This window comes from Pseudoalteromonas sp. SR45-6 (assembly GCF_014163545.1).
Taxonomy (GTDB): Bacteria; Pseudomonadota; Gammaproteobacteria; order Enterobacterales; family Alteromonadaceae; genus Pseudoalteromonas; species Pseudoalteromonas rhizosphaerae.
Window position 1 is genome coordinate 1 of the sequence record NZ_JACJDM010000028.1, and the last position, 57,671, is coordinate 57,671.

Here is a 57,671-nt window from a genome sequence, read left to right on the forward strand (position 1 = left end):
TCCGGTTTATGCTCCGGTTTAGGCTCTGGTTTAGGCTCCGGTTTAGGCTCGGTCTTTTCTTTATTTTCAGTGCTTACCGAGGAGCTAATCAGGTCATTTTTTTCAATATACTGTGGCCCTAACGAAATCTCTATTCCTAATTTAGCACTAGCTTGCGTACTATTTTGCAAGGCAATGGATGGCGAATAAAAAATTAAAAAAAATATAATTAAATGTACTAAAGCTGCAAGTAAAATTGCACCAGACCAAGCCCATACACCTAACTTTAAAGCTGTATCTTTCATTGCTGCGCCTGCTCAGTCAATAATTGTAATTTTTTGACACCTATACTATATAAGCCATGTGTAAAGCTTACTAGATGATTTCCAACAAGATCTGCATCAGCTTTTATAGTGATCACAGTGTTAGGACTACGCTTAATAATATCTGTAATCTTGGCAAGTAAATCCGGCTCTGATAACGGCTGATTATCTAGAGCAAAATGACCTTTCTTATTCATTAACACAACAATTGTCTCTGCATCTTTTGCTGTTTCACTACTCGAAGTGGGAGGAGTAATATCAAATGGCTCTGTTGCGCTTAAACTGCCTGCGATCATAAAAAAAATAAGTAATAAAAAGACTAAATTAATTAGCGGTAAAATACGTTCTTCTGTTTGATCAGGTCGTCGCTCAGGGAAATGCATTAATGTAACTCCAAAGGCATATTGGCGCTTATCTCAGTTTGATTATTTACCTGCCATGTTGGGTCTTGAACTAGCTGTAGAGGCGCTATTCTTTGCTCACTTAATACATCTAAAATGTCGATCAATGCCTGCACCGGAGTGTCACCTAAAGGTTGTAGAATTATTGCTTGTTCACTCGGCTTTACTTTGGCTTTCTTTAACAAACTACTTAGCGCAATTTCGTTGTTGTTAAGTAACAATTTATCGGTGGCAACTTGCACTAAAAACGGGGGTAAATCTGTTTTTAAAGACCCCCCTGTATTACTGCTACTATTTACTTCAACGCTATGCCATTTTGTAAAGCTCGAAGCTAACATAAAAAATATGAGCAAAATAAATACCACGTCAATTAGCGGCGTCAGGCTCACCAACGTTTTTCGTTTTGCTTGTTTAGCTGATAGTGTTGGAAATTGATTATACGCTTTTTGCATGCTCAGCCTGCATCGTGTTGACCTGCGAAAACACTACACTCTTTTGCTGTGCGTTGCCCTGATATAAAGCTTCACATCCCTGCTGCGACAAGTCAGTAATAAATACTTGTGTTAATAAGTTGTCCATTTCGTGGGCTAAGTGGTCTACTTGGCGCTCTAAATAATTTAATAATGCCACCACAGGTATAGCCACACATAACCCCACAGCCGTAGTTAGTAGCGCCTCCCAAATACCACCGGATAAAATAGCTGGGTTCACTTTATTACCTGCATCTTCTAGTTGCTGAAACGCAGAAATCATACCCAACACAGTACCTAATAGACCAAGCAATGGCGACAAAGAAGCAATCACTTCTAATGGACGAAAGCCACGTCTTAAGCGAAACAGCGTATCACTACCAAACCTAAGAACGTCTTCACGTACCGCAGGCTCGGCAACATTGTGTGTAATCCCCCTAAACGCACGCGCCATTGCAAGAGTTATTGGGTTTGGATGTCTATTAGCTAAATTAAGTGCATCTTCACATTTTCCTTGCTGCCATAAAACAAGTACACGCTTTGCGAATTGCCGTTGCCAAATATGTGCTTTTTGAAACTGTATAAGCTTTATTAAAACAATGGTTAATGCGATTACCGACATCAACAACAGTATGTATACGACTGCTCCCCCTGTGTTTAAAAGCTCTATAGTCGTTTTGTACCAAGAGGGTGCGCTCATAACTTCAGCATCAGCTATTTTATTTTCTCCCACATCTTTTGTTATATCAGCTAAAGCTGAATCAAACTCTAAAGGTGCAGCCTCACTGACACTAGTTTCATTATTAATTGCGGAAATAACTTGGCTATTATCTACACTGGCTGACTCCTGAGATGAACAGGTAAATGGAAATATAAATAGTACAAATATGATCAAAAAGAATTTTAATTTCATCAACTGCCTCAACTTTTAATTTTATCAATTTTTTATTTACCTACCGCTAGGCAAGCAAGAATGATTACAACTACTTAACTACCGATATTTAATTCGAGATTGGCTGATAACTTTCGCGCTGCAAAAATTGCGAGTGCAGCACTACTAATTAGCAACAAGTCAATTGTTGCAACTGGCCAGTAAGCATCTGTAAATAAAGTTTTAATTATGTGGTCTCCGGTGGTGAGCCAGTTCAATAAAACCGCTGCAATGGCAATAAAAGCTACTGCCCAACATTGCTCAGTCCATGCCTTGATATAACCACTGCGCTTATTTATGAGCACTCTGATCACGCCATGAAATAAACAACACATCCACACACTAAAAAACACATATACTTCAAGGTCACGGACTAAAACACCTGCAAATTGCACTGAGTTATTAAATAGTCGATTAGCTACTAAAAAAGCCCCCGTTGCGATAATAATGCCCATAACTGCGCTCAGGTTATGTACATTCATAAAAAAGATGCTAAAACGTGTGCCGTCATGTTTTTGATTGCGTGCCTGTGTCCAATGTAATAGTCCAGTGGCTATCAAAACACATCCCCCAAGCCCTGCAACAAAGTAAAACCAGCGTAATGGCCAATGATCAAACTGCACATAATGCATACCCGCTACAAAATTAAACACATTAGTAACGGAAGACGACTCGAAGTGCTCTAGCTCTGCACCTGTTGCAACAGAGAACCGTCGGTTATCCATATTTTGTGCCACACTTTTGTCACCACTTAAGCGAAGCGCAATCACACCTTCTGCATCCGCAGGATTACTTACCCGCACCATATAAACAGCACCATGCCCCAGCTCTTCCTCAGTGGCAGTAATTAAAGGGTCTATAGATGTTATCGTTGCAAATTCGCCGGACGCTTTAGGGGTAACTCGCCCTTGTGACTCACCAATAAAACGCCGCCTTGCAGGCGAATTACCTGCGCCTTCTTTGGCTTTAGGAGCTTTACTTTTACTATCGATTTTTTGGCGTGAGCGCGTAATTTCCTTAGCTGGAGTTTTCTGAGTATGTACTGCTTGAGGGTGCATTTGCTCATATACGGCATCGGGCGCTTTAGGAAAATAAATTAAGTGCGCAATCATTAATCCTGACAAAGTAATAACTAAGGTGAAAGGTAATAGTACAACGCCGGTTAGGTTATGCGCATCAAGGTTACCTCGGCTAAAACTACGCCACACTCTAAAGGAAAAGAAATCAGTAAATAATCTACGATGTATCACTATTCCTGAGACTAAAAGGCACAACATGCCAATGCTTGCAATACCCACCAGCCAAGCACCAATATTGCCTTTGCGTAACGTAAGATTATGGTGAAATGGATAAATAAAGCGACTTGCACCTCGCGTATTCGATGCAGGAAGCTGCTCTAACGTCACAGGGTGAAAACTATTTCGCTTAGCTATATGTGACTCTTTGGTATCATAACCCAACGCTAAAAAGGGCTTGCGCTCAGAAGGTAGTACGATACTCCATGCCGTAGCTCCCTCAGAGAGAGTATTGAGTAGAGGAACAATATCGCGATCAACGGATAATTTAGGTGCTGTATCCATATTAATTCGCGTTTGCGGCATCATCCAGCGATCTATTTCTTTATCGAATACTGATAGCGTGCCGGTCCAAAAAATAGCAAACAGTAAACCACTTAACAGCAACCCAGCCCAAGTATGCAAGACACTCATGTTAAATCTAAACCCGGTTTTCATACCAACGCCCCAGCTAACCAAGCTGCAACAAAGGTTATACCCGTAAAGCCGATCACATTTACCCAGGTTAATAACGTATTTCCGCGAGAAAAAGCCCACATTAAAATAACCGGTAAGTAGATAAAGCCTGTCATACTTGCAACAACAACAGCATCAGTCCACACCATACCTAAATGAAAAAGTACTGCCCCCGTAATATTGACAAGCTGCGAGCTGCTAATATAACAAAGCAAGCAAATAACAATTGAATGCACCACCATACTGATACTATAAAGCCATTTATAAACAGCCATAGTGTGATTAACGCGATTATTTAGATCAGTTAACACTGAGCCTTTTACGACCATTTTTTTCACCTAAAAATAAAAATAACATTACGGTTTATTGGTTTTTTCCACTGTGTTATCAAAATAAAAGTACGATATAACTTTGTTGATATAGCCCAATAAACGTGGGCACCACACCAAAGAAAATGCGACTAAAGTCGCCGCCAAACTTAATATTAAAACCCATACCAACGCGCCAAAACTAAAGCCATCATTAAACACCGCTAAAATTAATGACAATGCCACCATAAAAATTCCAATAAAACGCTGTGCTCTGACCGTACCTTGATTTGGAAAGGGTCCACCAATAACAGTACGCCAATGCTGAGTTTGACTAATAGCCCAACAACTAAAACCAACATAGGCACAGACAAACGACGCGATTAATCCGATGTGCATCATAAAATTCTTCAAAACCTCTCTTGATAATGAGCTCGTAACTTTACGCTAGTCCAAAAAGCACTGGCAGCCGAGATTAGTAGCACCAAGTCTGTAGCCGCTACAGGCCAGTAAGTATCTGTAAACACTGTTTTAATAAGGCCATCCCCTGTTCCCACCCAGTTTAAAATAACGGCAAAAACAGCAACAACAGCAATAAATCCACATTGCTGTGTCCAAGCCCTTAAGTATCCATATGATCTATCTTGTAAAACACTTAGCAAAGCATGCAACAAGCTAAGTAACCAAACGCTGAAAAATGCATATATTTCAGCTTTATCTCCCATAACAGCATCCAAATATGGGGATATATCCCTTACTCTGTTAGTAAGTAAAAACACACCTGTTGCAGCAATAATGCCGGTTATAACCGCAATATTATGTGCATTCATTAGAGCGACATTGAGAGGAGGGTTTAGGTTATTTTTATTACTCGCGGTGGTCCAATGCACTAAGCCCGTAGCAATTAATAAACAGCTACCTAAACCAGCAAAAAAATACAACCAACGAAGTGGCCAATGATCAAATTGGATATAGTGCATGCCACTTATAAAGTTCCAAATGCCAACAGCTTGCGAGCCAGTAAATGACCCTTTTGGCTCTCCTGTCATAGTATTAAAACGCTTATGATCATTACTTTTTGTAACCGAATCATCGCTATGTCTTCTAAACACAACAGAGCTATTAGTATCACCAGGATGATTTACTCGTACTAAATAAACACCTCCTTTACCCCAATCTGATTCAGCCTCTGAAATCATCTGTTCAATGGAGGCAAAATGGCCTTTTTCTCCGCTGGCAGACTCACGAATATGACCTAGCACCTTTGCTGAAAATAAACGCTGAGCATCTTTTTCATTCGCGACCTTATTACTATTCTCAACACTAATAGCTTGCTGATAAACGCGACTAATTAATTGAGGAAAATAGACTTGTTGTACAATAATCAACCCTGACAAAGTTATAACAAGAGTAAATGGTAGTAACACAACACCAGTTAAATTGTGCAGATCTAAATTAGCTCTGCTGAACTTACGAAATAAACGTAAAGAAAAAAAATCGGTAAATATTCGCCGATGAATAACAATGCCTGAAACTAACAGACAGAGCATTGCAATACTTGCAACCCCTACCAGCCATGCACCTAAATCATCTTTACGCAGCGTCAAGTTATGATGAAAAGGGTAAATAAAACTACTAGCATTAGGTCTATTCGCTTTTGTTAATGGTGCAAGCGTAACTGGATGAAAATACTCCCGAACATGGCGACGAGGCTTTTTATATGAAGCCGCTTTGATTACATATGGTATACGCTCACGCGGTAACACAATTGTCCAGTAAGCAGCTCCATTTTGCTGCTCACTCAATGGCTGAATAATATCTTTATCTACCGATAACGAAGATGTCACTTTCATTAAGTTAATGCGAGTATCTGGCATCATCCAGCGGTCTATTTCTTTGTCAAATACAGACAAAGTGCCAGTCCAAAATATTGCAAAAATAAGCCCACTTAAAATCAGCCCCACCCATGTATGAACAGGACCCATTCTTACTCGTATGTTAAGCTTTGCGTTTACTGCTTTTCTACTCATGCGCAAGACCAATTAATCAACCAGTCTCTAAACCATGTCGTTGTTAATGTGCAAGTAACGTCACATGGCATATTCAATAAAAAAGATGGAGTGTTTAAAAAGCTTACAGCCATAATCATTTTTCCAATTCGCTATAAGCCGTAATCAAAACAACACTTTCATGTTCATGAAGTAACTACGTCCACGCTCTGAAAACCTAAAAGCGCCAGTGTCTTCACGTACTTTAAAACGCTTTGCATCTGTAAAATTATCAATTGTGAAATTTAGACTAAGCCACTTATTAACGTCATAACTCAATCCAATATCTAAAGTCGCTAAATCTTTTTCACTTTTATCAACCGAGTTACGATCAAAATCAACTCGGGTAATTTGCCCTTCATAATTCGCTCTTATGTAACTAGATAACTTATCGGTTGGATAATAATTAAGGACAACGGAACCGGTGTGATCAGGAACACCAACTAACGAATTACCATCTAATTGCGCCAGAGTATCGCCAAAAGGGCGCGCGCCTGCAGGTGTATTAATAACAACATTACTGGCATCTATGGAAGAATCGGTATAGGTATAGTTAATTTTCAGCGCCAACTTTTCAGCTATATCCCAATTTCCCTCTAACTCAATACCTTGAATTGTTGCTCCATCAGCATTAAGCCACGTAGCCCAAGCTGGACATTCCTGCGAACCGACACTCCCAGAGTCGCAATACGCTGCAATAACGCCGTCATTGCCATCACTAAAGTAGTAAGATTGCGTGCTGAGTATTTTATTGGTGAAATCGTTGTAGAAAAAAGTTGTGCCAAAACTCAGGTTTTTATTGTTGTTATACATAGCACTAACCTCATAGTTGGTGCTTTTTTCTGGTTTTAAGTTTGGATTACCCATGATCACAAATTGATCATTACCGCCGCCGCGTGATGAGCCCGTAGTTTCATCAATTTGAGTGATTTTTGGACTTTTATAGCCCGTTGCAATACCGCCTTTAAAAGTTAAGTTTTCACTATAATTAAAAACAAAATAAGCACGTGGGGAAGTATGTTTGCCAAAAAATTCATTGTCAGTTAATCGAGCGCCTAACGTTAAATATAACTTTTGGCTAATAAGCTCCCACTCATCTTCAGTAAAAATAGCCCAATCAGTGACCTTTCTTGTGCCAAAACTACCTGAATGACCTCCGCCCAAATCACTATTGGCTTGTTCATCGTTAGTCCACTGCAAACCCGTAGTTATAAGGTGACGACCAAAACCGGTTAAAAAGCGCGCATCGGCAACTTTATTTTCCGAACTTGTGGTAAATTCGTAAGTTTTTGGATAACGATATCTTTCATAACTTTCTTGGTAATATTTGACTTCTAAATCACCCAGCTCAAAACGCTTATTGTAGGTTATACCCCAAGAGTCTCGTGTCCACTCTCGATCAACAGCGGACCGACTTGTTTGTTTTAACACGCCACCAGGATTGCTGGTATAACGCTGCTTTGAGGTTGAAAAATCAAATGTTAAATCGGTATCTTGATTGGCTATAAGGTTTAACTTACCGCCTAAAGTACGCTTTTGAGATTCTTGGTAACCGCCTAAATATTTATCCTCATCTTGCAGTATTTCACTACCCCATAAAGAAACACCCATAGTGTTTTTAATAATCGGCCCAGATAAGTAAAAATCCGCTTGGCGTTTATTCGACATCACACCACTATCAGGCGCTTGAAAGCCATACCCTACGCTGCCGCCCCATTTTTCAGGCGTTTTTTTGGTAATAATATTAATTACCCCACCCATAGCATCACTACCATATAGCGAGCTCATTGGCCCGCGAACAACCTCAACACGGTCAATAACTGATACCGGTGGTATGAAACTGCTATCTAGATCTTCATTATTTAATTCTCTTGGGTTAGCTGTTTCTGAGCGAACGCGTTTTCCGTCAACCAATACCAATGTGTACCCTTTAGGCATGCCCCTAATTGATATACCACTATTAGCACCTGAGCCAACAACGTTAACACCTGGCACTTCATTAGTAATATCTTGTAAAGAACTAAACGGGCGCTTTTCCAGAGTATCATTTGAAAGCACGCTAATACTTGCCGGTGAATTTTTGATTTCTTGAGAATATCCTGCAGCAGTCGTTACCGTTATTGGCCCTAAAGACAACGGCTGACTGTTAGTTTTGGCCTTTACTTTCTCTAACGTTACCGCATTTGTAGTGACAAACCGGTAACGTATATTAGTGCCAGACAATAAAACATTAAGCGCTTGAGCTGGGGTCAAATCACCTTTAACTTCAGCAGACATATACTGTGCTGTCGGTATCCCCGTGTATAAAACCTGAACGTTAGTAATAGCAGAAAAATCAGTAATAGCCTTTGACAATACTTTAGCTTCAAGATCAAATTGATAGCGTGCTGCGTGCTGGTGAGCAGTATTTTCAACTTGCGGTTTAACTGCAGTATTAGCCTGCAGTGAATGACTGGCTATGAACGCCAAGGTTAGTATTGAAAACAACCCAATACGTTTATTAACACGAAAATCCATTAAGCGCCCTTTAGTAAAAGTAATACGAATAATTTACACCTACAATTAAGACGTATCTCACTCACACTTTCCCCCAGTGCGGTTAAAAAAAATTATGCAGCTATTACAGCCAGAAAGAATTTAACTAGGGTGTGCGCTATTTGAAAGGTAAGAAAGAGGAGAAAAACTAACGCTTATTTAACCTGATCTTTAGTCAAGTTATTCACTCACACATTAATTTATTGTATTAATATTCGTTTTACTCTCAAGCCGGAGATAAATTTATTATTCGAAGTTCAGGTTCTTTAGTGCAACATGACTAAATAATCAGTTAGGCGAGTTTGTTTTAACGCTAAGGTTTCAGTGATCATTTCCAACGCAGCATCGGGGTCATTAATAGAAAACACACCACTAATCTGCAAATTATTAACTGAATCATCAGTAATAATTATTTTCCCTTTACGATAACGATTCAGTTTAGCAACAACCTCACTAAGCGCAGCGCTGTAAAAAACAAGCTGCCCACGCTGCCAAGCATTAACCACTGCTGCATCAAATTCACTAACGGCGCCAATGCCCGTTGAAAAAAGCTTAGCTTGTTGATTTGCAGATAAGTTTTTCCTAAGTTTTCTAGCTTGATTCGACGTCAGTGCAACGCTTCCTTCAAACAGACTGACAGTGGCTGAGTCGCTATACAAACTAACATTAAATTGAGTGCCAGTAACAGTGACCGTCCCTTGTGTTGTATTTACCACAAAAGGGCGTTCACTATTTTTAGCAACATTAAATCTAGCCTCGCCTTGAAGCAATACCACTTCCCGTAACTGTTTGGTATAATTAACTTTAATTGCGCTATTAGTATTAAGGATAATTTCGCTATTATCATCCAGTTGCACAACTTTTTGCTCACCAACGTTACTGTAATAGTCACTTTGTAAGCGCAGCGGCCAGTTTTGTTGCCAACCAACACCTGCTATAGCAACAAAAAGCGCAACACTTGCAACGGCTGCATAAAATGGCCGTGATACACGCTTAATGAAGGTTTTTTGAACGGTTGGCTCTAATATTAAATCGTTTTCAGATAGTTCCGAGTGCGTCAGTACATCCCATAACGAACTCATATCATCGTATGCTACCCGATGTAAAGGGTCTGCAAGTAGCCAAGTATTGAACTGTGCTTTTAACTGACAGCCTTGTGATTCTTGAAGATCACTGTCGTGCATGCGGGCATGCCATACTGAAGCTTGCTCTAAGATAGCCTCCGGTATCTCAGCTGTATACTTACTTGCCATCTCAACCATACTGATTAAGCCTTACAAAAATACAACTTAACAAAAAGCAAATACCAATCAGAAAGTTTATTATAAAAATAACTTTTACTTGGTTGACCAACTTGATAAATGCGTAGTTAAAAATCGTTAAAATGGGTGAATAAATAAAAAAACTCAAACCTGTCGCCCCGCCTCTCGCAAGCATTGACGACAATGAACCATAGCTTTTGCAATGTGCTTTTCAACCGTTTTAATACTGATACCCAATATCTGCGATATTTCTCGCATTGTTAGTCCTTGCCTGCGATACAGTATAAATACTTCTCGGCATTTGTCTGGTAATTCGGCTATGGCCTGCTCTAATACAGCCAGTTGTTGTTTAGAAATTAATACATCAGTATGTGTAGGGGAAGGGCAAGCCACTTGCTCACATTGCCTTTGCTCTTGAGGCGACACTATTTGCGCTTGCCACTGCTGGGCTGTTTGTTGTTGACGAAATTGATCTACCAGCAGATTACTAGCCATGCGATATAAGTAAGCTTTTGGGTTACTGGGTAACTCAATATGCGTATTAACAGCACGTAGCCATGTTTCCTGAACGACTTCCTCTGCAACGTCAACAGAACCCGCACGCAAGCGAATGTGTTTTACAAGCTCACCATAATAAGTCTCAACGGCTTGTGCTAAGGTTTGAAAAGGAAATGAAGCCAAGGTCTACTACTCACCTTAAATGCAATGTTTCGTCAATAAACGCTAATAATAACTTTTTGCATTAGCAGATGTAAAGAACTCCAGCAATTAAAGGCCATACATAAGCAACAGTAGCTTACCCACTTATGCTTATGTATTTAACTATTTTGGCATTACTTACCTTTGCCTCGCCAGCCGCTCCATACATCATCTATATCATCGGCTTTATTTCTGTTCTTTTTCTTACCAGTACCTTCAGGCTTGGCCATTGGCTTGTCATTTTTAAGCGCCTCGGCGGCATCAAGGTTGGCTTGGTTTACGGCAAAGCCTGTTACTTCTTCACGCTCTAGGCGTAGTTTGTTTTTCTTTTCGATAATTTTAAAGTGATGAAAGTCTTCATAATCAATCAGTGATAACGCTAAACCTACTTCACCAGCACGGCCACTTCGGCCAATGCGGTGCATGTAATCAGCAGGGCTACGCGGTAAGTTAAAGTTAATCACTACTGGCAGTTTGGCAATATCTAAACCACGGGCGGCAATATCCGTGGCTATTAGTATTTCTATTTCGCCATCTTTAAACTTTTCGATTACCCGAGTACGTTCACTTTGGCCTTTATCGCCATGGAATACTTGCGCGTTAACGCCACGTTTTTCGAGCTTACTGGCTAAGTGCTCACAATCTTTTTTAGCGTTTACAAAAATCAGTGCTTGGCGCCATTGCTGCTGTTTAATTAAATGCGCTAAAACCGTGGTTTTTTCACCTTTATTTACGGTAAACACACGCTGTACTAAAGTGCTTTCGTCTTTGTTTTGAACTTGTATTTCAACCGGATTAGTTAACAGCTCTTGGGTTAATTGCTTAACTTGCTCTGGGAAAGTCGCAGAAAACAACATGGTTTGCTTTTTAGCAGGCATAAGCGCTAATAAACTAGCCAACTCTTCGGTAAAGCCTAAGCTTAATAAGCGATCGGCTTCATCAAGCACTAAGGTGCTGACTCTATCGAGCTTAATCGCATTACTTGAAATCAAATCAAGTAACCGCCCAGGGGTTGCCACGATAATATCGGCGCCGCCACGTAATGCCTGCATTTGCGTATTAACCGACACCCCACCAAACACCGCAACGGTTTTTATTGCGCCATTAAAATTTGCAGAATACGACTTAACACTATCAGCCACCTGCGTTGCCAGCTCTCGCGTTGGCACTAAAATCAGCCCTGTTACAAAATTACCTTTGCTAGCAGCTTTTTTAGCACCTTGCTCTAAAAAGAGTTTTTGTAATATAGGCAATGCAAACGTTGCTGTTTTACCTGAGCCGGTATTCGCCCCTGCAATTAAGTCACTGCCCGCCAAAATACTTGGAATTGCTTTTGCCTGAATCGGCGTAGGCTGGGTGTATTCAAGATCAGACAATCGAGCAATTAGCTCTGGGATAAGGCCAAGTTCGTTGAAATTACTAGGATTTGCGGCTGAGGTCATAAAAGGTGCGGGCTCATTACTAAAAATAGCCTGCAATTTTAGCGTATTTATTGCCCGTTAAGTAGAGATTAGTGATTTAAATGTAGTTTAGGTAACAGCTGAGCGCTTCGAGCTACAAATTACGAGCAGGTTTGTGATTTTTGTAAACTCGGATTTATCCCGCGCTTTTATTATTATGTTTAGAATAATCTTTTTAAACAAAGTATTTGGCTATGTTCCCAAGCTTTGTTGCAAAATAAAATCTGTAAGCCAGTAATTTGAAATTCCAGCCCCTTTAGAGCGGAGCTGGATTAAGTTTATTGATCTTTATTTATGTTAACTCCAGCGAATATCATGCTTACTTTTGGGCTTTGCTAATAGGGCGCAACACGACAATGGCCATTCCGAATAATAAGGTAGCAAGAATTACCATTCCTATTGCTCCAAAACTGTAAGCAAACCCTGCGATTCCAGACCAAATAGCGACACCAATATGCATCATGGTGATTCCCATAGACATTAATACGCCACGATGAGTTACCGATAATTCAGCGATATAGCTTTGTAAGGCCGGCGATCCGATCCCACCTGCCATCGACCAAAACGCTAACAACAAAAGCAGAATAGCCCAATGCTCTGTGGGATAAGAATAAAACCCGACACTAACAAGCAAACATACAATCAAAGCAACTCTCATTATTTGACGTCCATTGCCAAAACGCTGCATCAAACGGGGCATCAACATATTGCCAATCACACTTATTACCCCCAAAATGGCATATAAGCTCCCCACTAAACACATTGATACATTTAAGCTGTCACGTAAGTGCTGGCCAATAAGATTAAACAAACCAATACCGCCACCGAGACCAAAGCACATAGCAAGCAAGGCGCCTGCCGCACCTGGAATCGCCCATATTTTAACAGGTTGCTCTTTACTTATGTTTTGTGGACTCACCTTTTCAACTGGTAATTTGTTAGCAGCTAGTATTCCAAGTAAAGCAGCTACACACCAAGCACAAACTCCAAGAACGATAAATGCAGCGCGCCAAGAAAGCCATTCAGCTAAAATAGCTCCCACTGCAGGGCTCGCTATCATGCCCAGAGTAAGGCCAGCTTGAACCCAAGCAATCCGTTTTACAGCATCTGCACCTGAAGAATCAGCGGCAATTGCAAAGGCAATAGGTAGCATACCTGCACTGGCAAGCCCTGTAAGTACTCGGGTCGTTAATCCCCATTCAAATGTATCTACTAATCCGGTCGCAATCGACGCAGCACCAAATAGCAATGCCGCAGGTAATAGCACCCACAAACGACCATGGCGATCAGATAATGCTCCCAATACAGGTGCAACCATTGCCAAAGCCACACTGTAAGCTGTAATAAATAAAGTGACCCGCTCTGGCTCAACTCCTAAATCGTTACCGATTGGAATCAAGATTGGCCCTAGCATCAGTTCATCCGCGCCCACTAAAAAAGCAATAAAGAATAATAATATTTTTAATAACATAGCATTTAACCTTTCACTACTTCTGCATATTGGGTATTAATAATAGATTGAATGTCCACTATTCGGTCTGGCCAATCAGCAACAAAGCTCTGCTCGTGTGAAACGATAATCACTGTTCCAGTGTATTCCATCAAGGCTTGTTTAAGTGCAGCTTTTACTTCCATATCTAAATGTGTTGTCGGTTCATCAAGCACTAATAAATTAGTCGGTTTTAATGCTAAACAACATAGCTTTACTTTAGTTTGCTCACCACCACTTAGCGATTCAATGGGCTGTATTGCTAATTTCCCCGCCACACCAAAACGCGCAAGCTGCTCTCTTGCGGTCTTATCATCCAACCCATCGCACACCGATTTGAGCAAATTTACCGGTGTCGCTTCAGGATAAGACCAATACAACTCTTGCTCAAAATAACCCAACTGCAAAACAGGTGATAATGCAATCACTCCCGATAATGGTGCTAATTCTCCGACTAAGGTTTTTAATAACGTTGATTTACCAATACCATTAAAACCTGTAATCACCACTTTTTCGCCACGCATAATAGTAAGAGAAATCGCTGGCAATAATGGCCTAGAGTAACCAATTACCAGATCCAATGTTTTAAGCATCTCTTGCGCATTAGAGGTTGAGCTTCTAAACATAAACGTTATTGGCTTATTTTGCTTAGGAGGCACCAGCCGTTCGATACGTGTTAGTTGTTTTTTGCGCCCATTAGCAATGCTGGCATTCACTCCAGCTCCATTTTTTGCAATGAACAGCTCCAACTTATCGATATGCTTTTTTTGAGCTTGGTATTGCTTAATATAAGCCGCATCATCATTGGCTTTCTGAGCCATAGACTTTGCCACATTACCTTTGTATTTTCGGATAGTTTGTCTATCTATATCGCATATATTAGTTGCGATACTATTCAAGAAGGCTTGATCGTGTGAAACCACCATAAACGCACCTTCAAACTCATTTAAGTACTCTGTTAGCCACTTAATATGTATAACATCTAAATAGTTAGTAGGCTCATCCAACAAAAGCACATCAGGTAAAAGTAATAATATCCTCGCCAACATCACCTTATGACGCTGTCCACCACTTAATTTAGCAAGTTGAGTCTGCATTCCAAATGCCGTGATCCCGAGCCCTTCAGCCATAGCATTAATTTTATTATCGATCACATAAAATGACTGACTTTCTAACTTTGTCTGGATCATTGCAGCTCGATTAAGCTGGCTTTGCTGAGTACTTTTTTTTGAGCAAGCATAAATATCTAACATTTGCGCTTCGAGTAAATACAGCTCAGAAAATGCTGTTCGAAAATAATCATATACCGAGAGCAAATCATTCATTTGAGCATGCTGATCAAGATAGCCAATTTTAATTGCAGGTTGCCAAATAATATCGCCCTCATCAGGTAATAACTCTGCTTGAAGCAGTTTAAGTAGGGTGCTTTTACCTACACCATTTGCACCGGTTACACCAACATGCTCACCAGCTAAAAGAGTAAACTCAGCATTTTGATATAAAGCTTTATCACCAATGTGGTAAGTAACACTTTTTAAATTTAATAAACTCATTGTTTTTACACCAAAAAAACGAGGGGCGGTATATGACATACCGGCCCCTCGTTTCAAGAATCATCGAAACTTTGTTTATGATTTTTTCTAACCATCAAAAACAAAAAAGGCCGACGATGAAGTTCATCGTCGGCCTTTTTCTGTAATGATCAGATACAACTACCCCTCCCTTATTTTAGAGGGATCACGTTATACCTGATGAAGATTCAGAAAACATCAAGCTCCGAGCAACACTTCATCGTGATAGTGCGCGGAGCAAAGCCTCCTGACAAAGTTCTTGAATAAGATGTAAAACATTACAGATAACTATAAAATTGAATAGTGCGGATTCTAGCTAAATATCTTTTTTCGGTCAATAGTTGAGCTGCGACGTATCCAAAGTATGCCTCTTTTACAACTGCCGGCTTTGGTTGATCCCGGTTCATTTTTGCTAATTTACTTTAAAATAAGACATACAAGCTCACACCAATGCTAGGCCTGCGTTTTTATCAATGGGGTATCTTGGCTTTTTAAGAACTCAACGGCCTTTGCTTGATATTCTTTAATAAAAGATTCTGAGGTTAATTTTTCTACCGTTGACAAAGAAGACCGCGCATATCCAACAACTTTACTAAAAGAGCGAGGGTGCTCTTTTCGCATTTGTTGTGCTTCCTTAACACCAAGTTCAAAAAATGCTGTTATATCGATTTTATCACTTGAAGAAAAACCTCTGTTCTGGAAGTTGATCCCTTCAAGAGAGCCCTTTACATCCATAACATCCCCCCAAAATGTTCCTCTGAGGCTTTCTGTGTTACCGCTTGCTCTTTGTGTATCCGACTCAAGTTTTCTCACCGCATCGACTATCCCTTTAAATTCATTGATCGACATATTACTAAAATCAAAGCCTTCAGGATTAAGCAGCGCACTATAGGGTGAGCTTTTTTGTGCTTCGCCAGTAAATGCAGCAATCGCTTCTGGCTCTGCCTCAGCCTCAGCCTCAGCCTCTATTTTAGCATCAGTATCTGTCACTTGCTGCTGAGGGGCTATCTGCGTTTTGGGCTGATTTATAGTAGTAAGACTTACCGCTTGATGAATATTAAAATTGATTGTCATAAAAGTTCCTTTTTAGTTGTTCTGCATTCAAGTATTTCTGTATCGGCTGACTTACTTATTAGTTTAGGACTTATTTTGGGTACTTCACCTAAATCATTTTGCTAGACAGATATCGCCATATATACATTGTAGCCATGACGAAAAAAGCCTGTATTTCTGGCACGTTTATTAGCTACTCTGTAGGGGTTAGTGGTTTTAAAAATGGCTTTGATGAAAATATTCGACCCACTAGTTAGAACGAAGCGACGTTGTTCATTGATTTAGCTAGATAAAAACCATAGCACGACGGCTAAAGTAACTCTATCTGACTTCAGGTTAGAGAAAAACGATAGAAACAGGCAGCGCAGCACATACTTTTGAGCTAATAGGTATTTACTAATTTATCTAAAAATAAATAGATCTTTTGGTTCATAGCATCATAGTCATGAGCAAGTAATACTTCTGGCTCCTCAACAAAGCGGTATTTTGCAGTTTCACTAAGATCATCATGCTCAATTAGCAAGGCTACAACCTCTTTAGTTAGCTCCATATGACATTGAAAACCAAATACTCGCTCATTATAAGCAACGATTTGCCTTGGGCAGCCCTCGCTATATGCGATGATCTTTGCATCAGGTGTCAGCCCCGGCATATCATTGTGCCAATGACCGACTTCTAACACTTTATCGAAGTGCTCAAACAAGGGGTGCACTAAACCTGCTGGTGTTAAAGTAATTGGAAATTTACCAATCTCACGCTCAGGACTATGTTCATAATGAGCACCTAATGCTTCACCAATCAACTGAGCCCCTAAACAAACGCCAAGTACAATTTTCCCAGCAGCAATCGCTTTTAAGATTAGGGCTTGCTCACCTTTTGCATCAAAATAAGGGCATTGTTCAATTGTTGTATTAGGACTTTGAGGGCCACCCATTACAATTAAAATATCAATATCTTTAATCGCATCTAACAGAGGGCTACCTTCATACACCTTAGAATAACTAATAGTATAACCCTGCATTCTAGCCCAAGTTTCGTATGCACCTGGCGCTTCAAAATACTCATGGATAATAAAGTGAATATGCATTTTTTTGCCTTTTAAATAACAGAGGCTCACGATGATATACCAAATCAGAGCTATGCGTTTTATACTAACAGACACAAAACATCGATAAACCGCCACCATGCAAGCTAACGAGCTAATCCAAAGTTATACTCATAAACAGCTAATAACAAAAACAATTCATATGCCTGCTGGTTACGTTGATGATTTTCACTCACACCCATGGCATCAAATAGTGTTCCCATTTAAAGGTTTACTACAATCAAGCATTGGTGGTAAAAGCATAATCGTGCCTCATAATGCAATGCTATACATACCCGCAAACACGTCTCATAAATCTGTAGCAGTTACAAATACTGAATTTTTAGCCGTTTATCTTAATCCTGATGTATGGGTGGAGTATGCAAGTGAAGCTAAATCTTGCCTTGTAACGCCATTCATTAAACAGCTCATATTGCTCTTGTTTGAAAATGAAATGAGCCAACAATCAGAATCTAATATTACTCATTTATTACTCGTGCTCAGAGATCAAACTGTCATGGCTAATAGTTATGACATCCCCTTATTACTGCCAACCGATAAACGCCTGCTAGCAATTTTCAAACAACTCAAGCAACAACCTGATTTGTCATTCACGCTAAAAGAATGGGCTAAAAAAGTAGGGGCATCAGAACGCACTTTATCGAGAGTTTGCGCAAAAGAATTTAATCAATCTTTCTCATTGTGGCGGCAAAATATAAGACTCGTTTTATCTTTACAACTTTTGGATTCAAAGAGGTCGATTCAAGATATTGCATTAGAGTTAGGCTATACCTCTGATTCAGCTTACATTTACGCATTTAAGAAATTATTTAATCAGACCCCGAGTAAATATCGTCGCGATAGCTTAGCTCATAACTTAACGTTGAAAATTTAAAAAATCATTTAGAACTACTGGATGCATAATAGGACTTTTTATCGATAAAATATCGAAAAATTAAGTACCTGCTTGTATTACAGGTTTTTATTAAGCTGAGCTTCTAGCCGAATGCGTGTATCTTGTAAGTAATCTACATAAGGGTATGAGCCGTCTGCAATCGCTAAAGCAGATTCCACCTTTTCAAGAGCTTGGCGAGTATCACCTTGTATTTCATAGCCATAAGATAAAGCTGAAAGCGCATCGACTGATTTGGGGTGGTTTTTTATATTGTACTTAAACACCTCAATAGCACGGGTAAACTGCTTGCTGCCCGTTAAGTTATAACCGAGTGATCTAACAGCGCGATCTGGGGGCGATATCTGCTCACCCCATTGTTGAGATAAGTTTTGATAATAAGCATCAATAGACGCTACATCGTCAGTTAAAGCACTGATTGGCATTTGTTTAGGTAAAAATAAGTTGTGATAGGCATTAAATGCCCCAGCAACGGAAGTCAGGTTATGCGACACACCATCAAACGCATCACTAAAGAAGCGTAGCCCCTGCACTTTATGCGATTGTATAGCTTGCTGCAATTCATCGTACCTTTCGCGCATGATGCCGGCTTCTTCGCCAATATTGATGTAAACGTAACTGTTAAGCTCTTTCGTTTTAGCTATAAACGACTTTGTGCTTTTTACCGATGCGCCATAGTTCCACCAAACTGCAGGGCTATAAGCAATATGCGCTTGGAATAACTCAGATTTGGCCTGCAACGCATATAACGCAAATACACCACCCGCAGATGCGCCAGAAATCACTTTATAATTATGCGTACGATAATTCTTATTAACTAAAGGAATGAGCTCTTGTTCAAAGAACGCTAAAAACTTTGCAGCACCGCCCCCTTCACCAACTGGGCCCTGTGGCTCCTTGTTCACGGTAGGATACATATCTCTGAGTCGATTGGTGTTTTCAATAGCGACAATAATAACCTCAGGCGCACGATTATCATTTTGTAAACGCTCAATAACAGCACTAGCAAGCGGTATATTACCCGCTCCATCTAAGCGATAAATAACTGGATATACCTTATTTGGCTCAGATTGATAGCTTTTAGGCAACTGAACTACAACTGTGCGCTGTTCGTTTAAAACAGCCGACTTAAAGGTATGTGTATGCACAGAGTAATCAGCACGTTGCTGTTTCGTATCCGATTGTGCAAAAGCACTCAGTGAACTAAAAATAAAACAAATGGCAGCAAATAAACGCATGACTAATCCCTTAGAGAATAATGAGTTATTTAAGCTAACAGAGTTTTAAGCATAAAAAAAGCGCATTAATTGCCTTTTATTAATTGTGAAATGAGAACTAGGTATTTTAAGTAATGGCTAGAAGTTTCGAGCTACAAGTTGCAAGCAGGTTGGTACTGTTTATCGTCTTTAGTTTTGTTTTCGAATATTTCGAATGTTGACTTTATTGCGAATATTTCGGATACTTACTGCATTGTACAATTTGTACTCGTCAATGTAAGAGAGAAAAAATGAACACAGCTACTAAATTACCCAGCGCTGAAGAAATAGCACTCGCTAAGCTTGGTAGCCAAGAGCTATCAGCTGTTATACAAGCCAATGGCGAGGCGCAAAGAATTAATGTGGTTGATCAACTAGGTAAATCTCATGAAGTAACGATTCCTGCAAGCGCATTAAATATGATGATCGAAGTGCTTACTCAATTAGGGCAAGGTAACTCCGTTAGCATCACCCCTATTCATGCTGAGCTAACAACGCAAGAAGGTGCTGATATGCTGAATATGTCACGCCCAACATTTATAAAACTCCTTGATTCACAAGAAATCCCATTTACTCGCACGGGGAATCGAAGGAAAGTCGCTTTTGCCGATCTTATGCAATATAAACAGTGCTTAGAAGAGCAACGTTTAGCATCACTTGCTGAATTATCAGCTTTAGATCAAGAAATGGATATGGGCTATTAATGTCATCATATACGGTAATCTTAGATGCATGTGTTATGTACCCTGCACCACTTCGTAGCTATTTGATGTATTTAGCCAATACAGGTTTATTCCGAGCTCGATGGACAGAGCAAATACATGATGAATGGACTCGTAACCTACTTAAGAACAACCCAAGTATTGAGCATAAAGCACTTGAAAGAATCAAAACGCTCATGAATGCTAACGTTCCTGATTGTTTAGTTGAAGGCTATGAGCCTTTAATTAACGGACTATGCTTACCCGACCAAGATGATAGACATGTAGTTGCAGCAGCCATTAAAGGCCAAGCAGAATCGATTATTACTTTTAATTTAAAAGATTTCCCAACACAAGAACTTGAGCAGCTCGGTTTAACAGCGATCCACCCCGATGAATTTTTATGTGATATGTTCGAACTAGACAGTAGCGCATGCGTAAAAGCCGCCCAACAACAGCGAAGTTCATTGAAAAAGCCACCCATGACGCAAGAAGAGTTTTTAGCCTGTTTACAAAGACAAAAACTACCAAGCTTTGTATCAAAACTAAAACGCTTTAGTTTGATGCTTTAGTTATGGCTTTCATTAAAATAAGCAAAATTGCAGTGATTGAAATCCTATTCGATTAAAGGCAAAAAAGACACGACTCCATACTACATGTCTTAAACTTATATATTTCAATGATAGATCAGTTCTAACTTTAACAAATCCTGAGCGAATGAGTTGTAGCCCAAGCATGATAGTTATCAACAGCCCTCTACTGTTGATTATTTAATCAATACATTAAGATGGATGTCTAATTAATACTTTACCTAGTTAACACTTTGTGATGAAAAAACAACATTTATGTTGTTGCGAGTGCTGTTTGATAGACTTTTTTACCTCCAATAGTTATGAAATTATGTGTATAGTTTACTTTCGATGTGAGATGTGGAATAAGTAATAGCCCTGAGAGTGCTAGTCTATTTTTCAAATTCGTGTGATATCATCACTCTCGCCTCTATCAAAAGTGTTTAAAAGAGATGACAAGTAACCAAATTGAGCAGCCACATATGAACAAAAAAAAGCTTTTGGCTCAATATTATACCTGTGAAAATATTGGAGACTTTTTAATCAAAAACCTGCCTCCTATGTCGCCTAACACTATTATCGATTTGTGTATGGGAGAAGGCTCATTGTTGCATTCCGCTAGTAAAATATATGAAGGTGCTAAATTGGTCGGGTGTGATATAGATGAAAGTAATATTACAAATCAGCACTCAAACACTACTATACATTGCCATCATCTAGACTCATCCACCTCTCAATTAGGGAAGATTCTTAGCACAAGTAGATTTGACTTAGTACTTGGAAATCCTCCATTTAATAATATTGAGCAGACTAATTATATTAAAAATATTTTTAGTAAATTTGGTTTAGATCTGAATTACCAAAAGATTCCTTCGGCATTATTATTTTTAATAATAGGGATCCAGTTAGTTAAAGTGGGTGGGGTTATCAGTTATATAATTCCTGACAGCCTGTTGACTAATAATAGATTTAGAAAATTCAGAGAAATTTTAATTAGTCAGTACAATATAATCAGCATTGTACAATTGGGAAATAAGAAGTTTGAGGGCACAGAGGCCCACACTCACATCCTTACTGTAAAAAACAAAGTATTAAAAAATAACTATAAAGTAAAACTTAAACATTACGAAAACCAATCTCAGCAAATATATATAAGTAAAGAGCAGTTCATTAATCGAGCGGATTATTCTTATTGGAATAAGGCAGCTAGCATTAAAAGTTGTAGTTTAGAAGATTTAGGCGCTCAATTGCTTCGGGGGAGGTGGACTCATAAGCAGTTAAGAAGTCAAAACAAACCATATATTCACACAACACATCTTAATAACAACTATACAGAGTTTCGTAATAAGAACATTTCTAGTTTGTGCAATGACGCAAAAACTGGAGATATTGTAGTGTCTAGAGTTGGTACAAGGGCGCTAGGAAAAATTGGCTTTGTAAAAACTGGGGCTTTTCTTATTTCAGATTGCACAATACTAATACGAATCGAAAAGCAGCATCAACACTCTGTTTTAAATACGTTAAATTCAAACTTTGGTCGAAGTTGGCTGCAATCAATCTCTAAGGGAGTTGGTGCAAGACATATAACATTAGCCGATTTAAAGGGACTCCCGATTATATTATGACTGTTAAACTTCCCGATGATTGTGGCATTATCTCTGAGCGTATCTTTGAAGCTTCGAAAAAGCTCATTGAATATAATTATTGGGATAATATAGAGGAACATGAACTATCAGCATGGATAAATAATTTCTTAAGTGAAGAAGAAAAGTACTTTGCCGCTGTATTATTAAATTCACTTATCTACAGAAATTCTTCAGCAATTAAAACATTTGGAGCACAGCTTTTTCATATCATCATCCCAAATTATTTGGAAGAAAAAGGTATTTATGAAATTGAGTCTATCGACTCATGGTTAAGATTATTAAATCAATCAGGTTCAAGAGGTGTATTACCATTTAGGTTTACAACTGTTGAGGCTATTGATAACAAACCAGCTAAAAGTGGAGCTACAATTTTTAGGGAGCTGAAAAGGCATTTCTTTGATAGTGATTTGGGGGTTGGTTGTCAAAGTCTTAGCCAGATGGTGAAAAACCCAAAGATAAATACGTTAATCATTTTTGATGACGTTATTGGCACTGGAGAACAATTCGAGACATTTGTAAAGAAATACAATGTTAATCAATTGGGCTACAACATCCTCTACTGCCCCCTAGCTGCCCATAAGAGTGGAATCGAACGAATTCAAAAATCATATCCAAATATTGATATAAAACCCATTGAGATTTTAACTGAGCTACATAGCTTATTTTCAGCTAAAAACAAATTGCTTGAAATTGGCAATGCCACTCAGCATATAGAATTCCTGTCTTTCTTCAAAACGCTGTGTGATAACCGTCAGTTCAAAATAGACTCTGATAATTACTTAGGTAAAGGAGAATTGGCTTTGACATATTTATTCAAAGACTCAACACCAAATAATAATATTTCAGCTATTTGGTATGGAGACGAAAATTGGACAAGGTTGGCTAAAAGATGAGTAATCAAGATCAATCTATATTAGAAGTTTTTGCTAAAAATAGAGCTGAAGAATTGCCTGAAGATTTATGGGGGCAATTCGTCTTACCACTTGATTTTAGGAAAATATCGCTAAGAGAAAAGAAGAAAGCAGCGGTAATTGTTGGTGGCAGAGGCACAGGAAAGACAATGTTTTTAAAATATCATTGTCATGCCACTGCATTCAGCCCTAGAAGAGATATTATTGATAGTGATGCTCTTGATTTCATTGGAATTCATTGGAGACCTGATACAACTTTCACTCAAAATATAAAGGCAGAATGGCTGGGTAAGTACTGGGAAGGTGGTTTTAATAGTTTTATTTCAGCGACCGTATTGATTGAATTTTCGAAACTTTTTCAGAACATATGTAATAGCAATATCAAAAATGTACCTCTCAAGGACGCTCTTAGCAGCTTTCTTTTACCTAGCTCCATACAAAAAGCCTTAAGTATTGAAGAAAAGCCACTAATAGAATGTGAAGACGACTTTCAAGAAGTACTTTTCGAACTAAGCAATTGGATTAGGCTTCCATCTACTGAAATTCCACCATTTAATTTAGATTTAAAGCAAACAGTATTGTTACTAGTCTCCAAGTTGCAGCAAAATATAAGTGACTTCGGAAACTCTATATTTCACATATTTATCGACGAATTTGAAAATTTAACAGAGCCTCAACAAAGAATTATTAACACTTGGTTAAAGCATGGCGAAAAGCCTTTGCTTTTTAGTATCGCATATAAAAAATTTGCAGATGTTTCATACTCTACAGTAAGCCAAGAGAAGCTAGAAGAAAGAGACGACTACAGGTTGATCGATGTAGAGCAGCTGTATTTCGATCCTGACAACCCAAAGAATTTCGAGGTACTTGCTTCTGAACTACTATTACTGAAATTATTCGAAAGTTTGAATATTTCAGAATTTGAAGATTTGATTCAGGCTTATTCAGATTTATCTTCTTTAGAGATAAGAAAAGATGCTAAATATCAAAAACAAATAAAAGAAGCTGTTGGAAAGTTATTTCCTAGTGACTCTCATTCTAATATTTCTATAGAAGTATTGAATGATAGAGCACTCAAAAACAAGTTGGTTTCTTCGTTAATAAAAGAAGGATTAGTAAGTAAACAAGAAGAAAGTCTTCAAGCAGATGATTTCATTAACCATAAATTCCCTGAAGCATCATTAGTAAATGGCGCTTTGTTACACAGAACCAGGATAAATCCAAAAGACCTCAAGAAAGAATTCGATTTACTTATAAGCAAAGGTCAAAATGCCAAATATCAGAATTGGATACAAAACAATCTAGTTGGAGTATTAATATACCTATACAACGCAGTCCCTCAAAAAATTTGTCCTGTTTACGCTGGTTTTTCCTCTTTTATATTGATGTCGAAGGGAAACTTAAGACACTTTCTAGAGTTATGTTTCCAATCACTTATTAAAGTTGAATCCATTCAAGGACGTGGAAATATTGATTTTGAGCCGGTACCTGTTCAAATTCAATCAAAAGCTACCTTAGTCACTAGTACAAATCAATTAGGCAAAATTGTAAATTCAGGCTCATACGGTAAACACCTTCAGAAAATTGCTCATAGATTAGGGATTATTTTTTCTTTGCATCAAAAAAGAAAATCTCAAAGTGAGCCTGAGGTAAACCACTTTTCCATTGAAACTACCGATGTTTCATTACTAGATGGAGAAGTCCAAAAACTTCTTAATGAAGCACTTGTTTGGTCAGTATTGATAGCCAATAAGAGTACAAAAAATAAAACTGATACAGATATTGAACATATAGATTATCTTTTACACCCAGTTTTATCTTGTCACTTTGGTATTAGCTACAGGAAGAAACGAAAAATTAAATTATCCCCTTATCAACTAAAAACCATATTTCTAGAAAGTGATGAGAAGTTTAATGACTTATACGAATTATATAGAAAGAAGTTGAATGTTAATGAATCCGAAGTCGATGAATCGGCAATTGAAATTAATTCTCAGTATAACTTGTCATGGTAACTATAAAAAAAATAAAACAACTCAATTCTATTGCTGATTACTTTCAACAAGATAAAGTCTACAACTTAATTTTTAAGGGTAGTCCAATAGATGACAGAACAACTCAAATAGCCGATGAGATCGAAAAGCATTCAAATAAAAGCAAGGTGTTAGAAGTAAGTATTGCTATCGATAAATACAGCTTATCTATTGGAAATAAAGATATACGACTACTTGAGCTTGGAACATTTTTAAATAGTTTAATAAGTAATTGTGAATCACCAGCGATCTTAATAGAAGCTACGTCATTAGATTTTAGTGAAATACTTTATTTAATTGATGCTTTAAGTAAACAGCAAAACGTTACTGAAATAGCAATTTCATATATAGAGCCAGACGAATATTCGGATTCTCCTTCTCATATCAAAGAAACTTCGGAGTTTTTACTCAGTGAGTCGAATCAAAAATTTGTTGGATTGCCTTTATTCGCATTAAATAGCCAAGAGCAAATGAAATCCCATTTAGTAGCCATATTAGGATTTGAAAATCACCGCTTAGGGCAGGCACTGGAAGAGGATGATGGCGCCTCGTTTAGCAATATGCATGCAATGATAGGAATTCCAGCATTTAATCCCGGCTGGGAAAATCGTTCAATATTACGTCATCTAGACCATTTTGAATCAATTAAAACTAGACTACATTCCTATCCCGCTACAAATCCATATGAGTTAAACAAAGTTCTAGAAGCTCTCCACAAGGGGTATGATAGGATGGTAATTGCTTCGATGGGAACTAAACCAGCAGCTTTAGCTGCTGCTATCTTTTTGATAAATAATGTTCCAAAAAACACCAGACAAAAGCAAGTTGGTGCTATTTATGACTTTCCTAAAAAGAAACAAGGTAGGTCTGTAGGTATAGGAGAAATATACGAATATCAAATATCAATAAAGTAGTGAAACGGCCAGTTTCATGGCCGTTTTAAGAAAGTGTTAATTTAGTATATTTCTAACTTTATTCAGAATCTACACAATAACGACCAACCCATTGATTTTACTCAACCGTAACCGATTTTGCTAGATTACGAGGTTGGTCAACGTCGGTGCCTTTAATGACCGCTACGTAGTACGAAAGTAACTGTAGTGGGATTGTATATACAACTGGCGCTATCACGTCATCAACATGATTTACGTTGATCACACGCATGGTTTCGTCTGACTCAAAGTGTGAGTCTTTATCAGCGAATACATAGATGATGCCGCCGCGAGCACGGACTTCTTCTACGTTTGATTTAAGCTTTTCAAGCAATTCGTTGTTTGGTGCTACAACAATAATTGGCATGTCTGCGTCAATCAATGCTAATGGACCATGTTTAAGCTCACCTGCTGCATAGGCTTCTGCGTGAATGTATGAAATCTCTTTAAGCTTAAGTGCGCCTTCCATTGCGATTGGGTATTGCGACCCGCGACCTAAAAACAGTGAGTGGTGTTTATCAGCAAACTCTTCTGCAAGGTCTGCAATGCCATCAGCCAATAGTAGCGTTTCTTCTAATTTAGCTGGAAGCAATTTAATAGCGTTAACAATCGTACTTTGATCTAAGCCTTTCTCTTGCGCAATAGACGCAGTAAGCATTAACAAACCAACAAGCTGTGTAGTAAATGCTTTAGTAGAGGCTACACCAATTTCAGCACCGGCTTTGGTCATAAAGGCAAGGTCTGATTCGCGTACTAGCGATGAGCCTGGTACGTTACAAATAGTCATTGACCCCATATAGCCTTGCTCTTTAGCTAAACGAAGCGCAGCTAAAGTATCAGCCGTTTCACCCGATTGAGAAATAGTTACTAGCAGGCTATTTTCGTGTACAAACGACTGACGGTAACGGAACTCAGAGGCAATTTCTACGTTACAGCTAACACCTGCAAATTGCTCAAGCCAGTAGCGGGCAACCATACCTGAGTGGTAAGACGTACCACAGGCAATAATTTGTACGTGTTTTACGTCTTTAAATATTTGCTGAGCGCTTTCACCAAAGGCATCAATCGCTACGCGGTCGTCGTTTAAACGTCCTTCAAGGGTGTTACGTACAGCAAGTGGCTGTTCGTAAATCTCTTTAAGCATGTAGTGACGGTATTCACCTTTACCTGATGCATCTTGTGTGATGTTTGATTCAATGACTTCACGTTCAACGGCATTGCCGTCTACATCAAAAATTTCCACACTGTTACGGGTGATACGCGCTACATCACCTTCTTCAAGGTAGATAAAGGTACGAGTTACTGGTAATAATGCAAGTTGATCAGAAGCAATAAAGTTTTCACCAAGGCCTAAACCAATAACTAACGGGCTGCCTGAGCGCGCTACAATAATTTCGTTATCATTCGCTTTATCAAATACAACTGTTCCAAATGCACCTTCAAACTGTTTAACAGCTGCTTGAACTGAGGCTAATAAAGTGGTGTGCTGCTGGCGAAGTTGATGAATTAAATGCACCATTACTTCGGTGTCGGTATCTGATAAAAACTCGTAACCATCGCCTTTCAGCGCTTCACGTAAGCTGGCGTGGTTTTCAATAATACCATTGTGCACTAAGGCAATTTCGCTGTTTGAAATATGCGGGTGCGCGTTTGCTTTCGTCACGCCGCCGTGAGTTGCCCAGCGAGTGTGTGCAATACCGGTAGTCCCTTTTACGCCAGCTTCATCAAGCGCGTTTTCAAGGTTTACTACTTTACCCACTGCTTTTACAGTATTAAGTGTATTACCATCTAAAAGTGCCACACCAGCTGAGTCGTAACCACGGTATTCAAGACGCTTAAGGCCTTCAACTAAAATTTTATTTACTGGGCGTTCTGCAACTGCCCCAACTATTCCACACATAATTTCTCCTTTTGCACATGCCAAAGCGTCAACTTTGGGTTTGTATGTGTTGTTTAATATTTAAATGAACATCACAGGTGTTGTCGGCCTGTAATAAACACGAATTTGTAAATTTATAGCTCAGCGCAGATCAACTGCACACCACACGCTTGTATTGCTTGGCGAGTATCGAGTGCTAAGTTGCTGTCGGTGATAAGCGTAGTCACTTGCTGCCAAGGTAATTCTAAATTAGGGATTTTTCGGCCGATTTTTTCTGACTCCACCAGCACTATAACTTCACGAGCAGCGCCCGCCATAACTTGGCTTAGGCCTACAAGTTCATTAAAGGTAGTGGTACCGCGCTCAACATCAATGCCATCAGCACCAATAAATAGCTGATCAAAATCATAAGAACGTAAAACCCCCTCAGCAACTTGCCCCTGAAACGACTCAGAATGCGGGTCCCACGTACCACCGGTCATCAAAAGTGTTGGCTCGTTTTCCAGCGCTAATAAGCGATTAGCCACTTTAATTGCATTAGTCATCACCACTAAACCGCGCTTATTACCCAGTTCAGGGATCATTGCTGCTGTAGTACGACCACTGTCGATAATAATGCGGTTATGATCTTTGATTAGTGCTGCTGCGGCTTTTGCAATCGCCACTTTACGTTTTGAATCAATATCATCGCTTACAATTTCTTGCGGCAATGCTATCGCGCCACCATAGCGGCGCAGTAATAGTCCGCTTTTTTCAAGCGCTGTTAAGTCTTTACGAATGGTTACTTCAGAGGTTTGAAACTGCTCAGCTAAAATATCTACGGCTACTTCACCTAACTCATTAACTTGAGTAAGAATAAGGTGACGACGTTGCTGGGTGTTTCGTTTAGTCATTAAGCAAACCATTTAAGTTTCGTTTCGAAAGTTATGGGATTTTAAACGAAACTATAAAAATGGCAAGGTGTAGATCAAAAAAAGCGCAATATGCGCTTTTAATTGGTCAGGGAAATTTTATTGAGGATTTAGCAATTCTCCACTCAAAATACATTTAACAATGGCATGCTGTCGGTTTGTACTGTTTGTCTTTCTAATACAATTTGTTAAATGGAAATCAACGGTTCTTTGGCTAATGCTGAGTATTTGGCTGATCTCCCAAGAGGTCTTTCCAATAGAAGCCCAACGAATACATTCTTTTTCACGTCGCGTAATTTTTACAGCCTCAAGATTTGTTGAGCGTCGATAAGCTTCAAATATTTCAACTAAAAAAATTCGCCAATAATCCCCTAGCATTTTCACTTTACGAGGTTCAGCGCCTAAATTTGACAATTCCAACACTAGACAAGCAAATTTATTTTTATGTAAACCCGTAGGAATTATTAATACCGACTCAAAGCTGCCAATTAACTCACTAAGCTGAATTGCTCTTGTTTCATTTAAGCAATAATGAAGCAACCCCTTACGGGAATGAACATCATTCAAAAAAGAGTCATCAAGTTCACCGAAATAATGAGTATTAAACTTAAATAAATCAGAGAAATCAAAAATAATAAACCCTGCTTGAACATAGCTATAACAATTTTTTATATCTTCAAAAAAACCATTAAAGCTATGTATTGAGTTTATAAGCTCAATTCTAGAATGTAGTTCATTCATATTTATCATATGCAAAACTCGATTTAGACTCATCTTTACAGAGTATAGGAAATACGACACAAGAAGAACTTGGCGAGTCATTACCAATAATTTGAGTGTTAATACCTATGTACGAGTCAGCGGAATATATTACTGTTAAGAAAGTAAAAATAGCTGTATAGATAAATGATGCCTTATATATATTATTCATCGTGGTGTAGCCCCTAATTCATGTTGTAGTTATATTGTTCACATTAAATTTGAGCTACACGATAGATTTTATCAATAATAATGAGATAACTTTTCTATAACTTTACAAAAACAAAATATAACCTATTGAATGTTAATGGAAATAATTTCACTAGTTCTACCACCTAAACTTTCAACGATAATTAAACCATTCACCTTGTCCACATAAAACCTTGGTCTAATCACACTAAAGTCAAACGTTTTTGACTTTAGGCTAGAAGTATCCACATCATTTAAGTCTATTTCATAGAAGGTTGTATTTATCAAATTATGATTACTCCATAATACTTTACCGTTTATTACAGCCCAATTCGTGTTTGTCTCAGTGGACATGCTTACCGGCATTGGAGTCATCGTTTCTTCATTCGCATCAAACCGTGATAACCTCCCCGTATTATCACCTAATACATATCCCCCTTCAAATTGTCGAATAAAGCGGTAACCTTTAAAGATAAGGTTTTTAGTTTTTTCTTCAATAACATACTCAAATACTTGCCATTCACCATTACTTTTTCGCGTATATAGAATGGATTTTTCATTTAATGAAAGAGTAACATCGCCAATCAACTCATCAGCCTTAGAGAGGTATGTCAGGCTATTATCAAACGTATTAAGAATTGTTATGCGGTCTTGAAGCTTTAATAATACATATTGTCCAGACAGAGAGGCGCCGAGCAACTCTAGTGGGTTTTCAGTGCTCATTAGTGTTGCTTTTTTCGTAACCTTACTTTTTTCATAAAAAATTAAGGAGCTAACACCTCCCTCATTTATTACCGTCCAGATTTTGTTACCTAAAGGTTGATACGCAATAATGCTACTATCTTGCTCAGGTTGTTTTTTTTGAATCATTTCAACATTTTTAAAATCACTTAATGGCAGCTTTTTCTCTATCAGAGTATTGATAATATCATTATCTCTGATAGCTAATAGTGTATTTGGGGTTACTCGTTCTAATGCGATAAGGCCTTTGTTTTTATCGATAATAATATTTGAATCACCTGTTTTAACATTTATTTTAGCTAGCTTTTTATCATCTAATAAAATGATATGCTCATCATCAAGCCAATGAACATCATAGATAGTTGCATTTTGATCATGGTGAAAAAGAGTTCTGCCAGTCTTTAAATCGTGTACTCGAATAGAATTACGCTTACTACCCAAATAAATTCGCAGTACAACCAACTTACCAGAGTCTGGAGAAATATCCGCACGACTATCATGAAATCCTTTTTGAGGAACAGAAGTAATCTCTTCAAGCAAGCCTTTTTCAGAGTTGAATTTATAGATAAGTAATGCACTTTGCTGATCTTTTTGCCCAGAAAAATAAATTACGTCATTTTCATTTTTGTCGATAAACACATCTGTGATGAAATAAAAATCAGCTACTAACGTACCTACTCCATGCGCTTTATTTGTTAGATCTATCTGCTTTAATAAAGCAATATCACCTAAATTATCGGAAAAGTACAAGCGCTCCCCATCATTAGAGAAAACCAAACCTGTAGGCAGGGTTGTATTATCTACAAGCACCTCTATAGTCTCTGTTTTCTGGTCTTTTAAATAAATATGATAATTCTTTTCATGACTTAATTTACTAGTGAATGCAATGTATCGACCTTCACTGGAGGCTGCAAAGGCTTTTTTGTCTGAGACGACAGTATTTACCACCCTAGCAGTAACTGAAACTTCATCGACATTGTATTTAAATAAAAGATAAGCTAACGAAAGAAAAAGAATCGCTATTGCAATAAGGTAAAAATAGACCTTAGCTTTTTTAACATTCTTGTGCTCTGTTTTTTCTATACTTGTTTGTTTTTCTTCTATAGGGGAAGGAATTGTTGATACAGGACAAATTAATTTATATCCACGTTTAGAGAGCGATTGAAGATACTTAGGATCTTTATAATCATCATTCAAAATTATGCGAAGTTTACTTATAATTCGCCTTACTGCGGCATCAGAAACACAGCGGTCTTTCCATAAGTTATCATGCAATTCATCCATTGAAATATAACGCTCATGATGCTCAATAAAATACATCAATACGGCAAATACTTTTGGTTCAAGTACAACTAACTGCTCATTAATTTGAATAGACATCTCTTCAGTGTCCAAACAGTACTCACCAAATTTAATCAACATAGCATTTGCCACTTACAAACCTTAACAGTCCCTTAACGTTCATTATAATAACGTACTGCAATAGTAATTACCATAAAGTTTAATGCATTGATTTAAATGAAAGTTACATTTTGGTTACGTAGATATCATCGCTTAATTATTGCAAAAAAAAAACGACCTTATACGCTCAATTTTAACCCCAACATTATAAGGTACAAGCAATGCAGAACAGCATAAAAAATGAAGAACATGCCATAGCAGCCCACAGAACAAATGATGGATTAATAGAAATCACCAATCTTGAGTTACTTGATGCGTTTGTTGGAGGATTTATAAGCCCTGAAGAAGTTTATTGTCACGTGAGTGATAATGATGAGAAATCTACAACCACGACAAGCCAAGAAGGCATCAGTTAATGAATACTGAAACTTGCAAGCCGTATAAACCAAAACTGAAGCGTTTGGGTGAAAAAAGAGCTCTAATCTCTTTATCGAACCTCGAAGACTGGTGTGAAGAAATGTGCCTTGCGTTTGATAGGGATGTTCTTAATCAAAACTCAAGCTCCAACAAAACCCTACATTGGTTGTTTAATGCCTATCCTCTTATTTTAGCCTACCAAGGAAAAACACAAGAAAGTGAATTGTTTTTACACAGAGTAATAACTTATTGGTCAGATAAATTTTTACAGGATAAAAACAATCAAAATCTTATCAACTTAATAGATCCCACAATCAACTTATTACGTCTTTATAAACTGACAAATAAACACTCAGCATTCCTAAAGCTGATGGGTGAAGCCGCTATTCTAGATAATACAGGCAAAGCAAAACTAGGGCCTATAAGTGTAAACAAAGAAATACTAGGTGAGCAATGGAATACATTGTATGTAGCTACACTCGATGAAACTTTAAAACATTACCTCTTAAAATCAAAATATAATGAAGTTCTTAAACTTAAAGAAACGATACCGCAATATTACAGGGAAAAAAATTTATATATAGAAGCTGAAATTGTAGCCCTAATCAGCTTAGAAAGATTTGAAAACGCAATGCAACTTTGCTGGCGTCAAATAAATAAAAGTACGTGTATAAAAAGTGGCGTATATAGCTATCGTTTATATGAAGCTTTCAAATCTATGGGGCTAGCAGTTAAAGCTGAAACAGTAATGAAACACTTAATTTCAAATATGGAAAAGACCCCCTTAGATTCTTTATCTAAACTAAATTTCTCTTCATGTATTATCGAGGAAAAAAAGCTATCTATTGAATCTCTATTAGTAAAAAAAACACTGAATCAATATGAAAATATAAAAGATGAATTTAATTACGGGATGACTCTTTGTAATTTGCAATCTAATCACCCAACTAATAAAAATAAAGAAAAAATACTTAAACTATATGAGAAAACGGATTATAAAATATTAAAAAATAGAATTGAAATTTTATTTAACATCAAAAACAAAAAAAAACCGACTTCGAACGTTTGGCTACCTAAAATATCAAACCATTTAAATGAGATTATTGTATAAACCTCGTAGTTATTACAGTTATCTATTTCTTTTTTTAAGCTCATACTAACTTCACCCCATTAAGGGGAAACAACAATTTAAAGGAGCATAAAATGAGCAATAAATTTGAAAATATAGAAAGTGAAGAAATCAAGCTAAATGAGTTAGGTGAAGTAGAGCTAAGTGAAGAACTTACAGATGCTGTTGCAGGCGGTTTCTCTCCAGAAGAAGAAGACGAAGAAGGTGATACAGGCTGTGGTAACACTATAAATGGCAGCTGTGCTGCTCAAAAAGAGCTGTAACTATCACGCAGACTACTTCTTCATAAAGGTAGTCTGCGCAAGCAAAACAATAGGGGGAAAAATGACAACTTCAATAGATCAGATTAAAGGTTTTTCTAAACAACAATTAGTAAACAGCCTCAGTAATGAAAAGTTTCAACTCATTATTTTTCCAACAGAGCAATGCAACTTTCGCTGTGTATATTGTTATGAGGATTTTAAAATAGGAAAAATGCCTCGTTGGTTAGTTGATGCAACTAAAGTTTTAATCAAAAACAAAATGCCTAAGTTAGAGTTTTTATCTTTAAGTTGGTTCGGCGGTGAGCCTTTATTAGCAAAAGAGATACTTTTTGAAATTGCTGAATATAGTCAGTCATTAGCTAAGGAAAACGGCTGTAAAGTCTATGGTGATTTAACAACTAACGGCTTTCTCCTTGATATAAAAACATTAACAAGACTTGTTGAGCTAAAGCAAAATAGCTTTCAAATATCCATAGACGGTGACAAGGAATCACACGACACAACTCGCTTAACTCGTAACGGGAAAGGTAGCTTTGACAAAATATGGGGACGCTTATTAGCTGCATCTGCAACAGATCTTGATTTTCATATAACCCTAAGGATTCATATTACCGACTTAAACCATGAAAGTGTTTTAAGCTTTTGTGAGCGTTATGATAAAGAACTTAAGGAAGATAGTCGATTCAGATTATTTTTTAAAGAAATTTCTAACTTAGGTGGTGACAATCAAGAAAAAATAAATGGCCTAATATCAAGAAAATCTGCAAAAGTATTAGCAAAAGAGCTCACAGAACGTTATTCAGGTAATAGCAAAAAAATAAATGAACTAGGTCATTACATCTGCTACGCAGGAAAGCCTAATTCATTAGGAATTAGAGCCAATGGTAATATCAATAAGTGTACCGTTGCTTTAGATGATGACAGAAACAATATTGGTAAAATTAATCCTGATGGCACACTAACATTGAACAATGAAAAATTTAGTACCTGGATAAAAGGCTTTACGACTCTTGATAGCTGGCAAATGGGTTGCCCGCTAAGCTATATGAATAACAATAGTGTTGTTGGTGATATTCCCATCAAGAAAGTAAGTTAATAATATGTCTATTGTTAATATGTTCCGCAAAGAAGCGCTTAGAAATCAATATAAATCGAGTGATATTGGCAAATCACTCATAAAGCAGCCTAAAATTATAAATAATTCTATTGCAGCTTTAATAGCAATTTTCGTATTTAGCTTTTTAGTTATTAATGTTCTAACTTTATCAACAAAAAGAAGTCTTGACGCCAAGGTCTCATCTGAACACTATACCCCGCTTATTTATAATGAAGTAGTGGTTATAAATAAGCACTTTGCGATAGATGGTGAGAGCGTTAAAAAAAATCAACAGCTACTTACTATCTCTAAGTTTGATAGTAATAGTAAGTTAGAAAAAGAGGTTATTCGCTCTCCTTCCGATGGTTTGTTTTTTCATTCTTTAATCGAAAAAAATATAATACAACCATTTGAACCTCTTGGTTACGTTTTAAGTACCACTTCAGAAAATGAGTTATCTTTTTGGATTTCTAGCAATAAAAATATGAGTATTAATGTAAAGGATAAAATTACCTTAATCGTCAATAATGATGAATTAAAAGGTATAGTCACTATGGTTATTGGTAGTAATAAAAATAATAAAGAACAAAAAATACATTTAAAATTAGAAACTAACAATTATTCAAAACTGTCACCTAACGCAGATATAAAAATACTACTCACTCAGCAATCAGAAAAAGCCCTTAACTTAATTAAATAGTGAAATTTAAATGCGTCTCACAGACTACATTGACTTTAAACCATCAAAACTACCTCTTTTCTTACAAAGTGAAGTAGCTGAATGTGGTATCACATGTATAGCTATGATTGCTTTTTATCATGGTTATAAAGTAAACATGCTTGCTATGCGACAACGTTACCCCGTTGGTACTCAAGGAATAACAGTTAAGCACATTTTAAAAATTGCAGATGATATTGGCCTATCTGGGCGAGTATTAAAATTAGAGCTTGGACAGCTATCTAAGCTAAGGGGACCTGCAATATTGCATTGGAACTTTAATCACTTTGTTACGCTTGCTTCAGTAAATAGAACTGGCATTGTTATCCATGATCCCGCAAAAGGAAAAGTTAAACTAGATTGGCAACAAGTCTCTGAAGCATTTACCGGTATTGCAATCGAGTTAACTCCAACACCTGCATTTACTGTAGCCGATGAACGAGTGAAGATGCCGCTCAGAGCATTCATTGGCAATATTGAAGGACTCGCATCCTCATTATTTAAGATATTCGTTGTCGCCTTGATTCTGCAATGCTTCCTCTTAATATCCCCCTACTATATTAGAATTGTGATAGATCATGGAATTCCACTCTCCGATAGTGGAATGTTAATATGGTTGCTAATCGCATTTATTGCCGTCACCTTACTAACAACTTTTAGCAATATTATTCGCTCTGCTGCAATTTTATACTTAGACAAAAATTTGGGCTTTCAAGTAAAAGCGAACATCCAGCGACACCTATTACATTTACCCCTTTCGTTTTTTGAATCTCGCCATGTTGGCGATATTAAATCTAGGTTTGAAGCATTTAATGAAGTCCAAAGAATGATAAGTCGTGGTTTTATTTCTGCCATTGTCGAAGGCTTGCTAGGCATAACAACTTTAATCATTATGTATACTTACTCACCAGCTCTTGCTTTAGTATCTTTATCATTCCTCTTATTCACATTATTGCTTAGGTTATATTTAACCAACAAAGAAAATAAGCATTTAGAGCAAGTTTTATCTAAACAAGCAAAAGAAAACAGTCATTTTTTAGAAACTATCAGAGCAATTATGCCCATAAAATGCTATGTAAAAGAAAGTACCCGACTTTCTTCATGGCTCAATTTATTTGCAGATACTACAAATGAAAATATTAAACGTGAAAAGGTCACGATTACTGCAGAAATTAGCCAAGATTTAGTAAGTAAAATAGAGTATCTAATTGTTATATTTATTGGCGCGACATTAATAATCAATAAAGAATTTACTATAGGGATGTTTATTGCTTTCCTAGCTTATAGACAACAATTTTCGAGCAGCACACAAACTCTGGTAGATCATATATTTAAGTTCAAGTTAGCCTCAACTTATTTACGGAGAATGTCTGATATAGTGATGCAAAACCAAGAGCAAGAAAATACCTCACTGACAATAACCAAAGAACAAGCAAAAGGCCACATTGAAGTACGCGACCTGCATTTTCGATATTCAACATCCTCTCCTTGGTTATTTAAAGGAATAAACTTTAAAATTGATGCCGGAGAATCGGTGGCTATCATAGGTCGCTCTGGGTTGGGTAAATCATCGCTCCTAAAATTAATGACTGGATTAATCAAAGCAGAGCGAGGTGATTACTTGTTAGATGGACACTCGATAAAAATGCTTGGCATGAGAAACTTTCGCTCAATGTGTGCAACGGTAATGCAGAATGATCAATTACTAAATGGTTCCTTAATTGAAAATATCTGCTTCTTTGAGCCAAAACCTGATCTAGATAAAATCACAGAAGCCATTAAAGGTGCTGCTATATGGCATGAGATTCAAAGCATGCCTATGGGTTTACACACTCAAGTTGGTGATTTAGGTAGCTCATTGTCAGGTGGTCAAAAACAAAGATTGCTTTTGGCAAGAGCGCTTTACAGTCAACCAATCATTTTATTTTTAGACGAAGCAACAAGCCACCTTGATGCTGCTACTGAATTGCAAGTAAATAAATATTTAAAATCAAAAAAAATAACTAGGGTCAGTGTTGCTCATAGGCAAGAGACAATACAAGCAGCAGATAGAATAATTGATCTCGAAGAATTAATTAAGAACCAAACGTTAGCCCAAGCTGTGTGATTAAATACCATGGTAAGAATAACAAAAGGAATAACTATGAAATTTACATCCAAACTAATCTATCAAGGGTTGATAGGTTTATCTGTCGTTATGCTTATCTCTGGCTGGCAATTAGGCTTTGCAGATAATGCCGAAGTTATATCAAAAGACTCTGTCACCATTGCGAAGGTTGAGCGCGGTGATTTTTCAATTAAGGTTGATGGCTATGGTTCATTGCAATCAATCAATAAACGACTTCTCACAGCCACAAGTAATGCGGTGGTTGACGAAATAAAACTAAAAGCGGGTGCTGTGGTTAACCATGACACAGTGATCCTCACTTTAAATAACCCCGAGCTAGAAAGTAAGCTCCGCTTGGCGTTAGCAAAGCTTAAAAATGCCAAAACCCAAAAACGGCAAACCGTATTACTGCAACAGCGTGAGTTGTTAAATAACGAGTCAACCGTGTCAGAGCTAAAAGCACAATCTGAAATAGCCATGCTGCAAGTTGAAGCAGAACGTACACTGGCTAAATCAGGTATTGTATCGGGGATCAGCGCGAAGAAAAATGAGCTCGAAGCCAAACAGCTATCAAAGCGTATTAACCTTGAAGAATCTAAGCTTGATAAATTAGCACAGATGCAAAAAGAGTCGCTTTCAATTCAAGATGACTTAATAGCCCAAGCGCAAGACGAGTTTGATGTCGCCAAATTAATGGTAGAGCAACTTTCAGTTAAAGCGGGAATGAATGGTGTTATTCAACGCTTGCCTTTAAGTTTAGGGCAAAGTGTCAGTGCTGGCTCTGAACTGGCACTAATAGGGAGCCTCTCCCCTCTAGTTGGTGAAATAAAAGTACCGCAAATTCAAGCTCATTTAATTCAAATAGGTATGACAGCCCAAATTAGCACGTTGAATGACCAGGTGCGCGGCCAAGTAGTGCGTGTAGATCCTGTGATCAGCGACGGTGCTGTACAAATTGATATTGAGCTCGAGGTTTCTGAATCAGACACCATGAAACCCATGCAACAAGTAGATGCGACTATTTTTGCCGATGTACAAAAAGAGGTGAATTATATAAAACAACCAACAGGTGCAAGCGAAGGCAGTCATGGCTCATTATTTAAACTCACAATGGATAACAAAGCCGTTAAAGTTGAAGTGCAATATGGCAAAGCATCTGGCCAGCTCATCCAAGTGTTGTCAGGACTTGAGCCTGGTGAACAAGTCATTATTTCTACATTAGATATCCCCGCTGAAACAACAACAATAAAAATTGCTGGTTAAGGAAGAATAATATGAATACTGAAATTTTAAGAGTTAATAACCTAAGCAAGTCTTTTTCTAATGGCGAACAAGTCAGTCAAATTTTAAAAGGGATTAGCTTTACCGTGTACGACGGCGAGTTTATTTCTATTTCTGGGCCTTCTGGTTGCGGCAAGTCAACACTCCTTAACATTATGGGGCTGCTCGACACCCCTCAAAGTGGTGAATATTACATTGACGGTTTACTCGTCTCTGATATGGACTCAAACCAACGTGCGAAAGTACGCGGTAATCGCATTGGCTTTGTGTTTCAATCGTTTAACTTAATTGATGAAATGACCGTACTTGAAAATGTCGCTTTACCATTAAAATATCGGGGAGACTCGCTATCTTCACGTCACGCAAGAGCGTTAGATTGCCTAGAAAAAGTAGGTTTGGCTGATAAAGCTGATTTACATCCGAATCAAATTTCTGGTGGTCAACAACAACGCGTATCGATTGCACGCGCACTAGCTGGCGATTCTGGCATCATGCTGGTCGATGAGCCCACAGGTAACTTAGACTCAAAAAACGGCGATGCAATCATGGCGTTAATAAAAGATCTTAATCAGCAAGGCACCACCATTGTATTGGTTACCCATGATCCCCGTTATGCCGATATGGCTACGCGCAATATCCAGTTAAGAGACGGTACTGTAGTTGCCCAAAACGATGAACTCGTGCCAAGCACACCTGCAAATGTAGAACAGGTTGCTCAGTCATGTTAAAAACTGCCTACAATACTTTTAAACGTGCCAAACAATACTATTTCACCACCGTTTTTACACTGGCACTTACACTGTCCATGGTGCTTAGTTCATTTAGCTTGGTTGATCTAGTGTTTTTCGCCCCACTACCTTATCAGCAGAGCGATAACTTATATTTGCTTGAAGGCACAATTAATTCTAAAGGTTATTCAGGGCCCGCTAGTAACTCAAAAATAATGAGCTACATACAGAGTGAAAATACCGTTTTTACTGATGTTGCTGCTTACCATCGATGGACTGACTACAAGCTACTAGATAAACCAACAAGACCTGCTGTGGACGTAATACTTGCCACACATAATTTATTTGATCTACTCGGCGTACAACCCAAACTTGGTCGGTTATTTAACAAAACAGAAGCACTCGGTACTCAGCAAATGTCGGTCGTATTAGGCTACCGCGCTTGGCAAACCCACTATAGTGGTGACCCGAATATTGTTGGTAAAAAAATACAGCTCAATCAACGTCGCTTTACCGTTGTTGGTGTCGCCCCCGATGATCTTATATTACCCACTTATAGCAATATAAATGATGCAATATGGCTTCCTATTGATGCAGACGAAGCTTTTAACCCTAAAACATCTAACGGTTTCATGGGCGCGTATAAGAGTGTTGTTAGATTTAAGCCCACAGCCTCAGAGCAAGAGATCACGGAACAATTAGCTGACTTATCACTTAAAGGTGCACAGTTACATGCCGCTGATATTTTAAAAGATTTTACTGTCAATGCGCGTGTTATTGCATTTAATGATGCACTTAGGGGTGACAGCGGTAAAATTGTATTAATGCTATTATTGGGTGTGTGCTTATTAATGCTCATTGCACTTATCAACCTTTCTAGTATGCAGCTCGCTAAAGCCATTACGCGCATCAAACCCCTTGCAATCAGCTTTGCATTTGGGGCAAGCAAAAAACAACTAATTATTGAAACGTTAAAACACAATATTTTACTTATTAGTATTGCAGTGTTACTTGCTTTAACACTTACTCAAATCGGCTTTATCGTTATTCAAAACCTAGCAGCTGACGCCATTCAACGTTTAGACACGCTTTCTCTTAGCTTTAATACTTTGTTATTTTCAGCTTTTCTAATTATTAGTATTGCCTCACTCTATTCATTTATAGAACTTAGTGTAGTGAAAGAGCAAAACTTAATGAGCAGCCTACAAAGCAGCGGTAAAGGCACGGGCAAGCAAATGAGTTCAGCCACCAGCCATTTACTTGTTGGTCTGCAAATTTTGTTTTCGTTTTTAGTATTAACCACTGCTAGCCACGTAGTTTTAGTAACACTTTCGGAAGCACTCAGAGATAACGGACTGGATACAGAAGGTAAATATTCATTAACAATAAACTATAGTAATGTCGATAAATCCGGCGAACGTATTAATTTACACAAAGCAATTAACCAAAGGTTGCTGGCGCTTAACAATGTGAGCAGCTTAGCTGTGTCATCCGAAATGAGGCTGCCAAAAACGGTTAATGTCAATCAAATATATAACGAAGCTGGACAGTATATTGCCCAAGCACGTAATAGCTTAGTAACTGCCAATTACTTTACTGAACTTAACTTAACGATAACGGGTAATGGCTTTGCCAAAGGGGATGAACAACTCGAAAACCCACCGATCATTATCAATCAACGCCTTGCAGATTTACTTAATAAAAACAGTAATGAAGTACTAAACAGTAAAGTGAGTTTTGATAATAAAAAATACTACTCAATCATAGGTATTGTCAGCAACACCTATGTACCGGGCAGCCCTGAAAGTGAAGACTTTGAAGTTTTTACACCTAAAGATTACCCTGGTTGGCAACAATTTACATATTTGATTACTGTTGCTGATGAAAATAATGCAATTGCCCATATTCAACAAGCAGTATTAGAAGTAGATCAACGATTAGACATTAATAACATAGCCTCTTTAACAAGTATGTTTGATGAAAAAAGGCAACGTCACTTAAATGCAGCATGGCTGGCTATTGTGTTGGCATCAACATCGCTGCTGATGGTGTGTATTGGCATAAACGGTATTGTTAGCTATTTAGTTAAAGTGCGCAGATATAGCTTAGGCGTAAAACTTTCTATGGGGGCTGACAATTATAGGTTACTAAAAGAAAGCTTATTAGAACTCATGCAACCCATAATAATGAGCTTAGTGTTAGCCTTTTCGTTGGCATTTTTAATTATAGGCTATTGTATGTCATTACCTGGGGTTGACCTGCCTATAGACTGGTGGTTAACAACGGTCATTTGGCTGGGTTTATTAGCGATATCAGTACTTGCCAGCTTTTTTCCGATCAACCAAACGTTACGACAAGATCCAATAAAGGCATTACGAAATGAGTAAACTTTATCTTATTATAGCGTTATGCTTCATTGCCTCATCATACGTTGAAGCTATTGAAATAGATAATAGTAAGTGGGCTAATCTCATAGAGTCTACAGGGCAAGAAACTATTTCATTATCACCAAATGGGGAGCTGGTTTTATTTTTACACCAAATTGAATACCCATCTATTGAATATTTATCTCAACAGCGCGTCGCATTAGCTGGTCTGGATTTTTATACTGATTTATCGAGCAGAGTTGATACTGACCAATATAGCCGCGCAACTTTATTTAATCTTGCAACAAACGCTAGAGAAGAAATTAAGACTCTAGAAGGAGTGATTGTCGATTTTAATTGGTCTCCTGATGCTAAAAAAGTCGCATTTTTAATTCAGCAGGGTGCCAATACAAACCTATGGTTGTACGATATAAATAACAATGTATCTAACAAACTAACAGATCTCAATTTATCCACAAGTCTTGGCGGAAGACATCTGCGATGGCTACCTGATGGCCAAAGTATTGTCGTCAAGCAGCGAAATTTGCCAATAAAGACATCTGAATATATACGTAAAAAACCCAATTTGTTGTCATCTGAGCTGCAAAAAGATCAAGGGCGGACCCATCAAAGCTTATTAATAAATGACGAGATGAAGAATCAGTTTACATCTATCAATCAAACCAAATTAGTGAAGATAGACCTCAATGGTAAAGTTTCTACATTAACTAAAAGTGGCTTATTTAATGATTTTTCCGTCTCTCCTGATGGTAAGTATTTACTGTATTCGATGCCACCGAGTGAGCTGTCATCTTATTTACCTTATAAAAAATGGGGGAGCGCTTATAATATCGTTAATATAGAAGAGCCAACTACCACATACAGCTTACCCAATTTAAACGATAAAATTAATCTACCTAAATCTAAAGATAGCGTACCTATTGGCGCTAGGTTAGTTAAATGGCTACCATCAGAAGACTCAACTGTGACTTGGGTCGAAGCGAGTGATAGAGGTGACATGTCTTTAGCTCAAACTTACCATGATCACATCTACAAACTGGTAAGTCCATTTGACGAGAATAAAAAACTGGTGCATCAAGTAAAATGGAGAGTTCACGATGTATTATGGGGCGTTTCAGGAATAGGTGTACTTCAAGAATGGCGCTATGATAGCAAACAGGCAAGAACTACCTTAATCAACGCCGAAACTTCTGTGAATTATTTAATCCATGAAAGAGATTATCGTGATAAGTTCAACGACTTTGGTGATCCACAGACTCTCCGTACGCCTGAAGGATATGAAGTTTTAGTTGAACAAGATAATTATTTATTTTTCTTTTCCTCAGGACAAAGTAAAGAAGGTATAAAGCCAATAGCTCAATCCTTTAATACATCGAATCACGTTGTTGAAACTATATTTTTAAGCAATGCTGACAATATAGAAATGCCCCTAAGAATCGCTAATGACACCTTAATAATAGAAAAGCAAAATAATACAAGCGCACCTCAATACTACGCATTAACGAGTAAAGGTTTCAAAAAACAGATTTCACTTTTATCAAGCGAAAATAAAAATAGTTTTGTTAACCAGCCACTTACTATCAATTACAACAGAAGCGATGGATTAAATCTGGTTGGAACGCTGCATTTACCTAACAATTATAAAAGGAATAAATCAGATAAAATCCCTGCTATTTTATGGATTTACCCCGATGAATTTAAAAACAAAAAACTGAGCCAGCAAAATACAGTACGCACGAATTTATTTAGAGAGTTTGATCCGCTAAGTCCCTTGGTATTTCTTCATGACGGTTTTGCCGTTTTCGAATCTCCCTCAATGCCAATCACTTCATTTAATGGGGGAGAGCCTAACGATGACTTCATTAATCAGATTCGTTTAAATGCCGAAGCTGCAGTCAATGCTTTAGAAGATACTGGCTCTATTGATATTCAAAGATTAGTTGTTATGGGGCATTCTTATGGAGCCTTTACTGTGGCTAACTTACTCGCGCATACAGATCTATTCAAAGCTGGTATTGCTCGAAGTGGTGCTTACAATAGGACTCTTACCCCTTTTGGATTTCAGGGTGAAAAACGTAATCTATGGCAAGCAAAGGAAACATATATTAATATATCCCCTCTAATTTATGCGGACAAAATAAATGAGCCTTTATTGTTAGTTCATGGTGAAAGCGATCAAAACTCGGGCACTTACCCAATGCAATCAATGAGAATGTATCAGGCACTAATTGCTAATAAAAAGACGACTCAGCTAATTATGCTTCCGTATGAAGGACATACATATCAAGCTAAAGAAAACCTATCTTACTTGCTCGTTCACCAGTCTGAATGGGTAAAGAAATGGCTAAACACTTCTGAATAATATGCTAAAACTATTTAATCCACGCCAAAAAGAGCTGCTTGAGCAACGCAAAACCGCCCATGAGACTTGCCGCTTGTTTAACAAAAGCCCCAGCAAAGGTAATTTAAAACGCATTAAGAGTTTATTTACTCAATGTGGTGAAGGCGTGATTATTGAGGCAGGCTTCCACTGTGACTATGGCTCGCAATTTGAAATTGGTGATCGTACTTTTATAAACATTAATTGTACGGTGTTAGATGCCCCCATTAGTGAGGGGGCAATTACTATTGGCAGTGATTGTTTAATTGGCCCGAACGTTCAACTATTGGCCGTATCTCATGCAGTCAATCCAGCCGAGCGACTCAATAAAGAGAACTTTGCAGCACCGATTACTATTGGCAATAACGTTTGGATTGGCGCGGGGGTTATTATTTTAGCAGCTATTACCATTGGCGATAATGCTGTTATTGGCGCAGGGTCGATAGTAACAAAAAATGTGGCAGCGAATACAGTTGTTGCAGGAAACCCCGCTGTTAAGATTAAAGATATTTAAGAGGCCTAAACAAGAAAAAGGTCTATCGGTGTTCTGATAGACCTTAAGTAGGGTTCTTTACTCGTTATTACTCATATCTTAGTGTTAACGATGGCCGTGTGCTGGCGGCTTTAAAGGCGAGGCTTGCAACCGTGAGCCAAGTAATTGCAGCAACACTTAGAGCTGCAACCAGATAAACCCACAGCGCTTGATCAACACGCTCATTAAAGTTGGCTAACCAATCGCCCACCAGCCAATAAGTTAGAGGAAAAGCGATTGCGATACTTGCGGCAACTAAAATCAAAAACTCTTTTGCTATTAAGTTCATAATGCTGATGCGTGATGCGCCAAGGACTTTGCGTACCGCGACTTCTTTTTGGCGACGTAGTACCGAGAATGATGCTAAGCCAAAGGTGCCCACGCACGCTAAAAATACGGCTAAACCAGAAAATAAAGTGACAAACTCGGTCGCTCGTTCATCATTACGATAAAGCGCACGGTAGTTTTCGCTCAGCATATCTATTTGTGAGTCGTGAATTGCGAGGTTCTCTTCTAAAATACTTGCAAGCTGCGCTTTAATAGGCAGTATTTTAGCAGCGTCCATGTCTACGATAACGCGGCCGTCCCAACTATTTGTGTAGCCACAAATTAAGATGGTAGAGGGCTGCGCGTCTTTAACACTGCCTACTTTAATATTTTTAACCACACCGACAACTGTTAAGATTAAATCTTTGCCATTGCCCGGACTTGTGCGCCATGTACTGCCAATTGCATCACTTGGTGTTGCATAACCGGCTTGTTTTACTAGCGACTCAGTCAATATGGCTGAAGCCGTTGCTTTAGTATCACTGACTTCACTAAACCAATCAGCAGCCATTTTTTCACTGAAATCTCGCCCAGCGACCAATGTTAGGCCCAATGTTTGGGCTATGTCGTTACCTGCGCCAATAATGGGTAAACTTTGTTTGGTAAATTGACCATTATCGGCCGTAAATGTAAGAGACGATTTATATGAGCCTGTTACATCAACATCCATAACGCTGACTTTGTTTACGCCATCAATCCCGTTAATACGATTTAGTAATGCTGTATTATTGTTGTGTAATATATCTTCAGCTGATATATCACTGATAACCAATTTACTTTCTTTGGTATAGCCCACTGGTAGAGACTGTAAATAAGCAAGCTGTTGTTGCAGCAATAAAGCGCCAATAATTAAACCGACAGATAATGCCGATTGTACAACTAATAAACCTTTTCTAACCGCAATGGCTGTGCGACCACGTTGCATGTCACCACTGAGCACTCTTTTTGCACTAAATGCTGACATAAACATGGCAGGATAGATCCCCGCAAGCAAACCAACTGATATTACAACAACAGCAATAGCGACGCCCAATAAAGAGTTATAATTAAGCGATAACTGCCTATCGACTAATTGATTAAAAGCAGGTGTTAGCAATTCAACCAACATACAGGCAATTAATGCTGCAATAATGGTAATAAGTAATGACTCGGTTAAAAACTGGCTTATAATTTGTAATTTACTCGCGCCAAGTGCTTTACGTACACCCACTTCCTTGGCACGTTTTGCCGATTGAGCAATACTCATATTAATAAAATTAAACGCAGCTAAAAGTACCAATAAAATACTCAAACCAATACAAATCCGCAGCGTTGAAAGCGAGCCATTCTTTTTCATTTCATAGTTAGAGTTGGAAGTTAAATGAATAGACGTTAGCGGATGTAATGTCATTTTTGCTAAATTTGGGTTTTCGTAAGCAATTTTCATGTAGCGTTGCTCAATAGTCTCTGCCAACTTTTCAACATCAGTACCTGGTTTTACTCGAATATAAGAGGCACTATTCATGTTTTGATATTGAGTATTGGCTGGTAACTCTTTAATTAACCCTTGAAAAAAGAAGTGCGTATTTTCAGGTAAATCAGCAAATACCGCCCCAACCTGCCAACGTTTACTCCCTTGTATTAAGGTTTCACCAATAATGTCCGTGCGGCCAAAAATACGTATAGCGTACTGCTCACTCAATGCGAGCATATTTGGTGTAGTAAGCACTTTGGCTAAGTCGCCTGCAACTAAGTCAATATTCACAAAATCAGCTATATTGGTGCTTGCCGACGCAATACTTTCTAACTTATAACCCACATCATCACGCACAAATTCAGCACCAGGCGGACTAGGCTCTAGTGATAGTATGTCTTCTATTTCAGCCATGTCTTTAAAGGTATTCATAAGATCTTTGTTGGTCATCGGCCCGCCAACCCCTAAAGATGTAAAATACTGATTAACACGATAAACACGCTCCGCATTGGGTTGCTGCTTATCATAAGACGCTTCGTAAAAGGCAAACATAGCCACTAAAATAGCCGCCGCTAAACCAATACTTAAACCAAGTACATTGAGCAAAAAATGTTGTTTTTGCTGCTTAAATGAGCGCATTGCGGTCATGATATAATTTTTAAACATTATCAAATTCCTTCTTACCCCAAGGGGTTAGAACAAAAACAGTTGGCAAGCCACAAAATCACTTACCATATCACTGAGGTACACATAAGACAGATCATGTTTGAGTGCAAAAGCACTTAATGTAATAAATAAGATTGCTGCACTAGATCTTATCAATTGCACAGCAACATGCTGCAATAAGTAACGATAGTAAACGAGCATTACGCAACAACAGCATCCGCAACACTTGATGATTGTTGCTGTAAATTCGCTTTATCAACCATCACTTGGCCATCAAGTAAGCGCACTAAGCGATCAGCGTAATTACCTTCTTTCTCTGAGTGGGTAACCATAATAACCGTGGTACCTTCTTTATTTAATTCACGCAACATCGCCATGACTTCATCACCATTTTTAGAGTCGAGGTTACCTGTTGGCTCATCGGCTAATATAAGCTTTGGATTGATGACTAATGCACGCGCAACGGCTACCCGCTGCTGCTGACCACCTGACAGTTGCTGTGGTAAATGCTCGCCTCGGTGATCAATACCTACGCGTTTTAAAATGGCTTCAACGCGATCTTTGCGCTCGCTTTTGCTTATTTTTTGATACTGCAATGGCAGCTCTACATTCTCAAATACTGTTAACTCATCAATCAAGTTAAAGCTTTGAAATACAAACCCTATTGAGGCTTTACGCAGCTCTGCTAACTGCTTTTCGCTATAGCCTGCGATGTCTGTTCCAGCAAATTCAAAGCTACCTGCACTTGGTGAATCCAACATACCTAAAATAGACAGCAAAGTTGATTTACCACAGCCAGAGGGCCCCATAATCGCTAAAAAATCGCCTTCGGTTACGGTTAAGTTAATATTGCTTAGCGCTGTTGTTTCAACATCTTGAGTACGAAACATACGGCTTAAATTAGTTAGTTTGATCATTGTTATTTTCCTTAAAATTGTAATTGCTGTGCTTTATCAAAGTTGCTGTAGCTTGAGGTAATCACTTGATCCCCAGCATTGAGCCCTTCAAGCACTTCAAAATAGTTTTGATTCTTTTTGCCTAAGCGAATATCACGACGCACTGCTTTATCACCACCTTGCTCAATAACATAAACCCAGTTACCGCCCGAGTTGGTGAAAAAGGCGCCACGTTTAAGCAGTAAGGCATTGTTTTTGTCATCCCCTAGCATTAACTCAATATCAATGCTTTGGCCGCGCTTAATGCTTTTGGTGTTATTTGGTAAATCCACTTCAATTTGAAATTGCGACTGCTGTACGCGGCTATCAATTTTGCTCACCTTGGCGTTCACTGTGCCGCTTTCAAGTTCAATCATCACGGTCATATCACGCTGTACTTGGTTTAAATAAAACTCATCAAGGCGTATCACTAATTTATATTCATTTGGAATATCAATTTGGCCTAATCGCGCGCCACTGTTTTTAGATTCACCAATTTCCACATCAAGCTCGCTTAGGTAGCCTGAAACAGGTGCTTTGATTAATAAATTGTCGAGATTTCGACGCGCAAACTGCAGGTTTTTTTCAAGCATTTTAGCGCTGTCTGATAACTGTGCGACTTGCACCTCACGGATTGAGTTTTCTTGCTTTTGGCGCTCAATAGAGAGCTCTTTACGAGCTCGGTAATAATCTAAATCTTCTTCTAGCTCTGCAAGTTGATCCTGCGCTAATACGCCACTTTTAACTAAAGGTTTAGTTTGCTTTAAACGACGGGTAAGGTTTGTGATCTTTAGTTCGACTTCCAATAAGTCACGGCGTAGGTTTAACCGGCTGGTTTCCATGGTCATTTGCGTATTACGTAAAAAATTAAGCTGTTCAGTTACTTGTGCTTCGCGGCTCATTACATCAAGTTGCAAGTTAGTATTGCTTAAGCGCACCAAGGGTTGGCCTTTCTCAACATATTCGCCTTGCTCAACTAAACGCTCCTCAACTTGCCCACCGGCGATGGTATCAAGGTAAATACTGGTTTTTGGTACCACTTGACCGCGTAAGCTTAAGGCATCTTTAAATGCACCTTGTTTCACCGTGCTAACGGTTAAGCTACTGCGCTCAATATTCTGGCTACGACCTGTATTACCTGTTTGTGTAAACCCATACGCAGCGGCAGCAACACCCAATGCCAATGCTGCAAAGGTGAATTTCTTTAAATACTTTTGAGTAAATGAGCGTTCTATTTTCTTATCCATGTTGGCCACCTTGATACAGGTTTAATAAACTAATTACCGATAGTTATTACAAACGCTGTGCCAACTTTATTTAATATTAAAATTCAATACCTTATAATTAAATGAAATTATTATTATGTTTGTAGTGTCCGTTAATAGAACACTTTTTTATTTTATAAACGTCCATTTATGGACACTGTTCCTTTTTTGTTTTAGGCTAAATAAAACTCTATAAAAATAAAAATCATGAAACACACAGGCTCAATTTTAATTGTTGATGACAACCCCGATATTCTCATCGCCGCACGGCTCTTGCTAAAACAGCATTACCAAAGCGTTAAAACCACTGACAACCCATTTGATATTGCAGACATCATTAACGAGCAACGCAAAGTTGATCAGCCAATCGATGTGATCTTACTCGATATGAACTTTACCCAAGACTCCATCAGCGGCAAAGAAGGCTTTTATTGGCTGAAAAAAATCATCGAGCAAGATGCAAATATTGTTGTATTACTAATGACTGCCTACGGCGATATTCAACTTGCAGTAGATGCAATTAAAGCGGGGGCCTCTGATTTTATTGCCAAGCCTTGGCAAAACGAGCAATTACTTGGCGCTGTGGCGGCGGCTTTTTCACATGCCAAAGACAAACAGCAAGTAGGTCAACTAACTCTTCAGAAGGACGGCCTTAATCAAGTACTCAATAATCAGCCATTTGAGTTTTTAGGTCAAAGCGCCGCTATGCAGCAGGTATTCACCACCATTGAAAAAGCCGCACAAACTGATGCCAATATACTGATCACCGGCGAAAGCGGCACAGGTAAAGAACTCACCGCGCATGCCATTCATCAAGCAAGTATGCGCCATAATCAAACCTTTATGAGTTTAGACATGGGTGCTGTGGCACAAAACCTATTTGAAAGTGAGCTATTCGGCCATAAAAAAGGCGCATTTACCGATGCCAAAAGCGATCGAATTGGTAAATTTGAACTTGCCCAAGACGGTAGCTTATTTTTAGATGAGCTGGGTAATTTACCACTTGAACACCAAGCTAAATTACTGGCTGCACTACAAAATAGGCAAATAACACCAGTTGGCGGCAGTAAAGCGATTGATATTGATATTCGCCTTATTTGTGCCACTAACGATAACCTTGAGCAAGCAGTTATTGACGGGCGCTTTCGCCAAGATTTGCTATACCGGATAAACACCGTTGAAATTCGGCTACCGGCACTGAGAGAGCGCAGTGATGACATTCCATTATTAGCTAATTACTATCTAAAACACTTTGCGCAAAAATATAAACGCGACTTAACCATTAGCGATGATGATATGAATGCACTTTGCCAATACGCGTGGCCAGGTAATGTACGTGAATTGGCTCATGCTATAGAACGTGCTGTTATTTTAACTGAAGGAGATACACTAGATATAAGCTCAGTGGTTGGTAATACAACCGCACTTAGCACTGGCAATAGTGGTCAGGCGCTAAAAAGTGAGACTGAATACGATACCTTTGATTTAGATATTCTCGAGCAACGCACAGTTCGCGCAGCACTGAAGCACCATCAAGGTAATGTTAGTCATGCAGCCAAAGCGCTTGGTTTAACTCGCGGCGCGATGTATCGTCGCCTTGAAAAGTATAGGCTATAATCATGCGTGCTAATTTATTGCTTTCGTTTAATATTATCGCACTTATAAGTGCAAGTGCATTGCTTAGTTATGCATTACAAAAGCATGGTTTTTCAGCGACGACATTATTAATAATTTTAGTCGCCGTGGCGTTAATAGCGCATATTTTTACGCTATTTAAGCGACAACAAAAACAAGCAGAAATGGTGATCCGCGCCTTAGCCAATGGCGACAGCACCTTAGGTCTTGGCCAACAACACCCAATGCTTAAGCAATTTGAGCAAGTAAAAACGCAAATGCAAACAGCACGCTTTAATGCCGAACAACAAGCGCAGTTTTTGCAAGCACTGCTTATTCATGTTGATTTAGCGGTTATGGTATGTGATGACAATGGTGAGGTGATCGAATCAAACCCAGCAGTCAGCAAACTACTGGGTAAAAGCTTCCAGCATCTACGAGAATTAGGCGCTGTTGGTGAACTAATTTTGAACGCCAAGAACAATATGCGCAGCACCACCTATTGGCAAAATGGCGAGCAGCACGACACGCTTTCTATCCAACTCAGTATCGCTGAAATACAAGGCAAAGTGCGCCGCGTAGTAAGCCTACAATCAATTCATGACCAACTACAACTCAAAGAACAACAAGCGTATAAACGCCTAACTAAAGTACTTACGCACGAAATTGCCAACTCTATTACTCCGCTTTCATCGTTAGCTGATACGTGCAGTAATTTACTGCCACAAGAACTGTGTTTTATTAATATTGAAGATAAACAAGACTTACAGCTTGCGCTAAGTACCTTAGCATCAAGAACGGCACATTTAGGCGACTTTATTGCTCGTTTTCGCCAAGTTAGCAGCTTACCTAAACCCAATTTAGCGCCTGAAAATTTAGCCGATATGCTATCGCGTATTGTCACCTTGCATCAACAACAGTCGCGTGAGCTGCAAATCAATATAGAACTTACAATTAAAAGCCAGCAATTAGTGATGCTAGACAGTAGTCAAATAGAGCAAGTATTAGTAAATCTTATAAAGAACGCATTTGAAGTGCTAAGCAGCAACAAAAAATATAACGCGCAAAGCCCCGCTCAGCCAAACATCAAGCTCAGCTTGGCACAAAACGCCAGCCAACAACTCTATGTTGAAGTGAGCGATAATGGCCCAGGCATCAGCGAACATGTGGTGGATATGATCTTCGTACCATTTTTTACCACTAAACAACAAGGATCAGGTATTGGCTTGAGCCTATCAAGGCAAATTATGCTCAACCACGGCGGTGATTTAATTTATGTACCAAAACCACAAGGCGCATGCTTTAGATGTGTGTTTGGTTAAATTAACTTAAAGATCAGTGGGCTTACCAATATAAGCCCGTAGCAAAAGCCCGCTTTAACTTGCCATGCTTTATATTTACCTGTGACTTTAATCCCTATAAATGGGCTTAATAGATCGATACGACGCGCACCAATAAACACCAACCAACAAATAATGAAAGTGAGGCTGAGTATAAATAATGGCTCCACCAAACCACCTAATTGCAGTTCAGACAAATAAAAGGCTAAGCCAATAATCACACTTTGATGTAATAAATAAAAAGGGAATACTGCACAGTTTAGTAAAGCCAGTTTAGGGTGATCGTGATTCAAAAAACGTTGTGCAAGTGCCAACATAAATAATACACCGACTAATCGTTGCGCGGTATACAGCATATCCATGCTGGTAATTTGCCATTGGCTGGCGGCAGGATTTTGCCAAATCATGTGATAACCCAGCACGACAACTAAATAACCTAAAATGAATACCACTAATAACGCCTGCCAGTGACGTAGCAGTTGGCTGTAAAATGCAGGCTGCCAAGCAAGCAAGTAACCGTAAAGTAAAAACAACGCGCCCATGGGGTATCGGAATGTATCACTCGGCCAGCTCAGTTTTAAAATACACAGCGGCAATAGCAATACAATAAAAACAATAACTAACGATCGCTCACATAAACGCGTGATTACTGCTTGCACAGTAGCGTGATGAAGCAGCGGTATCATTAACACCAGCAATAAAGTAAATTGCCATAACGAACGTAAGTACCAAAGATGGTTTACATCAACATGTGGCCAAATACCTGCTTGGTAGTGATTAAATAAAGGGTTAGTTAAATCAAAGAACTGCTGGTAGAACTGCCAAAAGCTCATAGCTAAACCAACCTCTTGGCTCATTTGCGCATAAAGCTGAATCGGCACTATAAACCAAATGCCAAACAATAAAGGCAGTAATATTTTTACACTGCGCGTAATTAAAAACATATCTAAACTAAAGCGCGCAATAATAAAGCGCAGCGCTACTCCTGAAATAAACCAGATTAGTCCCATTCGCCACGGTGACAGTAACAACATGACATTTTCAACACTGCTAGACAAATACTGGCTTTTAAAATGAAATCCCCAGTTTTGGCTGTATAACATGCCGGTGTGATAAAAAATTAATAAACCAAACGCAATCACCCGTAGCCAATCAAGATCATAACGGCGCTTTGGCAGTTCATCATGCTGATTAAATACATTTAGCCATGGCTGTAATAGCGTACGTGTTGTGTTTTTAATTACTATTTTAAGTTTCATGGTAGATTTAGCTTACGACTAATTAATAACAAATATGAACAAAAATCTGCGTTAAGCAATCAGAAAAGGCTGATAAAACAGTCAGTAGGGATAAACGGTGGATATCAGGGATGATAAGTTTGGTGATCTATCACTATCTTGCTAGTCTAATTATGGTCTTTTAAAGAGTAACAATAATAATGATCTCCTTAACGCATTTTCAGCGCTACCAGAGATGGTATGCGGCATTATTTTTATCTAGTTATATTTTTATCAACAATACTATAAATGCCAGCTCAAACATTATGGAAGCCCAGCGAGATGGCGAACTCCCATTTATGATCTGGGAGCCGTTTGTATGGGAATATTCCAGCGCTATTGGCACCTTGTTGTTGTTTCCCGCTTTAGTTAGGCTATTAAAAACCCAGCCTTTTAATTGGCAAAAAATCCCCCGCTCATTACTGCTATATCTGCTGGCAAGCATTGCTTTTTCGTTATTGCATATTGGCATTATGGTCACCATTCGCAAGCTCATTTACACCGTACAAGGCATGTATTATGACTTTGGTTTGGTCTGGTTTGAATTACTTTATGAATACCGCAAAGACTTGTGGGGGTTCTTATTTTTAATTGCTGTTATTAAAACCTATCAATATGTAGTGAGCCAATTAAGTGGTGAAGCAGCACCGATCAGACAAGGCGAAGATACGCCTGAAAATTTAAATTTCGATAGACTACTGGTAAAAAAACTGGGAAAAGAATTTATTGTCCGCGTAGCACAAATAGACTGGCTTGAATCTAGCGGTAATTATGTAAATCTACATATTGATGCAAGAATTTACCCGTTACGTGCAACTATGAGCCAACTTATAACTCAGTTAGAACCGCAAGGGTTTTGCCGTATTCATCGCTCCCATGGCGTTCGGTTAGATGCGATTGAATCAATCACGCCACTACCGAGCGGAGACAGTGAAGTAAAACTTACAACCGGCAAAGTACTTAACTTATCGCGTCGCTATAAAGAGCAATTTAAGGGACAGTTAAATTCAACTACAAGTCATTCTTAACTCACGCTATGTTAAGCTAGCCTGATTTAGGTTAACCGCATTTATATTTTCGGAGTAGTTTAGTACGTGTCTTTAAATCGATTTATCCGCATTCTGCCATTGGTTGTTATTTTATCCGGTTGTGAAACCACACCCGAACAACCATCTTCACAACCTGATATTAAGGCTAACCCAAATATTGTTGTTAAAGAACAAAACGAAAATATTGAGCAAATAGCTCCCTTAAGTCCTCAGGAACTCGATGGTGTGTGGCAACGCATCCGAGCGCAGCTTACATTTTCCAATTCTAGCCACCCAGATGTGCAACAACGCATTGCATGGTATTTATCTCACCCAAACTATATGGATGAAATTAGTCGCCGTGCTGAGCCTTACCTTTATTATATTGTCACAGAGGTTGAAAAGCGGAACTTACCCATAGAATTAGCGTTAATGCCGCTAATTGAAAGTGACTTTGATGCCAGTGCCTATTCGCACAAGCATGCATCTGGGCTTTGGCAATTAACGCCTGCCATTGCTAAGTACTTTAAGGTAAAAATTAGCCCTTGGTACGATGGCCGCCAAGATGTGATCGACAGTACCCGCGCTGCTCTGGATTTTATGGAGTACTTATACAAACGCTTTGATGGTGATTGGTATCACGCTATAGCAGCCTATAACTTAGGTGAAGGCCGTGTACTTAGAGCGATCAGCAACAATAAAAAGCAAGGTAAACCAACTGACTTTTTCAGTTTAAAACTCCCTCAGCAAACCAGTCAGTATGTACCTAAACTACTTGCTGCGGCACAATTATTAAAAAGCCAAAAAATGGCGTTCCCTGCAATAGCAAATAAAGATGCAATTGCCAAAATAGCCATTTCTGGCTCAGTTATTTTAGATAATAAAGCCCAATGGCAACAGTTAGAGCCCTTAAACTACGGGGTCATTCGCTTTCCGGCGATTATTGATGCACCGCATCTCGTCGTTCCTGCTAGTGAGCAAAAGCAATTTGAGACTATGATTGCTGATCAAGATTCTAACGACTACAGCCAATGGCAACATTATACAGTTAAGCGTGGCGATAGTTTGAGCGTGATCGCTAAGCGCTACAAAGTAACTGTAAGCCAACTAAAAGCATTTAATAATTTGAAAAATAGTACCATACGTATTGGTCAAAAATTAGTGCTACCGCAGTTAGCCGATACGCAAATAGAGCATAAGGTTAAATCTGGCGAAAGCTTGTGGAAAATAGCTAACCATTACAAAGTCAGCATCACTAAGCTAAAACAATGGAACAGCCTTTCAAGCGATCGCTTAAAAATAGGCGATAAGCTAACCGTATTTTTATCAGCAAGTTAATAACATGAACGCTGGATAATAAGCCTATCTTCAGCGGCTATATGCAATGCTAACTGTGTTAGGCCTGAATAATTAAAGGGCTGCAATCATGCAGCCCTCTGCAAACAGTGATTAATCATCAGCTTGTGATTTAGTGTGGTACCAATTTACTGTGCGGGTCAGCATCATAATCAAACTTAGCACTACAAACACCAGTAAACTACCCATCAACAATGCGTAATCTTCTGCGCTTAATAGTCCGTAAAGTAAGCTGTATAAAAACAGAATAGCAATCAGAAACAACCCACCATGCTTAGTATTTTTCAACATTCCGGCCACATAAATACTTAGTAATAATGAAGAAGCTAATGCTGATAATAAGTAAGCAAGGTTAAATCCTAGGTGTTCACCAAGTGATATTAACAATAAGTAAAAAACGGCCAATGCTAAACCGACAAAGCCATATTGCACCGGATGAACAGGTTCGCTGCGAAGCACTTCGAGTAAAAAGAAGCTGGCAAATACCAATATCAGCACTAAAATTGCGTAGTTACTGGCACGATAGCTTTTTAAATAATGATCAACACCATCAACAAGATTAACTCCCATGCTACGTTGCTTAAATTGCTCGCACTGATTTTGAAAAACGCAATGCTGAAACAGCTCTTTTAAGTTGGTAGCAAAATAATTTGTTTGCCAGTTGGCAGTAAAGCCTTGCTTTGAAATACTTGAGTCGATAGGTAAGTAATCGCCAACGAAACTTGGATGTGGCCAATCGGCTTGCATGCTAAGACTGGTTTCTTTGCCGATAGGAGCAATAGCTAGTTTACGCATTCCTTGTAGATTTAAATCAATTTGATAATCCAACATCTGTTGCTCTAGTAAAGCACTAAAATCGAGCTCAATATTAACGCCTTCGGGTAATTGCGCCAGCTTAGTGCCAGGCTGCAACGCATATTCTTGGTTATTTATGCGCATTGTACTGCCCTGACCAATACCGCGAATATCTTTAATCGCCATCACCATATGCACCTGTTTTATCTTTTTACCGGCTAATTCATTTAAAGCCTCGGTATTAAATTGGCCTGCAAAGTGATTCTCGGAGCGATATAGTAACGCCTTATAAATACCTCGGTATTTTTCAAAAGAAGATAATTCACTGTTTATAGTTAATGTTTCAGGTAGCAATAACAGCGTTTTTAACTG

At 38.5% G+C, this 57,671-nt stretch carries 48 protein-coding genes (1 of these 48 running past the window's edge); 22 read left to right on the forward strand and 26 right to left on the reverse strand.

Translation table 11 applies throughout. From position 1 onward, the window contains the following. From H5158_RS12785 to H5158_RS12860, 16 genes are all read right to left on the reverse strand, one after another. Positions 1-284, reverse strand: a 284-nt coding sequence (locus H5158_RS12785; RefSeq protein WP_259399444.1) for a hypothetical protein, incomplete at its 3' end; no start/stop codon positions are given. Then, positions 281-685 carry a biopolymer transporter ExbD gene (locus H5158_RS12790; RefSeq protein ID WP_182719654.1) on the reverse strand — a complete coding sequence of 135 codons (405 nt, stop codon included), beginning with the start codon at positions 683-685 and terminating at the stop codon, positions 281-283. The genes H5158_RS12790 and H5158_RS12785, both read right to left, overlap by 4 nt. Beyond that, positions 685-1,155, reverse strand: a complete 471-nt coding sequence (locus H5158_RS12795) for a biopolymer transporter ExbD (protein ID WP_182719655.1) — start codon at positions 1,153-1,155, stop codon at positions 685-687. Before H5158_RS12795 ends, H5158_RS12790 begins: the two co-directional genes overlap by 1 nt. Then, on the reverse strand, positions 1,139-2,086 hold the full coding sequence (locus H5158_RS12800; RefSeq protein WP_182740148.1) for a MotA/TolQ/ExbB proton channel family protein: 948 nt from the start codon (positions 2,084-2,086) through the stop codon (positions 1,139-1,141). The genes H5158_RS12795 and H5158_RS12800 overlap by 17 nt, the downstream gene beginning before the upstream one ends. A gap of 74 nt (positions 2,087-2,160) precedes the next feature. Next, positions 2,161-3,837, reverse strand: coding sequence for a PepSY domain-containing protein (locus H5158_RS12805; RefSeq protein WP_182740149.1), 1,677 nt, complete (start codon positions 3,835-3,837; stop codon positions 2,161-2,163). After that, a complete protein-coding gene (locus H5158_RS12810) occupies positions 3,834-4,184 on the reverse strand; it encodes a hypothetical protein (RefSeq protein ID WP_182719658.1) in 351 nt (116 codons plus the stop codon). The genes H5158_RS12805 and H5158_RS12810 overlap by 4 nt, the downstream gene beginning before the upstream one ends. A 27-nt stretch (positions 4,185-4,211) precedes the next feature. After that, entirely contained in the window at positions 4,212-4,565 is a 354-nt protein-coding gene (locus H5158_RS12815) for a DUF3325 family protein (protein ID WP_182719659.1), read from the reverse strand. Positions 4,566-4,573: 8 nt separating this feature from the next. Next, entirely contained in the window at positions 4,574-6,193 is a 1,620-nt protein-coding gene (locus tag H5158_RS12820; protein WP_182740150.1) for a PepSY domain-containing protein, read from the reverse strand. Between the two features lie 144 nt (positions 6,194-6,337). Further along, positions 6,338-8,728, reverse strand: a complete 2,391-nt coding sequence (locus tag H5158_RS12825) for a TonB-dependent receptor (RefSeq protein WP_182718831.1) — start codon at positions 8,726-8,728, stop codon at positions 6,338-6,340. Between the two features lie 284 nt (positions 8,729-9,012). Continuing rightward, on the reverse strand, positions 9,013-10,008 hold the full coding sequence (locus tag H5158_RS12830) for a FecR family protein (protein ID WP_182718830.1): 996 nt from the start codon (positions 10,006-10,008) through the stop codon (positions 9,013-9,015). 144 nt (positions 10,009-10,152) lie between these two features. Continuing rightward, a complete protein-coding gene (locus H5158_RS12835) occupies positions 10,153-10,689 on the reverse strand; it encodes an RNA polymerase sigma factor (protein ID WP_182718829.1) in 537 nt (178 codons plus the stop codon). A 152-nt stretch (positions 10,690-10,841) separates the two neighbouring features. Then, positions 10,842-12,149: a DEAD/DEAH box helicase gene (locus H5158_RS12840; RefSeq protein ID WP_182740151.1), complete on the reverse strand. Its 1,308-nt coding sequence runs from the start codon at positions 12,147-12,149 to the stop codon at positions 10,842-10,844. Positions 12,150-12,486: 337 nt separating this feature from the next. Further along, positions 12,487-13,638 carry an MFS transporter gene (locus tag H5158_RS12845; protein ID WP_182740152.1) on the reverse strand — a complete coding sequence of 384 codons (1,152 nt, stop codon included), beginning with the start codon at positions 13,636-13,638 and terminating at the stop codon, positions 12,487-12,489. Between the two features lie 5 nt (positions 13,639-13,643). Then, the gene (locus H5158_RS12850; protein WP_259399445.1) at positions 13,644-15,248 is read right to left on the reverse strand and encodes an ABC-F family ATP-binding cassette domain-containing protein; all 1,605 of its coding nucleotides are present in this window, start codon (positions 15,246-15,248) and stop codon (positions 13,644-13,646) included. A 432-nt stretch (positions 15,249-15,680) separates the two neighbouring features. Continuing rightward, positions 15,681-16,301, reverse strand: a complete 621-nt coding sequence (locus H5158_RS12855; RefSeq protein ID WP_182740153.1) for a hypothetical protein — start codon at positions 16,299-16,301, stop codon at positions 15,681-15,683. 361 nt (positions 16,302-16,662) lie between these two features. Continuing rightward, entirely contained in the window at positions 16,663-17,367 is a 705-nt protein-coding gene (locus H5158_RS12860; protein ID WP_064435637.1) for a type 1 glutamine amidotransferase, read from the reverse strand. A 211-nt stretch (positions 17,368-17,578) separates the two neighbouring features. Here H5158_RS12860 and H5158_RS12865 point away from each other — a divergent pair, with 211 nt between their 5' ends. Further along, the gene (locus H5158_RS12865; RefSeq protein ID WP_310736703.1) at positions 17,579-18,259 is read left to right on the forward strand and encodes an AraC family transcriptional regulator; all 681 of its coding nucleotides are present in this window, start codon (positions 17,579-17,581) and stop codon (positions 18,257-18,259) included. A gap of 77 nt (positions 18,260-18,336) precedes the next feature. Here the strand turns inward: H5158_RS12865 and H5158_RS12870 are convergent, their stop codons facing one another. Further along, positions 18,337-19,515, reverse strand: a complete 1,179-nt coding sequence (locus H5158_RS12870) for an alpha/beta hydrolase-fold protein (RefSeq protein WP_182740155.1) — start codon at positions 19,513-19,515, stop codon at positions 18,337-18,339. Positions 19,516-19,784: 269 nt separating this feature from the next. Between H5158_RS12870 and H5158_RS12875 the strand changes: the two genes are divergently transcribed. From H5158_RS12875 to H5158_RS12900, 6 genes are all read left to right on the forward strand, one after another. Continuing rightward, a complete protein-coding gene (locus H5158_RS12875; protein ID WP_182740156.1) occupies positions 19,785-20,237 on the forward strand; it encodes an excisionase family DNA-binding protein in 453 nt (150 codons plus the stop codon). Beyond that, entirely contained in the window at positions 20,237-20,806 is a 570-nt protein-coding gene (locus tag H5158_RS12880; RefSeq protein ID WP_182740157.1) for a PIN domain-containing protein, read from the forward strand. The genes H5158_RS12875 and H5158_RS12880 overlap by 1 nt, the downstream gene beginning before the upstream one ends. A gap of 479 nt (positions 20,807-21,285) precedes the next feature. Beyond that, complete coding sequence (locus H5158_RS12885) at positions 21,286-22,428, forward strand: Eco57I restriction-modification methylase domain-containing protein (protein WP_182740158.1); 1,143 nt, start codon at positions 21,286-21,288, stop codon at positions 22,426-22,428. Continuing rightward, positions 22,425-23,342, forward strand: a complete 918-nt coding sequence (locus H5158_RS12890) for a hypothetical protein (protein WP_182740159.1) — start codon at positions 22,425-22,427, stop codon at positions 23,340-23,342. Before H5158_RS12885 ends, H5158_RS12890 begins: the two co-directional genes overlap by 4 nt. Further along, the gene (locus H5158_RS12895; protein WP_182740160.1) at positions 23,339-25,375 is read left to right on the forward strand and encodes a hypothetical protein; all 2,037 of its coding nucleotides are present in this window, start codon (positions 23,339-23,341) and stop codon (positions 25,373-25,375) included. The genes H5158_RS12890 and H5158_RS12895 overlap by 4 nt, the downstream gene beginning before the upstream one ends. Further along, positions 25,369-26,307 carry a hypothetical protein gene (locus tag H5158_RS12900; RefSeq protein ID WP_182740161.1) on the forward strand — a complete coding sequence of 313 codons (939 nt, stop codon included), beginning with the start codon at positions 25,369-25,371 and terminating at the stop codon, positions 26,305-26,307. Before H5158_RS12895 ends, H5158_RS12900 begins: the two co-directional genes overlap by 7 nt. Before the next feature lie 97 nt (positions 26,308-26,404). On the opposite strand, the gene glmS is transcribed toward H5158_RS12900, so the two are convergent. The 4 genes from glmS to H5158_RS12920 form a co-directional block, all read right to left on the reverse strand. After that, the gene (gene glmS, locus H5158_RS12905; protein ID WP_182734993.1) at positions 26,405-28,225 is read right to left on the reverse strand and encodes a glutamine--fructose-6-phosphate transaminase (isomerizing); all 1,821 of its coding nucleotides are present in this window, start codon (positions 28,223-28,225) and stop codon (positions 26,405-26,407) included. Between the two features lie 113 nt (positions 28,226-28,338). Next, the gene (locus H5158_RS12910; protein ID WP_182730667.1) at positions 28,339-29,097 is read right to left on the reverse strand and encodes a DeoR/GlpR family DNA-binding transcription regulator; all 759 of its coding nucleotides are present in this window, start codon (positions 29,095-29,097) and stop codon (positions 28,339-28,341) included. A 117-nt stretch (positions 29,098-29,214) separates the two neighbouring features. Then, the gene (locus tag H5158_RS12915; RefSeq protein WP_259398520.1) at positions 29,215-29,856 is read right to left on the reverse strand and encodes a helix-turn-helix transcriptional regulator; all 642 of its coding nucleotides are present in this window, start codon (positions 29,854-29,856) and stop codon (positions 29,215-29,217) included. A gap of 312 nt (positions 29,857-30,168) precedes the next feature. Further along, complete coding sequence (locus H5158_RS12920; protein WP_182740162.1) at positions 30,169-32,238, reverse strand: winged helix-turn-helix domain-containing protein; 2,070 nt, start codon at positions 32,236-32,238, stop codon at positions 30,169-30,171. Between the two features lie 188 nt (positions 32,239-32,426). On the opposite strand from H5158_RS12920, the gene H5158_RS12925 reads away from it, so the two are divergent. The 11 genes from H5158_RS12925 (at position 32,427) to H5158_RS12975 (ending at position 45,225) form a co-directional block, all read left to right on the forward strand. Beyond that, a complete protein-coding gene (locus H5158_RS12925; RefSeq protein WP_182718816.1) occupies positions 32,427-32,621 on the forward strand; it encodes a hypothetical protein in 195 nt (64 codons plus the stop codon). Then, a complete protein-coding gene (locus H5158_RS12930; protein WP_182718815.1) occupies positions 32,621-33,733 on the forward strand; it encodes a hypothetical protein in 1,113 nt (370 codons plus the stop codon). The genes H5158_RS12925 and H5158_RS12930 overlap by 1 nt, the downstream gene beginning before the upstream one ends. A gap of 92 nt (positions 33,734-33,825) precedes the next feature. Then, positions 33,826-34,014 carry a hypothetical protein gene (locus H5158_RS12935; protein WP_182718814.1) on the forward strand — a complete coding sequence of 63 codons (189 nt, stop codon included), beginning with the start codon at positions 33,826-33,828 and terminating at the stop codon, positions 34,012-34,014. A 61-nt stretch (positions 34,015-34,075) separates the two neighbouring features. After that, entirely contained in the window at positions 34,076-35,110 is a 1,035-nt protein-coding gene (locus tag H5158_RS12940) for a radical SAM protein (protein ID WP_182718813.1), read from the forward strand. A 4-nt stretch (positions 35,111-35,114) separates the two neighbouring features. Continuing rightward, positions 35,115-35,810, forward strand: a complete 696-nt coding sequence (locus H5158_RS12945; RefSeq protein ID WP_182740163.1) for a hypothetical protein — start codon at positions 35,115-35,117, stop codon at positions 35,808-35,810. Between the two features lie 10 nt (positions 35,811-35,820). Next, positions 35,821-37,935 (forward strand): peptidase domain-containing ABC transporter, encoded by a 2,115-nt coding sequence (locus tag H5158_RS12950; protein WP_149982300.1) that lies wholly within the window; start codon positions 35,821-35,823, stop codon positions 37,933-37,935. Positions 37,936-37,971: 36 nt separating this feature from the next. After that, entirely contained in the window at positions 37,972-39,198 is a 1,227-nt protein-coding gene (locus H5158_RS12955; RefSeq protein ID WP_149982301.1) for an efflux RND transporter periplasmic adaptor subunit, read from the forward strand. 11 nt (positions 39,199-39,209) lie between these two features. Then, the gene (locus tag H5158_RS12960; protein WP_149982302.1) at positions 39,210-39,944 is read left to right on the forward strand and encodes an ABC transporter ATP-binding protein; all 735 of its coding nucleotides are present in this window, start codon (positions 39,210-39,212) and stop codon (positions 39,942-39,944) included. Next, on the forward strand, positions 39,938-42,331 hold the full coding sequence (locus H5158_RS12965) for an ABC transporter permease (protein ID WP_182740164.1): 2,394 nt from the start codon (positions 39,938-39,940) through the stop codon (positions 42,329-42,331). Before H5158_RS12960 ends, H5158_RS12965 begins: the two co-directional genes overlap by 7 nt. Further along, positions 42,324-44,693, forward strand: a complete 2,370-nt coding sequence (locus H5158_RS12970; RefSeq protein WP_182740165.1) for a prolyl oligopeptidase family serine peptidase — start codon at positions 42,324-42,326, stop codon at positions 44,691-44,693. Before H5158_RS12965 ends, H5158_RS12970 begins: the two co-directional genes overlap by 8 nt. Before the next feature lies 1 nt (position 44,694). Continuing rightward, the gene (locus H5158_RS12975) at positions 44,695-45,225 is read left to right on the forward strand and encodes a sugar O-acetyltransferase (protein ID WP_149982305.1); all 531 of its coding nucleotides are present in this window, start codon (positions 44,695-44,697) and stop codon (positions 45,223-45,225) included. A gap of 67 nt (positions 45,226-45,292) precedes the next feature. Here H5158_RS12975 and H5158_RS12980 read toward each other — a convergent pair whose 3' ends face one another. The 3 genes from H5158_RS12980 to H5158_RS12990 form a co-directional block, all read right to left on the reverse strand. Further along, entirely contained in the window at positions 45,293-47,689 is a 2,397-nt protein-coding gene (locus H5158_RS12980) for an ABC transporter permease (protein ID WP_182740166.1), read from the reverse strand. Positions 47,690-47,889: 200 nt separating this feature from the next. Further along, the gene (locus H5158_RS12985) at positions 47,890-48,606 is read right to left on the reverse strand and encodes an ABC transporter ATP-binding protein (protein ID WP_182740167.1); all 717 of its coding nucleotides are present in this window, start codon (positions 48,604-48,606) and stop codon (positions 47,890-47,892) included. Positions 48,607-48,617: 11 nt separating this feature from the next. Then, entirely contained in the window at positions 48,618-49,871 is a 1,254-nt protein-coding gene (locus H5158_RS12990; RefSeq protein WP_182740168.1) for an efflux RND transporter periplasmic adaptor subunit, read from the reverse strand. Positions 49,872-50,096: 225 nt separating this feature from the next. Here H5158_RS12990 and H5158_RS12995 point away from each other — a divergent pair, with 225 nt between their 5' ends. After that, entirely contained in the window at positions 50,097-51,506 is a 1,410-nt protein-coding gene (locus tag H5158_RS12995; protein WP_182740169.1) for a sigma-54 dependent transcriptional regulator, read from the forward strand. A gap of 2 nt (positions 51,507-51,508) precedes the next feature. Beyond that, the gene (locus tag H5158_RS13000) at positions 51,509-52,825 is read left to right on the forward strand and encodes a PAS domain-containing sensor histidine kinase (protein WP_182740170.1); all 1,317 of its coding nucleotides are present in this window, start codon (positions 51,509-51,511) and stop codon (positions 52,823-52,825) included. On the opposite strand, the gene H5158_RS13005 is transcribed toward H5158_RS13000, so the two are convergent. After that, positions 52,822-54,102, reverse strand: coding sequence for an acyltransferase (locus H5158_RS13005; RefSeq protein WP_182740171.1), 1,281 nt, complete (start codon positions 54,100-54,102; stop codon positions 52,822-52,824). The two genes, H5158_RS13000 and H5158_RS13005, sit on opposite strands and share 4 nt — an antisense overlap. A gap of 182 nt (positions 54,103-54,284) precedes the next feature. Between H5158_RS13005 and H5158_RS13010 the strand changes: the two genes are divergently transcribed. Both H5158_RS13010 and H5158_RS13015 read left to right on the forward strand, forming a co-directional pair. Then, entirely contained in the window at positions 54,285-55,148 is an 864-nt protein-coding gene (locus tag H5158_RS13010; protein WP_182730743.1) for a LytTR family DNA-binding domain-containing protein, read from the forward strand. Positions 55,149-55,214: 66 nt separating this feature from the next. Then, a complete protein-coding gene (locus tag H5158_RS13015; RefSeq protein ID WP_182740172.1) occupies positions 55,215-56,486 on the forward strand; it encodes a LysM peptidoglycan-binding domain-containing protein in 1,272 nt (423 codons plus the stop codon). Between the two features lie 111 nt (positions 56,487-56,597). Here the strand turns inward: H5158_RS13015 and creD are convergent, their stop codons facing one another. After that, positions 56,598-57,671, reverse strand: the 3' portion of a protein-coding gene (creD, locus tag H5158_RS13020) for a cell envelope integrity protein CreD (protein WP_182740173.1). It continues 225 nt past the right edge of the window; 1,074 of the gene's 1,299 nt are visible here — the last part of the coding sequence; its start codon lies beyond the right edge, outside the window; it ends in the stop codon at positions 56,598-56,600.

Excerpts from the sequence above, each read along its gene's own strand:
- H5158_RS12790 (WP_182719654.1), bottom strand. The coding sequence starts at position 685 with ATGCATTTCCCTGAGCGACGACCTGATCAAACAGAAGAACGTATTTTA.
- H5158_RS12795 (WP_182719655.1), bottom strand. The coding sequence starts at position 1,155 with ATGCAAAAAGCGTATAATCAATTTCCAACACTATCAGCTAAACAAGCA.
- H5158_RS12800 (WP_182740148.1), bottom strand. The coding sequence starts at position 2,086 with ATGAAATTAAAATTCTTTTTGATCATATTTGTACTATTTATATTTCCA.
- H5158_RS12805 (WP_182740149.1), bottom strand. The coding sequence starts at position 3,837 with ATGAAAACCGGGTTTAGATTTAACATGAGTGTCTTGCATACTTGGGCT.
- H5158_RS12810 (WP_182719658.1), bottom strand. The coding sequence starts at position 4,184 with ATGGTCGTAAAAGGCTCAGTGTTAACTGATCTAAATAATCGCGTTAAT.
- H5158_RS12815 (WP_182719659.1), bottom strand. The coding sequence starts at position 4,565 with ATGATGCACATCGGATTAATCGCGTCGTTTGTCTGTGCCTATGTTGGT.
- H5158_RS12820 (WP_182740150.1), bottom strand. The coding sequence starts at position 6,193 with ATGAGTAGAAAAGCAGTAAACGCAAAGCTTAACATACGAGTAAGAATG.
- H5158_RS12825 (WP_182718831.1), bottom strand. The coding sequence starts at position 8,728 with ATGGATTTTCGTGTTAATAAACGTATTGGGTTGTTTTCAATACTAACC.
- H5158_RS12830 (WP_182718830.1), bottom strand. The coding sequence starts at position 10,008 with ATGGTTGAGATGGCAAGTAAGTATACAGCTGAGATACCGGAGGCTATC.
- H5158_RS12840 (WP_182740151.1), bottom strand. The coding sequence starts at position 12,149 with ATGACCTCAGCCGCAAATCCTAGTAATTTCAACGAACTTGGCCTTATC.
- H5158_RS12845 (WP_182740152.1), bottom strand. The coding sequence starts at position 13,638 with ATGTTATTAAAAATATTATTATTCTTTATTGCTTTTTTAGTGGGCGCG.
- H5158_RS12850 (WP_259399445.1), bottom strand. The coding sequence starts at position 15,248 with ATGTCATATACCGCCCCTCGTTTTTTTGGTGTAAAAACAATGAGTTTA.
- H5158_RS12855 (WP_182740153.1), bottom strand. The coding sequence starts at position 16,301 with ATGACAATCAATTTTAATATTCATCAAGCGGTAAGTCTTACTACTATA.
- H5158_RS12860 (WP_064435637.1), bottom strand. The coding sequence starts at position 17,367 with ATGCATATTCACTTTATTATCCATGAGTATTTTGAAGCGCCAGGTGCA.
- H5158_RS12870 (WP_182740155.1), bottom strand. The coding sequence starts at position 19,515 with ATGCGTTTATTTGCTGCCATTTGTTTTATTTTTAGTTCACTGAGTGCT.
- H5158_RS12875 (WP_182740156.1), top strand. The coding sequence starts at position 19,785 with ATGAACACAGCTACTAAATTACCCAGCGCTGAAGAAATAGCACTCGCT.
- H5158_RS12880 (WP_182740157.1), top strand. The coding sequence starts at position 20,237 with ATGTCATCATATACGGTAATCTTAGATGCATGTGTTATGTACCCTGCA.
- H5158_RS12885 (WP_182740158.1), top strand. The coding sequence starts at position 21,286 with ATGAACAAAAAAAAGCTTTTGGCTCAATATTATACCTGTGAAAATATT.
- H5158_RS12890 (WP_182740159.1), top strand. The coding sequence starts at position 22,425 with ATGACTGTTAAACTTCCCGATGATTGTGGCATTATCTCTGAGCGTATC.
- H5158_RS12895 (WP_182740160.1), top strand. The coding sequence starts at position 23,339 with ATGAGTAATCAAGATCAATCTATATTAGAAGTTTTTGCTAAAAATAGA.
- H5158_RS12900 (WP_182740161.1), top strand. The coding sequence starts at position 25,369 with ATGGTAACTATAAAAAAAATAAAACAACTCAATTCTATTGCTGATTAC.
- glmS (WP_182734993.1), bottom strand. The coding sequence starts at position 28,225 with ATGTGTGGAATAGTTGGGGCAGTTGCAGAACGCCCAGTAAATAAAATT.
- H5158_RS12910 (WP_182730667.1), bottom strand. The coding sequence starts at position 29,097 with ATGACTAAACGAAACACCCAGCAACGTCGTCACCTTATTCTTACTCAA.
- H5158_RS12915 (WP_259398520.1), bottom strand. The coding sequence starts at position 29,856 with ATGAATGAACTACATTCTAGAATTGAGCTTATAAACTCAATACATAGC.
- H5158_RS12925 (WP_182718816.1), top strand. The coding sequence starts at position 32,427 with ATGCAGAACAGCATAAAAAATGAAGAACATGCCATAGCAGCCCACAGA.
- H5158_RS12930 (WP_182718815.1), top strand. The coding sequence starts at position 32,621 with ATGAATACTGAAACTTGCAAGCCGTATAAACCAAAACTGAAGCGTTTG.
- H5158_RS12935 (WP_182718814.1), top strand. The coding sequence starts at position 33,826 with ATGAGCAATAAATTTGAAAATATAGAAAGTGAAGAAATCAAGCTAAAT.
- H5158_RS12940 (WP_182718813.1), top strand. The coding sequence starts at position 34,076 with ATGACAACTTCAATAGATCAGATTAAAGGTTTTTCTAAACAACAATTA.
- H5158_RS12945 (WP_182740163.1), top strand. The coding sequence starts at position 35,115 with ATGTCTATTGTTAATATGTTCCGCAAAGAAGCGCTTAGAAATCAATAT.
- H5158_RS12950 (WP_149982300.1), top strand. The coding sequence starts at position 35,821 with ATGCGTCTCACAGACTACATTGACTTTAAACCATCAAAACTACCTCTT.
- H5158_RS12955 (WP_149982301.1), top strand. The coding sequence starts at position 37,972 with ATGAAATTTACATCCAAACTAATCTATCAAGGGTTGATAGGTTTATCT.
- H5158_RS12960 (WP_149982302.1), top strand. The coding sequence starts at position 39,210 with ATGAATACTGAAATTTTAAGAGTTAATAACCTAAGCAAGTCTTTTTCT.
- H5158_RS12965 (WP_182740164.1), top strand. The coding sequence starts at position 39,938 with ATGTTAAAAACTGCCTACAATACTTTTAAACGTGCCAAACAATACTAT.
- H5158_RS12970 (WP_182740165.1), top strand. The coding sequence starts at position 42,324 with ATGAGTAAACTTTATCTTATTATAGCGTTATGCTTCATTGCCTCATCA.
- H5158_RS12975 (WP_149982305.1), top strand. The coding sequence starts at position 44,695 with ATGCTAAAACTATTTAATCCACGCCAAAAAGAGCTGCTTGAGCAACGC.
- H5158_RS12980 (WP_182740166.1), bottom strand. The coding sequence starts at position 47,689 with ATGTTTAAAAATTATATCATGACCGCAATGCGCTCATTTAAGCAGCAA.
- H5158_RS12985 (WP_182740167.1), bottom strand. The coding sequence starts at position 48,606 with ATGATCAAACTAACTAATTTAAGCCGTATGTTTCGTACTCAAGATGTT.
- H5158_RS12990 (WP_182740168.1), bottom strand. The coding sequence starts at position 49,871 with ATGGATAAGAAAATAGAACGCTCATTTACTCAAAAGTATTTAAAGAAA.
- H5158_RS12995 (WP_182740169.1), top strand. The coding sequence starts at position 50,097 with ATGAAACACACAGGCTCAATTTTAATTGTTGATGACAACCCCGATATT.
- H5158_RS13000 (WP_182740170.1), top strand. The coding sequence starts at position 51,509 with ATGCGTGCTAATTTATTGCTTTCGTTTAATATTATCGCACTTATAAGT.
- H5158_RS13005 (WP_182740171.1), bottom strand. The coding sequence starts at position 54,102 with ATGAAACTTAAAATAGTAATTAAAAACACAACACGTACGCTATTACAG.